This window comes from Pseudomonas tumuqii (genome assembly GCF_013184545.1).
Classification (GTDB): Bacteria; Pseudomonadota; Gammaproteobacteria; order Pseudomonadales; family Pseudomonadaceae; genus Aquipseudomonas; species Aquipseudomonas tumuqii.
In genome coordinates this window covers 1-57,671 of the sequence record NZ_JAAOJA010000017.1, presented here as the reverse complement: position 1 = coordinate 57,671, position 57,671 = coordinate 1, and the positions used below count along the sequence as shown (strand labels likewise).

The following is a 57,671-nucleotide window of genomic DNA, read 5'->3' as shown; positions in this document are numbered from 1 at the left end:
CGCACGACCCGGCGGGCGATGTACAGCGGATCGCAGCCGCCATCGAGCATGCGGGCGAACCAATAGAGGGCGCCATCCGGGCTCGATCCGCGCACCGACTTGTGCAGTGCGGAAATCTGGTCGTAGAAGGCTTCGCCACCCTTGTCGAAGCGCCTGCGGCTGTCGCCGAGCAGATCCAGCAACAGTTCGCTGCTGATGGTGCCGCCGTCCTCGGCCAGATCCGCGGCGTTCTCCAGAAAATTCAGCAAGCGCCGGCCATCGCCGTCGGCGGCGGCCAGGAGAATCTTGAAGCTTTCTTCCGGCAGGCTGAGCTGTCGTTCGCCGAGGCCTTTTGGATCAGCCAGGGCGCGGGTTGCCAGCTTGCGCAGCGCCTCTTCATCGAGGCTTTTCAGGACATAGACGCGGGCTCGCGAAAGCAGCGCGTTATTCAGCTCGAACGAGGGGTTTTCGGTGGTGGCACCGATGAAGATCAGGGTGCCGTCTTCCACATAGGGCAGAAAGGCATCCTGCTGCGACTTGTTGAAGCGATGCACCTCGTCGACGAACAGGATGGTCCGGCGGCCGTACTGGGCGGCGTGCTGTTGCGCGACCTCGACCGCCTGACGGATTTCCTTCACGCCGGAGAGCACCGCGGAAATCGTCTCGAAGTGGGCATCGGTGACCTGGGCCAGCAAGCGCGCCAGGGTGGTCTTGCCCACACCCGGCGGCCCCCAGAAGATCATCGAGTGCAGCGCACCCTGCTCCAGCGCTTCGCGCAGCGGCTTGCCGCGTGCCAGCAGATGCTCCTGGCCGACGTACTCGTCCAGGCTGGCAGCACGCAAGCGCGCGGCCAGGGGCTGGGCGATGGGAGCATTACGAAACAGATCCATGGCGGCGGGCTACGACCTCTTACTCTTGAATGACATCCGCGCCTTCGGGAATCTCGAAGCTGAACAGGCTGTCGTCCACGGCTTCATTCATCTTCACGCTGAGGAACAGAATATTGGTGCGCTGGCCGATGCTGTCGATCAGCTGCATATCATTCAACACGCCGCTGCGAAACGACAGACGCAGGCTGTCGAACAGCGTGTCCTTGGACTTCGGCTTGAGCATGAAGTCGACCACGTTGCCGCCTTCCTTGTGGCTGATCGCGAAATTCTCGCGAATCTCGGATACGTCGCCAGACAATAGCAATGCCGGGGTATGGGTCAGGCGCTTGTCGAGGGTCTGAATGGTGACCTGCTCCAGGTCCGGGTCATACAGCCAGACCTTCTCGCCGTTGGACACCAGCAACTGCTCCATAGGTGCGTCGGTGTGCCAGCGAAACAGCCCCGGACGCTTGAGCACAAGCTGACCTGCGGTTTCCTGCAACTGCGTGCCACTGCCATCCAGGGTCAGCTGCGAGAAGCGCGCGCTGATCGTTTGCGCCTGGCTGAGCAATACGGTCAGACGCTGTGCAGACGCATCCTCGTCCGCCAGGGCGGAAACGCTGGAAATGCTTAAAGCTGCCAGCAACAGCATACGAATCAGGCGCATGAAACTCCTTATCACATTGATTTCTGGGCGTTAGTCACGAGTTGGACTTGGCGCGATCACTTCGCGCGAGCCATTGGTGCTCATCGAGGTCACCACGCCTGCCATTTCCATCGCTTCGATCATCCGCGCTGCCCGGTTGTAGCCGATCTTCAATTTGCGCTGCACAGCGGAAATCGAGGCCCGCCGGCTTTCGGTGACGAAACGCACGGCTTCGTCATACAGCGGATCTTCTTCACTGCCTTCGCCGCCCCCTTCACTGCTGCCATCGAAGCCACTGCCGGACTCTTCGACGCCCGCCAGAATGTCTTCGATATAGTCCGGTGTGCCGCGCAACTTCCAGGCCTCGACCACACGGTGGACCTCTTCGTCAGAAACGAAGGCGCCGTGCACACGAATCGGCAAGCCGGTGCCGGGTGGCAGGTAGAGCATGTCGCCGTGGCCGAGCAACTGTTCGGCGCCACCCTGGTCGAGAATGGTCCGCGAATCGATCTTGCTCGATACCTGGAAGGCCATGCGCGTCGGGATGTTGGCCTTGATCAGGCCGGTGATCACATCCACCGACGGCCGCTGGGTGGCGAGAATCAGGTGGATGCCGGCGGCGCGAGCCTTCTGCGCGATCCGGGCGATCAACTCTTCGACCTTCTTGCCGACAATCATCATCATGTCGGCAAACTCGTCCACCACCACCACGATGGTCGGCAGGGTTTTCAGCAGCGGCGCCTCGTCGTGCATGCTTTCGCGCTTGTACAACGGATCGGCCAGGGGCTCGCCCGCCTCCTCGGCTTCCCTGACCTTGCGGTTGAAGCCGGCCAGGTTGCGCACGCCCATCTTCGACATGAGCTTATAACGCCGCTCCATTTCGGCGACGCTCCAGCGCAGGGCGTTAGCCGCCTCCTTCATGTCGGTGACTACCGGGCAAAGCAGGTGCGGAATGCCCTCGTAGATCGACAGTTCGAGCATTTTCGGGTCGATCATGATCAAGCGCGCCTCTTCCGGCGTGGACTTGAACAGGATCGACAGGATCATCGCGTTGACCCCGACCGACTTACCCGAGCCGGTGGTACCGGCGACCAGCAAGTGGGGCATTTTCGCCAGGTCGGTGATCACCGGGCGGCCGCCGATGTCGTGGCCGAGGGCCAGGGTAACCGGGGACTTGGCGTCATCGTACTCGGGCGACGACAGCACCTCGGAAAAACGCACGATCTGTCGGTCCTCGTTGGGCACCTCGATGCCCACGGTGGTTTTGCCGGGAATCACTTCGACCACACGCACGCTGATGATCGCCATCGAGCGTGCCAGGTCCTTGGCCAACCCGGAAATACGGCTGACCTTGACCCCGGCGGCGAGCTGGATCTCGAAACGGGTGATCACCGGGCCCGGATGCACCGACTCGACCATGACCTCGACGCCAAATTCCTTGAGCTTGATCTCGAGCAGCCGCGACATGGCCTCCAGCGATTCGGGGGAGAACTTCTTCTGCTTCTTCTCGGCGACATCGAGAATGGAAATCGGCGGTAAAGTGCCTTCGACGGCGCTGTCGACGAACAGCGGCGCCTGCTTTTCTTTCTGTACGCGCTTGCTCGCTTCGGCGGCCTTTGGCTCCGCCGGCGGGGTAATCACAGGCGCGGTGCGGCTTTCCCGGGCGCTCATGTGCTTAGTCAGCGCTTCCTCGCGCTCAAGCAGGCGCTCTTTGACTTTGGCCTGTTCGCGGCGGTCGTGCACCATCGGCGCCGCCACTTCGCTGACCCGCTCGTCGACTTCGCGCAACTGGGCGACCAGTTGCTTGCGCTCGGTACGGGCATTCCACCAGCGATTGACCAGGCTCTGGATCAGCTCGAGAAGATCCAGGGTGATCTTGCCGGTAAGGTCCATGACCTTGAACCAGGACAGGTCAGTGAACACGGTCAAGCCAAACAGGAACAGCGCAATGAACAGCAAGGTGCTGCCCTGCACGTTCAATACATCTTCGGCCAATTGACCGAGACTCTCGCCCAATGCCCCGCCAGCTGCGGCCGGCATGCTGGTACTCGCGTCAAAATGAATATCGGCCAGCGTTGCCCCGGACAGCACCAGGAACACCAGGCCGATCAATCGCCAGGAAAACAGCCAGCCACTCCACTGCCAGGGTTGGTGGCGGTCGCGGAACACCTGCAAGGTCTTGACCCCAAGCAACAGGGGGAACACATAAGCGAAATAGCCCAAGGCCATGAACAGGATATCGGCGAACCAGGCGCCAGCACGACCGGCAGCATTCTGCACCTGATCGATATTGCTGGTATGCGTCCAGCCCGGATCGGCGGGATCATAGGTCAGCAACGCCATCCACAGATAAAGGCAGAGTGCACCGAGCGCAATCAAGGCGCCCTCTTTCAACCTGTAAGGCAATTGCTGACGCCAGACTGGAGTCTGGGCTGTAGGGCTCGAATTCTTCAAAACGCATCTATTCCTGCGCCAGCGGCGCGCCGAATAATCGGTTAACGGCAAAAAACTGTGACTATTGTACGGATTTACCCGGTTGATGCCACGCCAGGCAGCGGGGTGGCAACCAGCCTGGGCTAAGCCCTCTGCGGCCGGCTCCCGTTCGCCCCCTGCTTCGGTGTAGCATAGCCGGCAACATATTTACGTGCGGCTCAATTGGAGCATGCATTCTCTTTTGTGACAAAGGCTTATGAGGTGTTTCTATGAGCGAAGTCAAGCATTCACGCCTGATCATCCTGGGTTCCGGCCCTGCCGGTTACGCTGCGGCGGTATACGCCGCCCGCGCCAACCTCAAGCCCGTGGTGATCACCGGCATCCAGCCCGGCGGCCAACTTACCACTACCACCGAAGTGGACAACTGGCCAGGTGACGTCGAAGGCTTGACCGGTCCCGCGCTCATGGAACGCATGCAAAAACATGCCGAGCGCTTCGACACCGAGATCATTTATGACCATATTCACACGGCCGAGTTGCAGCAGCGCCCCTTTATCCTCAAAGGCGACAGCGGCACCTACAGCTGCGATGCACTGATCATCGCCACCGGCGCCTCGGCGCAGTACCTCGGCCTGCCGTCAGAAGAAGCCTTTGCCGGCAAAGGTGTCTCTGCCTGCGCCACCTGCGACGGTTTCTTCTACCGCAATCAAATAGTCGCGGTGATTGGTGGCGGCAACACCGCCGTCGAGGAAGCGCTGTACCTGGCCAATATCGCCAAGGAAGTGCACCTGGTTCACCGGCGCGACAAGCTGCGCTCGGAAAAGATCTTGCAAGACAAGCTGTTCGACAAGGCAGCCAACGGCAACGTCCACCTGCACTGGAATCACGCCCTCGACGAAGTGCTGGGCGATGCCAGCGGCGTCACTGGCGTACGCCTGAAAGACACCACCAATGGCGCAGCCAAGGAGCTAGCGCTGACTGGCGTGTTCATCGCCATCGGCCACAAGCCCAATACCGATCTGTTCCAGGGCCAACTGGAAATGCGCGAGGGTTATCTGTTGATCAAGGGCGGCAGCGAAGGCAATGCCACTGCGACCAGTATCGAGGGGGTGTTTGCCGCCGGCGACGTGGCCGACCATGTGTACCGCCAGGCAATTACCTCTGCCGGGGCCGGTTGCATGGCTGCACTGGATGTCGAAAAATTCCTCGACGACAATTGATCGGCCCAAGCCCCGGGCCGCGCGGCAGGCAGTCAGTTCAGCTGGCTACTCGGATGACTGAGACTCTGATAACAGGCACTGCAATAAGTCATGGCAGACCATGGCCTGGAGCAGCAACGCTGTTTCAGGCCTCAGGCCTCAGGCGTCGCAAGTGGCCAGCCAACCCGGCCCGCCCTCCTCTTCTTGCGGTTTCCTTGAATGCTGACCTGGTTGCAACGCGACTCCCTGAGCTTCCCGCCATTGAGCAAAGCCCTGCGCGAGCCCAACGGCTTGCTTGCCGCCGGCGGTGATTTGAGTGCCGAACGTCTGATCGCGGCCTACCGCCATGGTTGCTTCCCCTGGTATCAGGACAATCAGCCGATTCTCTGGTGGTCGCCGGATCCGCGCACGGTGCTCTTCCCTGATGAGCTGCATGTCTCGCGCAGCCTGGCCAAGGTGCTGCGCCAGGCACGTTACCAGGTGACCTTCGATCAAGCCTTTGCCACGGTGATCCAGGCCTGCGCAGCGCCACGCGACTACGCCGACGGCACCTGGATCACTACCCCAATGCAGCACGCCTACCTTGAACTGCATCGCCGCGGCATTGCCCATTCGGTCGAAGTCTGGCGCAACGGCGAACTGGTCGGCGGGCTATACGGGCTGGCAATGGGCCAGCTGTTTTTCGGCGAATCCATGTTCAGTCACGCCGATAACGCGTCGAAAGTCGGCTTTGTCACCCTGGTCGAGCACCTCAATGCCTGGGGCTTCGTACTCATCGACTGCCAGATGCCCACGCAACACCTGCACAGCTTGGGCGCCAGGCCAATTGCCCGGGCAGATTTCGCTGACTACCTGAAGCGTCACATCGACCAACCCAGCAAGGCGTCCTGGACCGCCTAGGCGAGTACCGCAGGGTGGCTTACACTTGTTCAAGGCATTACCCGAGAGTCGATCATGACCGAGCTGGCCCGCCTGAAGTTTTATGCCACCCAGCCTCATCCGTGCAGCTATCTGCCTGAAGAGCAGGCCACCACCCTGTTCCTCGATCCCAGCCAGCCAATGGATGTGGATGTCTATGCCGAGCTTTCGGAAATGGGCTTTCGCCGTAGTGGCGACCACCTCTACCGGCCCCACTGCCAACGCTGCTCGGCCTGTGTGCCCGCGCGCATTCCCGTTACCCAGTTCAAGCCCAATCGTCAGCAGCGGCGTATTTTCAAACGCAATCTCGACATCCAGGTCCGTGCAGTGCGCCCGGCGTTCACCGAGGAGTACTACAGCCTTTATGTGCGCTATATCGAGCAACGTCATGCCGATGGCGACATGTACCCACCGAATCGCGAGCAGTTCTCCACCTTCCTGGTACGCGACCTGCCGTTTGCGCGCTTCTACGAGTTTCGCCAGCACGGCCGACTGCTGGCGGTCGCGGTCACTGATGTGCTGCCCAATGGACTTTCTGCGGTTTACACCTTCTACGAGCCCGGCGAAGAACGCCGCAGCCTCGGACGCTTCGCCATACTCTGGCAAATCAAGGAATCAGCGCGTCTTGGACTACATGCCCTGTACCTCGGCTATTGGATCAAGAACTGTCGAAAAATGAGCTACAAGACGCAATACCGCCCAATTGAACTGTTCGTTAACCAGCGTTGGATCACTCTCACCTGAAGTCGCTTGGCGTGCGCCCTCCTTTTCGGGCACAATGCACGCCGCTTTTGCCTGGAGCCAGTTGCGCCGGGCCATGGTCATACTTTGGATACCGAGGGCTTTACTGCATGTCGAAAGAAGACAGCTTCGAAATGGAAGGCACTGTCGTCGACACCCTGCCCAACACCATGTTCCGCGTGGAGTTGGAAAACGGGCACGTCGTTACCGCGCACATCTCCGGAAAGATGCGCAAAAACTATATCCGCATTCTGACTGGCGACAAGGTTCGCGTAGAACTGACGCCTTACGACCTGAGCAAAGGTCGTATCACCTACCGCGCCCGCTGACAGGTCATTGAAAAACGCTGCAATCGACCACAGGCAATACACGGGCAGTTACAAGCACAAGGTAAAACGCGCCTGACTTGATTCCAGGAGCCTGCCGGACTTGAGATTGAACTTCAGCTTAAGTCCGACAGCCTCCAGGATGAAGTGAGTCAAACAGATCGAGACCTTCGCTTTTTGTTTCACTGACTTGCCAAACGCCCCTGCCAATCAGCCTATGCCTCCTGGCACGCGGCTTTTCAAGACCTGATCAAATCAGGCGCTCACAAAAATGCCCGGCAATGCCGGGCGTTTTTGTGAGCGCTATTGAGCCAATGCCGCAAAGCGATCTCAGGCCATCTCCACCGTGGTTTCGAATTCGAAGGTCAATTCGTCACCACTGAGATCGATATGGGCCACGCCGCCGTGCTCGGCCAGTTCTCCAAACAGGATCTGCTCTGCCAAGGGCCGCTTGATCTTTTCCTGAATCAAGCGCGCCATGGGTCTGGCCCCCATCTGCACATCGTAGCCCTTCTCGGCCAACCAGCCGCGTGCAGCATCACTGACTTCGAGCATCACATGCTTGTCTTCAAGCTGCGCCTGCAGTTCGGTGAGGAACTTGTCGACAATGCTCTTGATCACCTCATGACTCAGGCGGCCGAACTGGATAATGGTATCCAGGCGATTGCGGAACTCCGGGGTGAAGCTCTTCTTGATCACTTCCATGGCGTCGGACGCATGGTCCTGATAGGTGAAGCCTATGGAAGCCCGCGCCGCGGTTTCCGCCCCGGCATTGGTGGTCATGATCAGAATCACGTTACGGAAATCAGCCTTGCGCCCATTGTTGTCGGTCAGGGTGCCGTGATCCATCACCTGCAGCAGCAGGTTGAAGACTTCCGGATGAGCCTTCTCGATTTCATCGAGCAGCAACACGCAATGCGGGGTCTTGGTGATGGCCTCGGTCAGCAAGCCACCCTGATCAAAACCGACATAGCCTGGCGGCGCACCGATCAGTCGGGAAACCGTATGCCGCTCCATGTACTCGGACATGTCGAAACGCACCAACTCTACGCCCAGCGCCTTGGACAACTGGCGAGCCGCTTCGGTTTTACCGACCCCGGTAGGGCCGGCAAAGAGGAATGAGCCCACAGGCTTGTCTGGCGCCTTGAGCCCGGCGCGCGACAGTTTGATCGCCGTAGACAGGGAGTCAATGGCCGGCTCCTGACCGAACACCGTGAGCTTGAGATCGCGCTCCAGGTTGCGCAGCAGTTCCTTGTCCGAACTGCTGACGTGTTTTGGCGGAATGCGTGCAATTTTTGCCACGATATCCTCGACCTGCGCCACTTCGATGCGCTTGACCCGCTTCTCCACAGGCTGCAGGCGCTGATAGGCGCCTGCCTCGTCGATTACATCGATGGCCTTGTCCGGCATATGCCGATCATTGATATAGCGCGCAGCAAGCTCGGCCGCAGCGCGCAGTGCCTCATCGCTGTACTCGATGCTGTGATGTTGCTCGAAACGCCCCTTGAGGCCTTTGAGAATGCCATAGGTGTCATCCACCGAGGGCTCGCTGACATCGACCTTCTGAAAGCGCCGCGCCAGGGCACGATCCTTCTCGAATATGCCGCGAAATTCCTGGAAGGTGGTCGAGCCAATGCAGCGGATCTCGCCCGAAGACAGCATCGGCTTGAGCAGGTTGGAAGCATCCATCACCCCGCCAGATGCGGCCCCCGCACCAATTATGGTGTGGATCTCGTCGATGAACAGGATCGCGTGCGGGCGCTTGCGCAGCTCGTTGAGCAGCGCCTTGAGGCGTTTCTCGAAATCGCCACGGTACTTGGTGCCGGCCAGCAAGGCCCCCAGATCCAAGGAATAGACCACGCTGGTAGCCAGCAGATCGGGCACCTGATTGTCGACAATACGTTTGGCCAGGCCCTCGGCGATAGCGGTCTTGCCCACACCGGCTTCGCCTACCAGCAGCGGATTGTTCTTGCGCCGACGCGCCAGAATCTGCGCGACCCGCTCGACTTCCAGCTCTCGACCGACCAAAGGATCGATCCGCCCTTGGCGGGCCAGCTCATTGAGGTTGCTGGTGTAGGCATCCAGAGGATTGCCTGAAGCCGAAGACTCGCCACCCTCTTCGTCCTGCATTTCCTGCTCGCTTTCTGTATGACCGCCATGCCCTGGCACTTTGGAAATGCCGTGAGCGATGAAATTGACCACATCGATGCGCGCAACACTCTGTTGCTTGAGCAGGAACACCGCCTGACTTTCCTGCTCGCTGAAGATCGCAACCAACACGTTGGCGCCAGTCACTTCTCGCTTGCCGGAGCTTTGCACATGAAATACAGCGCGCTGCAGTACCCGCTGAAAGCCTAGGGTCGGCTGAGTTTCACGTTCTTCGTCATGCTGTGGAATCAGTGGGGTGGTGGAATCGATGAACTCCTGAAGGTCGTGACGCAATTTGTCGAGGTTGGCACCGCATGCGCGCAATACGCTGGCGGCCGCCTCGTTATCCAATAAAGCCAGAAGGAGGTGCTCAACCGTCATGAATTCATGACGCTTGGTGCGAGCCTCCTTGAAGGCCAGATTGAGGGTGACTTCGAGCTCTCGATTTAACATGGCTTCACCTCGTGCCCAAGCGGCCGGCGTTAACCGTCCTTCTCTATCTCACAGAGTAGCGGATGCTGGCTTTCTCTAGCGTACTGATTAACCTGCATTGCCTTGGTTTCGGCGATGTCGCGGGTAAACACTCCGCAAACTGCTCGCCCCTCTGTGTGGACGGTCAGCATGATCTTGGTCGCCAGCTCCCGATTTAAGTTGAAAAACACCTCGAGCACTTCGACCACGAAATCCATCGGTGTGTAGTCATCATTGAATATGACCACCTTATACAGCGGTGGTGCCTGCAGCGCGGGCTTGGATTCCTGCACGGCAAGGCCGGTGGAATCGTCCTCATGCGTTGCCGGACGGTCCTGATTGAATGTTAGTCGAATCTGGCTACTTGCATGCATGCTGGAATAAAGGTTCTTGGCTGGGCGAGTACGGATGATAGATGGAGTTTGACCGGCTTCTCAGGCAGTTTCAGCATCGCCTTGACTAACGGCAAAACGGTGTTACAAACAATGAATACCCACTTGTGTAGGTATGAGGGATTCCGCGCCCTCGCCCAAGCCAGTTATTCGCGCGCGGGATCAGAAGTGGATGATACTCCAGTGGTGGAGTTCTTTGCAGAGGGATATCAGCATGCTTAGCGGTAAGGTCAAGTGGTTCAATAACGCCAAGGGCTATGGGTTCATTCTGGCTGACGGTCGAGACGAGGATCTATTCGCTCATTACTCGGCGATTCAGATGGACGGTTACAAAACCCTGAAAGCCGGTCAGGCTGTGAGCTTCGATATCATCCAAGGCCCTAAAGGGCTCCACGCCGTGAACATCAGCGCGCTTTCGGCCACCACCGAAGCACTTGCCGCTGCAAGCCAGCCCCACGGCAATACAGTTGATGCCTGAGTAGCAGGATGACTGGTTACCCAAAATAAAAAAGACCGGTCATTGACCGGCCTTTTTCTTACCGCTGATCAGCTCACATGTGAGAGATCATGGCGTCGCCAAACTGCGAGCAGGACAGCAACTTGGCACCTTCCATCAGGCGCTCGAAGTCATAGGTCACGGTCTTGGCCGAGATAGCACCGTTGGTGCCCTTGATGATCAAGTCCGCGGCCTCGACCCAGCCCATGTGGCGCAACATCATTTCGGCAGACAGGATCAGCGAACCCGGGTTCACCTGGTCCTTGCCAGCGTATTTCGGCGCAGTGCCGTGGGTTGCCTCGAACATGGCAATGCTGTCGGACAGGTTGGCGCCAGGCGCAATACCAATACCGCCAACTTCGGCCGCCAGGGCGTCGGACAGATAATCACCGTTCAGGTTGAGGGTCGCGATTACATCGTATTCAGCCGGCCGCAGGAGGATCTGCTGCAGCATGGCGTCGGCGATAGCGTCCTTGACGATGACGTTCTTGCCAGTTCTCGGGTTCTTGAACTGCATCCAGGGACCACCATCGAGCAGGGTTGCACCAAACTCTTCAGCGGCAATTTCGTAGGCCCATTCCTTGAAGGCACCTTCGGTGAACTTCATGATATTGCCCTTGTGCACAATGGTCAGCGAGTCGCGGTCATTATCGACCACATACTGCAGGGCCTTGCGCGCCAGGCGCTTGGTGCCTTCTTTGGAAACCGGCTTGATACCGATACCGCAATCCTGGTCAAAACGGATCTTGGTGACACCCATTTCTTCCTTGAGAAACTTGATGACCTTGTTCGCTTCAGGCGAACCGGCTTTCCACTCGATCCCGGCATAAATATCTTCGGAGTTTTCCCGGAAGATGGTCATGTCGACGTCGCCAGGCTTCTTCACCGGGCTAGGCACGCCTTCGAACCAGCGCACCGGACGCAGGCAAACGTACAGATCCAGCTGCTGGCGCAGGGCCACGTTGAGGGAGCGGATGCCACCACCGACCGGGGTGGTCAGCGGCCCCTTGATGGAAACGACGTAGTCTTTGACGGCGTCCAGGGTTTCCTGGGGCAACCAGGTGTCCTGGTCATACACCTGAGTCGCTTTCTCGCCTGCGTAAACTTCCATCCAGGAAATCTTGCGCTTGCCGCCGTAGGCTTTTTCGACGGCCGCATCGACGACCTTGATCATCACCGGGCTAATATCGACACCGATGCCGTCACCCTCAATGTAAGGGATGATCGGGTTGTTCGGTACGTTAAGCGACATATCGGCATTGACGGTGATTTTGTCACCGGTTGCTGGCACCTGGATCTTTTGGTATCCCATGCTGGACTCCGCTTTGTGGTTAGAAATCATATCTCTCCCGAGCGTAACCCACTTGAATCGGGCGAGACTACCTGTTCCTTCGTCTATAGACACAAGGGCATTCTTCAGCACCTTAGTGCAATGGTATACTGCGCGCCGTGACTAACGAGTCATAGGGGATTGCCTGTCTTGAACGAGACAGCCAGCCCTTGAACCGGTCGAGTTGCTACCGCAACTCAACCGTTCAACTGCTCAACGCTCTACTGGTGCATCCCACATCATTGCGGCAAATCCTCGACTTTCGGCTCATTGACGACTTTGAGCGAACGCGCCTACATGCGCATCTCGAGATTCTGTGCTCGCTTAGCAAAGAAGAGAGTTAATCCTAAATGTCCAACCGTTCGAAGATCGTCTACACCTTCACCGACGAAGCTCCAGCCCTTGCCACCTATTCACTTCTGCCAATTGTAGAAGCTTTCGCTGCATCCGCTGACATAGCCGTCGAAACCAGCGACATCTCTCTTGCAGGGCGTATTCTTGCAAGCTTTGCCAAGCATCTGGACGCCGACAAGCGAGTCCAGGACGACCTCGCCAAACTGGCTGATCTGGCCACCATGCCAGAAGCCAATATCATCAAGCTGCCCAATATCAGCGCCTCGGTACCGCAACTCAAAGGCGCCATCGCCGAGCTGCAGGCCCAGGGTTACAACATCCCCGATTTCCCGGAAGACCCGCAGACCGAGGCGGAAAAACAAGCCCGCACGCGTTACAGCAAGATCCTCGGCAGCGCCGTGAACCCGGTCCTGCGTGAAGGCAACTCAGACCGTCGCGCACCCGCCGCAGTCAAAGCCTTCGCCCGCAAGCACCCACACTCGATGGGCAAGTGGAGCATGGCCTCCCAGTCCCACGCCGACTACATGCGCGGCGGCGACTTCTTCTCCAGCGAACAGTCGATCACCATGGATAAAGCCGGTGACGTGCGCATCGAGTTCGTCGACAAGAACGGCAAGGTCGAAGTGAAGAAGCAACTCGCCCTGCAGGAAGGCGAAGTCTTCGACAGCATGTTCATGAGCTGCAAGAAGCTGCGCGACTTCTTCGAGAAGACCCTGCAGGACTGCAAGGAAACCGGCGTCATGTGGTCGCTGCACGTCAAGGCGACCATGATGAAGGTGTCCCACCCGATCGTCTTCGGCCACGCCGTCAGCGTCTACTACAAGGACGTGTTCGACAAATACGGTGAGCTGTTCAAGGAACTGGGCGTCAACCCGAACAACGGCATCAGCAGCGTCTACGACAAGATCAAATCCCTGCCCATCTCGCAGCAGGAAGAGATCCTCCATGACATCCACGCCTGCTACAGCGGTCGTCCGGAAATGGCCATGGTCGACTCGGTCAAGGGCATCACCAACCTGCACATCCCTAGCGACGTGATCGTCGATGCCTCGATGCCGGCGATGATCCGCAGCTCCGGACAGATGTGGGGCAAGGACGGCAAGCTGAAAGACACCAAGGCGGTGATGCCGGAAAGCACCTACGCCCGTATCTATCAGGAAATGATCAACTTCTGCAAAACCAACGGCGCATTCGACCCGACCACCATGGGCAGCGTGCCGAACGTCGGCCTGATGGCGCAGCAAGCCGAAGAGTATGGCTCCCACGACAAGACCTTCGAAGTGACTGCCGATGGCACCATGCGCGTGGTTCTGGCCGACGGCAGCGTACTGATGCAGCACGAAGTCGAAGCCGGCGACATCTGGCGCGCCTGCCAGACCAAGGACGCGGCAATTCGCGACTGGGTCAAGCTGGCCGTTACCCGCGCCCGCCAATCCAACACCCCGACTATCTTCTGGCTCGACCCGGAGCGCGCTCACGATCAACAGTTGCAGAAGAAGGTTGAAGCCTATCTGCAGGAATATGACCTGAGCGGCCTGGATATTCGCCTCATGGGTTACAACGAAGCCATCCGCATCAGCATGGAGCGCCTGATTCGCGGCCAGGACACCATCTCGGTGACCGGCAACGTACTGCGCGACTACCTGACCGACCTGTTCCCGATCATGGAACTGGGCACTTCAGCCAAGATGCTCTCCATCGTGCCACTGATGGCGGGCGGCGGCATGTATGAAACCGGCGCCGGTGGTTCGGCACCGAAACACGTGCAACAGCTGATCGAAGAGAACCACCTGCGCTGGGACTCGCTCGGCGAGTTTCTGGCTATCGCAGTGTCTCTGGAAGAGACCGGCATCAAGAACGACAACCAGCGCGCCAAGCTGTTGGGTAAAACCCTGGATGCCGCCACCGGCAAGCTGCTCGACAACAACAAGTCGCCGTCGCGCAAAACCGGTGAACTGGACAACCGTGGCAGCCACTTCTACCTGGCGATGTACTGGGCCCAGGAGCTGGCTGCGCAGACTGAAGACGCCGCGTTGCAAGCGCACTTCAGCCCGCTGGCGAAAACCCTGACCGACAATGAAGCAACCATCCTTGCCGAACTCAGCGCCGTGCAAGGCTCGCCGGTGGACATCGCCGGCTACTACCGCTCGAGCCCGGAGCTGACCCGTAAAGTCATGCGTCCGAGCGCAACCTTAAACGCCGCGATCGCTTCGCTGCTGTAAGGCGTAACACCTGGCGCTTGAGCGCGCCGCATGACCAGAAGCCCCGGCCAAGTGCCGGGGTTTCTGCTTGTGCGCCCAGGTACAGCAGATGCAGAGCATGGCGGACCACCGACCAGCGACTGCTTATGATCGACCCACTCCTAGAGGGCACACACATGGATTGGCACCCCCACATCACCGTTGCCACTGTCGTCGAAAACCAGGGCCGCTTTCTCCTCGTCGAAGAGCTCAAGGGCGGGCGTCTGGTACTCAATCAACCCGCCGGCCATCTTGAGGCCAACGAAACCCTGCGCGAGGCAGCGGTGCGCGAGACACTCGAAGAAACCGGCTGGGATGTCGAACTCACCGGCATCGTCGGTGTTTATCTGTATACCGCGCCGAGCAATGGGGTGACCTATCAGCGCATCTGTTTTGTCGCCAAACCGTTGCGCCATCATCCGCAACGCAACCTGGACAGCGGCATCGTCGGCGCGCCATGGTTGACCCGTGATGAAGTGTCCAGCCAGCCAGAACGCTGGCGCAGCGAGCTGGTCCTGCGCTGCATTGACGACTACCTCGCCGGCCCGCTGCATGACCTGGAGCTGATCCGTGATTGAATACCGCCTTAGCCTTGGCACCGCCAGCCTGTTAGAATTTCGTCTTTTGTGCAGACACCCCCATGCGTGATCCAGCCCTCCCTAGCCCAGAACAGCAACGCGTCATAGTCGGCATGTCCGGTGGCGTGGACTCCTCCGTCTCTGCCCTGCTGCTGCTCGAACAGGGTTATCAGGTCGAAGGCCTGTTCATGAAGAACTGGGACGAAGACGACGGCACCGAATACTGCACCGCCATGGATGACCTGGCCGACGCCCAGGCCGTGTGCGACAAGATCGGCATCAAACTGCACACTGCCAACTTCGCCGCGGAGTATTGGGACAACGTGTTCGAGCATTTTCTTGCCGAATACAAGGCCGGGCGCACGCCCAACCCGGACATCCTGTGCAACCGCGAAATCAAGTTCAAAGCCTTCCTCGACTATGCCCTGGCGCTTGGCGCCGACCTGATCGCCACCGGCCACTATGTGCGCCGCCGCGATCGCGATGGCCGCACCGAACTGCTCAAGGGCCTGGATCCGAACAAGGACCAGAGCTACTTCCTGCATGCCGTCGGTGGCGAGCAGATCGCCAAGACCCTGTTCCCCGTAGGTGAACTGGAAAAGCCGGCAGTGCGCGCCATCGCCGAGAAGCACCAGTTGGCCACGGCGAAGAAGAAAGACTCGACCGGCATCTGCTTTATCGGCGAGCGGCGCTTCAGCGACTTTCTCAAGCAGTATCTGCCGGCCCAACCCGGCGATATTGAAACCACTGAAGGCGAGGTGATCGGCCGCCACCATGGCTTGATGTACCACACCATTGGCCAGCGCCAGGGCCTGGGCATCGGCGGCTTGAAAGACGCCAGCGACGAGCCCTGGTACGTGCTGCAAAAAGACCTGGAACGCAATGTGCTGGTGGTCGGTCAGGGCAACGATCACCCCTGGCTGTTTTCCAGCGCCCTGCTCGCTTCCGAGATTTATTGGGTCAACCCGATCGAACTCAACCAACCACGCCGGCTGACGGCCAAGGTGCGCTACCGCCAAGGCGATCAAGCCTGCATCCTGGAAAAAACCGCCAACGGCTATCGCGCCAGTTTTGCCATGCCGCAACGCGCGGTCACGCCCGGCCAGTCAGTGGTGTTCTATGACGGCGAAATCTGCCTCGGCGGCGGCGTGATCGAAATAGCAGAACCCTGGAGCAGCAAGGATAAGCATCCATGAGTCCAATGCAGGAACAACTGGTCGCCCTGGGTGCGGTTTTCGAAGCAGCGGTGCTGGTCGACAAGCTGGCCAAGACAGGACAGGTTGGCGAGCCAGGACTGGCATGCATGCTGGGCAGCCTGCTGGTGCGCGATCCCAAGAGCACCCTGGACGTGTACGGCGGTGACGACCTCAACCTGCGCGAAGGGTATCGCGCCCTGATCGGCGCCCTGGAGCGCGACCCGGCCAGCCTGCAGCGCGAACCGCTGCGCTACGCCCTGGCCCTGCTCGGGCTGGAAAGGCAACTGGCCAAGCGCGACGACATGCTGCAGGTCATGGGCAGCCGCCTGGACCAGATCCAGAACCAGGTCGGTCACTTCGGTCTGGTGCATGACAACGTCATTGCCGCCTGCGGCAGTCTCTACGAGGACACCATCAGTACCTTCCGCCAGCGCATCCAGGTACAGGGCGACATGCGCCATCTGCAACAACCGAGCAACGCCTCGAAGATTCGCGCCCTGTTGCTCGCCGGCATCCGCTCGGCACGGCTGTGGCGTCAGCTGGGTGGCCACCGCTGGCAACTGGTGTTCAGCCGCGGCAAGCTGCTCAAGGACCTCTATCCGCTGTTGCGCGGTTAACCGTGACCACCCGCATGGTCAAACCCATGCAGGGTGCCGCGCTGCTGGCGCTATCGGCGCTGCTGTTCTCGCTGATGGGCGTCGGCGTGCGCGAAGTCTCCGCCAGCGTCAATAACGAGTCGGTGGTGTTCTTTCGCAACCTGGTCGGCGTGCTGTTCTTCCTGCCGTTGATCCTGCTCAAGGGCGTGGCCCCGCTTAAAACCACGCGCCTCAAGGCGCATCTCTGGCGCACCGGCTATGGCCTGGCGGCGATGTACTGCTTCTTCTACGCGCTGGCCCACCTGCCCCTGGCCGACGCCATGCTGTTCACCTACTCGGCCCCGCTGTTCACGCCACTGATCGCCTGGTGGTGGCTGAAGGAGCCGCTGAGCAAACGCATCCTGCTGACGACCGGCATCGGCCTGCTCGGCGTGCTGCTGGTGGCCAAGCCCTCGAGCGCCTTGCTCAGTGGCAATACCCTGATCGGCATGGCGGCCAGTGTTCTGGCGGCATTTGCCTTTGTCTCCATCCGCGAGATGAGCGATACCGAGCCCGCTTATCGCATCGTGTTCTATTTTTCGCTGTTCAGCGCGCTGGCCTCCGCAATCCCGCTGACCTGGGCCTGGCAACCCTTGAGCAATCATGAGCTGAGCCTGTTGCTGGCAATCGGCCTGCTCGCCACCATCAGCCAGATCATCATGTCCAAGGCCTACGGCATGGCGCCGCCCGGCCTGATCGGGCCCTTTGCCTACCTGGCCATCGTCTTTGCCGGCGTGATCGCCTGGTTGCGCTGGGGCGAAACCCCGGATCTGACCTTGCTGATCGGTGCCGCCCTGATTTTTGCCTCCAGCCTGCTGTCGATTGCCCGACGCAGCCGCTGAACGGCTATCGAGCAAACGCGGCCAGAGCGGCGATTTAATGTATGATATGCGCCCTTTTCGTCAGCCGATTGTCCGAGAACGCCCTCTTATGCAGCTTTCCTCGCTCACCGCGGTTTCCCCCGTTGATGGCCGCTATGCCGGCAGAACCAGCGCCCTGCGCCCAATTTTCAGCGAATACGGCCTGATCCGCTTTCGCGTCCTGGTTGAAGTGCGTTGGTTGCAGCGCCTGGCCGCCCACGAAGGCATCGGCGAAGTCCCAGCCTTCTCGGCCGAAGCCCAGGCCGTACTCAATCAACTGGCGGACAACTTCGCCATCGAGCACGCCGAGCGTGTGAAAGAAATAGAGCGCACCACCAACCACGACGTCAAGGCCGTGGAATACCTGCTCAAGGAACAGGCCGCCAAGCTGCCGGAGCTGGATAACGTCAGCGAGTTCATCCACTTCGCCTGCACCAGCGAGGACATCAACAACCTGTCCCACGCCCTGATGCTGCGTGAAGGCCGCGATAACGTCCTGTTACCGCTGATGCGCCAGACTGCCGAAACCATCCGTGAACTGGCGGTGAAATTCGCCGACGTGCCGATGCTCTCGCGCACCCACGGCCAGCCCGCCTCGCCGACCACCCTGGGCAAGGAACTGGCCAACGTGGTCTATCGCCTCGAGCGGCAGATCACCCAGGTCGCGGCCGTACCGCTGCTGGGCAAGATCAACGGCGCCGTGGGCAACTACAACGCGCACCTGTCGGCCTACCCGCAGGTCGACTGGGAAGCCAACGCCCGCGCCTTTATCGAAGTAGACCTGGGCCTGCAGTTCAACCCCTACACCACGCAGATCGAGCCACACGATTACATCGCCGAGCTGTTCGACGCCATCGCCCGCTTCAACACCATCCTGATCGACTTCGATCGCGATATCTGGGGCTACATCTCCCTCGGCTACTTCAAACAGCGCACCATCGCCGGCGAAATCGGCTCCTCGACCATGCCGCACAAGGTCAACCCGATCGACTTCGAAAACTCCGAAGGCAACCTCGGCATCGCCAATGCACTGTTCCAGCACCTGGCCAGCAAGCTGCCGATCTCGCGCTGGCAGCGCGACCTGACCGACTCCACCGTGTTGCGCAACCTGGGTGTCGGCTTCGCCCATAGCGTGATCGCCTATGAAGCAAGTCTCAAGGGAATCAGCAAGTTGGAGCTGAACGCTCAACGTATTGCTGATGATCTGGATGCCTGCTGGGAAGTGCTGGCCGAGCCGATCCAGACCGTCATGCGCCGCTACGCCATCGAAAACCCCTACGAGAAGCTGAAAGAGCTGACTCGCGGCAAGGGCATCAGCGCCGAAGCGCTGCAGACCTTCATCGACGGCCTGGATATGCCGGCCGCGGCCAAAGCCGAACTGAAGTTGCTGACACCAGCCAACTACATCGGCAATGCGGCCGCTCAGGCCAAGCGCATTTAACCGATCGAGTCCTTTGCACGCCCGGCAGTGCCGGGCGTTTTTATTTTTGGGCTTTTATTTATTTCAAGGGCTTAACGATGAATCCTGATACTCCACTGCAGTTGTTGGGTGGCCTTACGGCCCGTGAATTCCTGCGCGACTACTGGCAGAAGAAACCTCTGTTGGTACGCCAGGCCATGCCCGGCTTTGAGAGCCCGATCTCGCCGGACGAGCTGGCCGGCCTGGCCCTGGAGGAGGAAATCGAGTCGCGCCTGGTCATCGAACACGGCGAGCGCCCATGGGAGTTGCGCCGCGGCCCGTTCGCCGAAGATGCCTTCGCCCAACTGCCGGAACGCGACTGGACCCTGCTGGTGCAAGCCGTCGACCAGTTCGTCCCGGAAGTGGCCGAACTGCTCGAGGAATTCAAGTTTCTGCCCAAGTGGCGCATCGACGACGTGATGATCAGCTTTGCCGCACCTGGCGGCGGTGTCGGTCCGCACTTCGACAATTACGATGTGTTCCTGCTGCAGGGCTACGGCAAACGCCGCTGGCAGGTCGGCCAGATGTGCAACTCCGAGAGCCCGCTGTTGCCACACGCGGATCTGAAGATCCTTGCCGAATTCGCTAAAACTGAAGAATGGGTACTGGAACCCGGCGACATGCTCTATCTGCCGCCGCTCCTGGCCCACTGTGGTACCGCTGAGGATGATTGTATGACTTATTCCGTAGGCTTCCGTGCGCCTAGCGCCGCCGAAGTACTGACCCATTTCACCGACTTTCTCGGCCAGTTCCTGCCGGATGAGGACCGTTATAGCGACGCCGATGCGCAGCCGACCAGCGATCCGCACCAGATCCAGCGCGACGCCCTGGATCGTTTGAAAGCCCTGCTCAATGAACACATGAGCGATGAGCGCCTGCTGATGACCTGGTTCGGCCAGTTCATGACCGAACCGCGCTACCCCGAACTGATCGCCGGCATCGAGATCGACGAACCGGCCTTCCTCGGCAGCCTGGAAGCTGGCGCCGTGCTGATCCGCAACCCCAGCGCACGCCTGGCCTGGTCCGAAGTGGGCGAAGACCTGGTGCTGTTCGCCAGTGGCCAGAGCCGCTTGCTGTCTGCCAGCCAGCGCGAGCTGCTGAAGCTGATCTGCTCGGCCGACGCGCTGCATATCGACAACCTCGGTTCATGGCTGGCCGATGACGAGGGGCGTAATCTGCTTCTGGAGCTGGCCAAACAGGGCAGTCTGGAGTTTGCCGATGAATAGCATCCACGTGCGCCTGGCCGATTGGCAAAAGGACAACGCCGAGCTGCGGCGCATTCGCGAGACGGTGTTCATTGCCGAGCAAGCGGTGCCGCCGGAACTCGAATGGGATGCCGAAGATGTCGAGGCCTTGCATTTTCTCGCCTACGAGGGCGATTACCCGATCGGTACCGCGCGCCTGCTGCCGGACGGGCATATCGGTCGGGTTTCGGTGCTCAAGGACTGGCGTGGCCTGAAAGTCGGCGATGCACTGTTGCGCGCGGTGATCGCGGAAGCGGAAAAGCGTGGCCTGCAGCAACAAATGCTCAGCGCCCAGGTGCAGGCCACGCCTTTCTATGAAAGGCTTGGCTTTGCCATTGTCAGCGGCGAATACCTCGACGCCGGCATTCCCCATGTGGATATGGTGCGCCACAGCCAATAGCCGCGAGGTCAGGATGAACCCAGACGCCCCATCAGACGCAACCGAGAGCCACGAGCCAGCAGAGCTTCCCGCCATCGAGTTTCAGTCGCCGGGGCGTTTTGCCGTGCGCAATCCCGAACCGACCCCGGGCGAGAACCCACAGGCAGAACCGGCGCCGTTCATCCTCGGCGAGCACCTGGCGCTGGAGCGCTTCGATCAGCCGGAGATGGCCCGCGCCCATGCACTGGCCATGTTCCTGCAAGCCCAGCGCAGCCTGTGCATCTATAGCGCCGACCTCGACCCCTGGCTGTATCACCACAGCAGCATCCAGGAGGCCTGCACCCGCTTCCTCCTGGCCAGCCCGCAGAACCACCTGCGCATCCTGGTCAAAGACATCAGCCGCGCGGTCAAACAGGGCCACCGCCTGCTTGGCTTGTCGCGCCGACTGTCGAGCAACCTGCATATTCGCCAGCTGCACCCGGACTACCCCAATGAGGAAGTGGCCTTTTTACTGGCCGATGACCGCGGCTTGCTGCTGCGCCCCGAACCCGAACAATTCGCCGGCTATGCGCTGTACCAGGATCCCGCCCGCGTGCGCTTGCGCCAGGCACAATTCGATCAGGCCTGGCAGACCAGCATCACCGCCCCCGATGTAAGGAGTTTCCTGCTATGAGTGCGCGTACCCTGCTCGCGGGCCTGCTGCTCAGCATCGCCCTGCCCCTCTGTGCGGCCACCGAGGTCATCCCACTGAATTACCGCACCGCCGATGATGTGCTGCCGCTGGTGCAGTCGTTGCTGGGCAACGATGGACGCGTCAATGCCTATGGCAACCAGTTGATCGTCAACGCCACGCCGGTCAAGATCGCGGAAATCCGCCAATTGCTCGAGCAACTGGACACCCGTCCACGGCGCTTGCTGATCAGCGTCGACAGTTCGGAGTCCAGCTACCAGAGCGACCGCGGCTATCGCGCCGACGGCACCATAAGTACCGACGATGCCCAGGTGCAGATTGGCCGGGGCGAAATCAACGGTCGCGACCAGGTGCGCATCATCAACCGCACTACCGACAGCCGTGGCGGCGGCACCCAGCAGGTACAAGCCACCGAGGGCTACCCGGCGCTGATCCAGGTCGGCCAGAGCGTGCCCCTCAGTTCGACTCACCGCGATTCCTACGGCCAGGCCTACAGCAGCACCGAATACCGCGACGTCACCCGCGGTTTCTACGTGACCGCCAGCCTCACGGGCGAAATCGTGCACATCAATATCAGCAGCAATCGCGACCGCCTGAGCTCATCGCAACCCGGGGTGATCGACATCCAGAGCACCGATACCCGGGTCAGCGGCCGGCTTGGGGAATGGATCAGCATCGGCAGCGTCAACCAGCAGAGCCAGGCCGAGCAAGGTGACGTCCTGCGGCAGCGTTCGACCCAGGGCCGTGAGGACATGACCCTGCGGGTCAAGGTCGAGATCGTCGATTAAAACTGACTCGCCGGTCGTCGCAATACTTATGTAGTAGTCGTGAAAAAGCACTACAAAACGTTTGACGAACACTTTTAGCAGAGGCATCATGGCCTCGCTCCCGCTAATCAGGGGCCCTGGAAAGGGTCTCCGGGTCGTGTTCCAGCTTACCGCCAGAGCCGATTCGTGTTGTAAAGCCCACAAGGCAGTTCGACGAGATTGCGACTGGAACGAAGTTGTCCTGAGGGACGGGGAAGCGCTTCAACGTAGCAGCCAGCAGACAGTTACAGCCTACTGAGTCGTCCAACGGCATCCACGAGCCGGTAAACGCCAAATGACCCGTTCATTTGCAGCAGCTGTAGTCAAACGCACTGTTCGTTTCGTCCCCCCTCCTCCCGGCTGCAACTGCGCCCTGGTCACTCTCTCTCGTACTGTTGTGAGCCCCGCAACCATGACCCTCACAGGTTTTGAGTGGGAAAGTCGGTGCTCAACCAAACACATACATTGAAGGATTGACCATGTCCGCTTATCAAAACGATATCAAGGCAGTAGCCGCTCTTAAAGAGACCAACGGCAACAGCTGGAGCGCTATCAACCCGGAGTCCGTGGCCCGCATGCGCGCCCAGAACCGCTTCAAGACCGGTCTGGAAATCGCCCAATACACCGCCGACATCATGCGCAAGGACATGGCCGAGTACGATGCCGACTCTTCCGTCTACACCCAGTCCCTGGGCTGCTGGCATGGGTTCATCGGTCAGCAGAAGATGATCTCCATCAAGAAGCACCTGAAGACCACCGACAAGCGCTACCTTTACCTGTCCGGCTGGATGGTTGCCGCCCTGCGTTCCGAGTTCGGCCCGCTGCCGGACCAGTCGATGCATGAGAAGACTGCAGTCTCCGACCTGATCGAAGAGCTGTATACCTTCCTGCGCCAGGCCGACTCGCGCGAACTGGACCTGCTGTTCACCGCCCTGGACGCTGCCCGCGCCGCCGGCGACAGCGCCAAGGCCGCTGACATCCAGAACCAGATCGACAACTACGAAACCCACATCGTACCGATCATCGCCGACATCGACGCCGGTTTCGGCAACCCGGAAGCCACCTACCTGTTGGCCAAGCGCATGATCGAAGCAGGCGCCTGCTGCATTCAGATCGAGAACCAGGTTTCCGACGAGAAGCAGTGCGGCCACCAGGACGGTAAAGTGACCGTTCCGCACGCCGACTTCCTCGCCAAGATCGCTGCCGTTCGTTACGCCTTCCTCGAACTGGGAATCGACAACGGCGTGATCGTTGCTCGTACCGACTCCCTGGGTGCCGGCCTGACCAAGCAAATCGCCGTAACCAACGAGCCGGGTGATCTGGGCGACCAGTACAACGCCTTCCTCGACTGCGATGAAGTCTCCACTGCCGACCTGAAAAACGGCGACGTGGTACTCAACCGCGAAGGCAAGCTGCTGCGTCCCAAGCGTCTGCCAAGCAATCTGTTCCAGTTCCGCAAGGGCACTGGTGAAGCGCGCTGCGTACTGGACAGCATCACCTCGCTGCAGAACGGTGCCGACCTGTTGTGGATCGAAACCGAGAAGCCGCACGTCGGTCAGATCGCCGAAATGGTTAACGAGATCCGCAAAGTGATCCCGAACGCCAAACTGGTTTACAACAACAGCCCGTCGTTCAACTGGACCCTGAACTTCCGTCAGCAGATGTTCGACATCATGGCCGGCGAAGGCAAAGACGTTTCTGCCTACGATCGCGCCAAGCTGATGAGCGTCGACTACGACGAAACCGAACTGGCTCTGCGTGCCGACGAAATGATCCGCACCTTCCAGCGTGATGGTTCGGCTCAAGCCGGCATCTTCCACCACCTGATCACCCTGCCGACCTACCACACCGCCGCGCTGTCCACCGACAACCTGGCCAAGGGTTACTTCGCAGAAGAAGGCATGCTGGCCTACGTCAAAGGTGTTCAGCGTCAGGAACTGCGTCAGGGCATCGCCTGCGTCAAGCACCAGAACATGGCTGGCTCCGACATCGGCGACAACCATAAAGAGTACTTCGCTGGCGAAGCGGCTCTGAAAGCAAGCGGTAAAGACAACACCATGAACCAGTTCGGCTAAGCGCCACTGCTTCACTCGGTCAGGACTTCGCGTGCTGACCGAGCCCGCGACAAGAAAACCCCGGCAGCGATGCCGGGGTTTTTTATTTTTCCGCGCGCCATTGCGTACTCCACCCAGGCGCAAATGCTCCTTGGCGCCACAGGTCGGCAGCGGATTGCTTGCCGGTTTTGTGTACTGCGCCGCAGCCATTGTCACTGTTCTGTCGTTTTGCTCGGATAGCGTCATGGCTCCGTCGACCAGCCTCCAAGGAGCCGCTCCATGAGCCATGCAGATGACCACGCCGTGCTATTCGGCAGTGGCGATGAATTACCCAGCAATCATTCCAGCAACCCGCATCTCAACGAACTGATCGGCAACGGCCTGAGACGCCGACAGCTTTTGGCCGGCGGTGCCGCGCTGGGCACCCTGGCGTTTCTCGGCGGGACTCTTCCCGCGGCGGCCGAGGCCGCAGAGGCTGCCGGCAGAGGCCCGGCGGACTTCCCCTTCAAACGCCGGAGCAAGCTGCCATTCGCGCCTGTGGCCGTGACCCGTGCCGATAGCATCAGCGTTCCCACCGGTTATAGAGCCGTTCCATTCATTCCTTGGGGCACCCCGATCAGCGGCAGTTACCCGGCGTTCATGGAGGATGCCAGCAACAGCGCCGAAGATCAGGCGCAGCAAACCGGCATGCACCACGACGGCATGCATTTCTTCCCGATCGATGCCCAGAGCGGCAAGGGTCGTACCAGTGACCACGGCCTGCTGGTACTCAACCACGAATATATCGATGCCGGCCTGATCCACCCCAACGGGCCGAGCGTGGTGGATGGCAAGCGCATCAGCGCCGAGGAAGTGCGCAAGGAAATCAACGCCCATGGCGTCTCGGTGGTGGAGATCCGCCGCAACCTGCAGGGCGCTTGGGAAGTCCTTCCCAGCGCGCGCAATCGCCGCATCACCGCCGCCACGCCCATGCAGATCCGCGGTCCGGCCCGCGGCCACGTCCTGTTGCAGACCCGCTATAGCCCGGAAGGTACAGCGACCCGCGGGACGCAGAACAACTGTTCCCATGGTGTCACCCCCTGGGGCACCTACCTGACCTGCGAAGAGAACTGGGCCGGCTACTTCGCCTCAAGCGACGGCGAACTACCGCGAGAGCTGAGCCGCTATGGCCTGCGCAGCAGCAGTCGCTATGGTTGGGAGACCCTGCCGGACGACGAATTCGTGCGTTTCGATGCCACGCGCAAGGGCGCAAGCGCCAGCGACGATTACCGCAACGAACCCAACCACTTCGGCTGGATCGTTGAAGTCGATCCCTTCGCCCCGGAGTCGGTACCGGTCAAGCACACCGCCCTCGGCCGCTTCGCCCACGAAGGCCTGGTATTCGCCCCTGTTAAAGCGGGCCAGCCGGTAGTCTGTTACTCCGGCGACGACGCGCAGAACGAGTACATCTACAAGTACGTCAGCCGCGACAAATACCGATCCGGCCGTAGCGACGGCCGCCTGCTGGACGTCGGTACCCTGTACGTCGCCCGCTTCGCCGCCGACGGCACGGGCGAGTGGCTGGCCCTGGATATCCAGGACCCAGCCTTCCAGAATGCCTGCTCGGCCGCAGGCGTGAGCTTCGCCGATCAAGGGGAAGTGCTGATCAACACCCGCCTGGCCGCCGATGTCGTCGGCGCCACCAAGATGGACCGGCCCGAATGGGGCGCGGCCCACCCGGACACCGGCGAAATCTATTTCACCCTGACCAACAACAGCTCGCGCAGCGAGGCGGATGCCGCCAACCCGCGTGCGGCCAACGCCTATGGCCACATCATCCGCTGGCGCGAACTGAGCGCAGACCACGCCGGGCGGCGCTTCACCTGGAGCCTGTTCCTCCTGGCCGGCCCGGAAAACGACAGCGTCGGCCCCAACGGCCAGTCGCTGAGCGCCGACAACCGCCTGGCCAGTCCGGACGGCCTGTGGTTCGACGACGAGGGTCGCCTGTGGATCCAGACCGACATGAGCGGTAGCCAGCTCAGCGCTGGCCCGTTTGGCAACAACCAGATGCTGGTTGCCGATCCTCGTTCGGGAGAACTCAAGCGCTTCCTGGTCGGCCCGCTCGGTTGCGAAGTCACCGGCATCAGCGCCACCCCGGACTTCAAGACCCTGTTTGTGAATATCCAGCATCCCGGCGAAGGTTCGACAGCGGACAACCTGCTCGGCACCTGGCCGGACGGTCCGGGCAAACGGCCACGCTCCTCGACCGTGATCGTCAGCCGCGAAGACGGCCGACGCCTGCTGTAACCGACAAGGCATAGCCCGCCCATACGACCGGCCAGTCCTGGCCGGTCATTTTCCCCATGACAAAACGAGACCGCCCCATTCGAGCGCATGGAGCAGCGCATGCAGGCGTGATGGTCACGTCGAACACCCGCAATCGCCAGCAATGCCTATTCGGCAATGGCCGCTTCCTGCTTCGCCAACTGAGGGTGCGCGAGGGCGGAAATGGCCCTGGCAGCACAAGTCTGTCGCTTCATATGAGCGATCAAGGTATTCGGGGCGCGCCAAGGGGTCGAGTTGATGGACTGAAAAGTCCTTTTGGCCTTTCGTCCGCACAAAAGCAAACGCCCCGAACGAGTCGGGGCGTTTTCACACGGTCTGTTGTCGCGGCGTTTTTATCCTCGACAAATATCAGAAACGCTCGATATCCGCTTGGGCTTCCAATTGCTTGCGGAATGCCGCGAAGTCCTGCTGACCAATGCGCGAGGCGAGGAAACGGCTGTACGTGGCCTTCTCTTCATCCGCCACTGGCGCTTCAGGCTCGCTCACGCCATTCAAGCGCACCACCACGAAATCACCATTGTTCAGAGTGACTCCGGCAAACGTCGACTGACCAGCAGCGCTCGGCTTGGGCATGCGGAACAACGTCTGCAGCACGGCGGGTTCGACCCCCTCCTGACTGCGCGTAGCCGCTTCAACCACTTCCCAGGACTGCTTCGCCCCAGCCTGTTCAACCGGCGTCTTGCCATCGATCAAGGCTGCCAGAAGCGCCTCGCCCTCAGCCTTGGCAGCCTCAGTGGCACGGACCCTGGTCAGCTGTTCACGAATGCCTTCTTCAACCTGTTCGAGGGCCAGTTGCTCAGGCTTCCTGTGTTCCTTGACGCGCAGCACAACCACCGTATCAGGGTCGAGTTCGATGGCGCTGCTGTTACTACCATCCTCCAGTACCTCGGCACTGAATGCAGCCTGAATCACCTGACGGTTGGCGGTCAGCCCCTCGCCACCCTCACGCCCAAAGGCTTCGGTGGTTTTGATCTCCAGCCCCAGTTCCTGAGCCGGCTGAGCCAGATCCGACGCTTCGAACGCGGCATCTTCAAGCTGCTTGCTGATCTCGACAAAGCGCTGTTCGAGTTTGCGTGTTTTCAGGTCACGCACCAGCTTGTCTTGCAAGCTGGCGAAGCTCGGCACCTCTGGAGCCTGAACAGCCAACAGCTTGATCAGGTGCCAGCCAAATTCACTGCGTACCGGCGCCGAAACCTGGCCTTCGCTCAAGGCATACAAGGCTTCTTCAAAGGCCGGATCGTAGACGCCCGGGCCGGCATAACCAAGATCACCACCATTGGCAGCAGAACCCGGATCGTCGGAGAACTCCTTGGCCAGCGCAGCAAAATCTTCGCCTTGCTGTAGGCGTTTCTGGGCTTCGTCAATTTTGGCCTTGGCCTGCTTATCGTCGAGCGAGTCGCTTACCTCGACCAGGATATGTGCAGCCTGGCGCTGCTCGGCCAGATTGGCAATTTCGCTTTCGTAAGCGCTCTGCAGATCTTCATCACTGACTTCAACCTGATCGAAGAATGCATCCTTCTTCAGTTCGACATATTCCAGCACGACCTGCTCAGGACTCATGAACTGGCTGGCCTGTGAGTCGTAGTAGGCCTTGATGTCGTCATCACTGAGCTGAACCGCATCGCTATCGGCCTTGAGGGTCAGGGTCGCGAAGTCACGAGTCTGCTTTTCCAGCCGCGCGAAAGCAGTTACTTCAGCATCGGTCACGAAGGCACTGCCGGACAGGCCCGCGCGCAACTGGCCGATCAGCATTTCCTGCTCGAGCATCTGGCGGAACTGCATGCGCGAATAGCCGAGCTGGCGGATTACCTGATCGAAGCGACTGGCATCGAACTTGCCGTCCACCAGAAACTCGGGCGTTTGCAGAATCAGCTGATCGAGTGCCTGCGGGGAAAGGGCGAATTTGGCATCGGTTGCGCCCTGCAGCAATAAAGTGCGCTCGATCAAACCCTTCAATGCCGCTTCGCGCAGCAATTTCTCATCCAGCAAGGACGCATCGAAATCACGCCCAAGCTGCTGCAACAGCTGACGCCGCTGCATTTCGACGGCCTGGCCGAGGTCATTGATCGTGATTTTATCGCCGTTGACTTCAGCGGCATTCTGGCTGTTGCTGGTACTGGTGAAAATGGCTTCGACACCGGTCAGCGCAAGCAGTACCACGATGAGACCGATAATGGTTTTGGCAATCCAACCCTGTGAATTGTCCCTGATATTCTGCAGCATGCTTCCCCCAGAACGACTGCACAAGAATAAGCAGTCGTGCAGTGTGGGTAAAATCCGGATAGAAGAAAGGCGCATCCGAGGATGCGCCTTCTCGTAACTGGCGGAGCGGACGGGACTCGAACCCGCGACCCCCGGCGTGACAGGCCGGTATTCTAACCGACTGAACTACCGCTCCGCTGCCAGATCAGCGATTAAGCCGACCTGGGGCAATGCCTTAAAGACGCTTAGTTGACGGCGTCTTTAAGTGCCTTACCGGCTTTGAAACCTGGAATCTTGGCAGCAGCGATGCTGATCGGCTTGCCAGTTTGCGGATTGCGACCAGTGCGCGCAGCGCGATCTTTGACAGCAAATGTACCGAAACCAACCAGCACAACGGAATCACCAGCCTTCAGAGCGCCAGTGACAGATTCAATCACTGCATCCAGCGCACGGCCAGCAACAGCTTTCGGGATATCAGCAGATGCAGCGATGGCATCGATCAGTTCCGACTTGTTCACTCTAAGTCCCCTTAATTTCTGATGAGTTTGTTTCTTGATTTTTAGTGTAAGCAAAACGAGTGCTGGATGGTCTTCCGACACAATAAGAGCCGCTTTATAACAAGGGCTCTAAAATTGTGTCAAGGAAGCCTCCCAACTAATGCGTGCTAATTCGCTCCTTGGAATCAGTCTCGCGCTTGTCATCCTTTGCAACCAGCTCAGGAGCCGCATCAGGCAAGGGCTCCGGCGCGTATTGCAGCGCAATTTGCAGGACCTCGTCAATCCATTTAACCGGTTTAATCTGCAAGTCCTGCTTAATGTTCTCCGGAATCTCTTTCAAATCGCGCACATTCTCTTCCGGAATGATCACGGTTTTGATTCCACCCCGATGCGCAGCCAGTAGCTTTTCCTTCAAACCACCGATGGCCAACACCTGGCCACGCAGGGTGATTTCTCCGGTCATTGCCACATCTGCGCGCACCGGTATCTGAGTCAAGGCCGAGACCAGCGCCGTGCACATGCCTACGCCTGCGCTAGGGCCGTCTTTCGGGGTTGCGCCCTCCGGCATATGGATATGGATGTCGCGCTTCTCGTAGAAGTCCAGAGGGACCCCCAGGCTCTTCGCCCGACTACGCACCACGGTCTGCGCTGCAGTAATGGATTCAAGCATCACATCGCCCAGCGAACCGGTCTTGATCAACTGCCCCTTGCCCGGCACCACTGCGGCCTCGATGGTCAGCAACTCGCCTCCCACCTGAGTCCAGGCCAGCCCGGTCACCTGTCCGATCTGATCTTGCAGTTCTGCCAAGCCATAACGGTGCTTGTGCACACCGAGGAAATGCTCCAGCGAGTCCGCCGTCACCAACACCTCAAAGCGTTTTTCAAGGCTGTGCTCTTTCACCGCCTTGCGGCAGACCTTGGCAATCTGCCGCTCCAGGCTGCGCACACCGGCTTCGCGAGTGTAGTAGCGAATGATGTCGCGAATGGCTTCCCGCTCGAACGTGAGCTCGCCCTTTTTCAGGCCATTGGCCTGGATCTGCTTGGGTGCCAGGTACTTGATGGCAATGTTGATCTTCTCGTCTTCCGTATACCCGGGAAGACGGATCACCTCCATACGATCGAGCAAGGCTGCCGGAATATTCATGGAGTTGGCGGTACAGAGAAACATCACATCGGAAAGGTCGTAGTCGACCTCCAGATAGTGATCATTGAAATTGTGGTTCTGCTCCGGATCGAGTACCTCAAGCAGCGCGGAAGCCGGATCACCGCGCATGTCCTGGCCCATCTTGTCGATTTCATCGAGCAGGAACAGCGGATTACGCACGCCTACTTTGGTCATTTTCTGGATCAGACGACCTGGCATCGAACCGATGTAGGTGCGACGGTGGCCACGAATTTCGGCCTCATCGCGCACACCGCCAAGCGCCATGCGCACGAACTTGCGGTTGGTGGCGTGAGCAATGGACTCTGCCAGCGAGGTCTTGCCCACACCCGGCGGCCCGACCAGGCACAGCACCGGCCCCTTGATCTTCTTCACGCGCTTCTGCACGGCGAGGTACTCGAGGATACGATCCTTGACCTCATCCAGACCGTAGTGATCGGCATCCAGGATCGCTTCGGCACGCGCCAGATCCAGGCGCACCTTGCTCCGCGCGGTCCATGGCACATTCACCAGCCAGTCGATATAGGAGCGCACCACCGTGGCTTCTGCCGACATCGGTGACATTTGCTTGAGCTTGTTCAGTTCGGTCTGAGCCTTGCCGTAGGCCTCTTTGCTCAACCCGCCGTTCTCGATGCGCTTTTTCAGCTCATCGAGCTCATTGTGACCTTCCTCGCTGTCGCCGAGCTCTTTCTGAATGGCCTTCATCTGCTCATTCAGGTAGTACTCGCGCTGGCTGCGCTCCATCTGCTTCTTGACCCGGCCACGAATGCGCTTCTCGACCTGCAACAGATCGATCTCGGCATCCAGCAGGGCAAGCACATGCTCGACCCGCGCAGACAAATCGGTGATTTCCAGGATTTCCTGCTTCTGTTCGATTTTCAGCGCCATGTGTGCAGCCATGGTGTCGACCAGGCGGCTCGGCTCATCGATGCTGTTGAGCGAGGACAACACCTCTGGCGGAACCTTCTTGCCCAGCTGCACGTATTGCTCGAATTGACTGAGCAGGCTGCGCACAAACACCTCGGACTCGCGCCCTGGCGCATCGACCTCGTCGATCAACTGCACTTCGGCGCGACAGTGGCCATCCACTTCGATAAACCGTTCGACTTCCCCGCGCTGCTCGCCCTCGACCAGCACCTTTACGGTGCCATCAGGCAGCTTCAGCAATTGCAATACCGTCGCAACGGTACCGACACGGTAGAGCTCTTCTTCACCGGGATCATCGTCTGCAGGATTCTTCTGGGCGATGAGCAAAATCTGCTTCTCGCCGGTCATCGCTGCCTCCAGGGCCTCGATGGATTTCTCGCGTCCGACGAACAACGGGATGACCATGTGCGGATAGACCACGACATCGCGTAGCGGAAGGAGAGGCAATTCGATGGTTGTCTTCATGATTTTTGGCTCTACAGCGGCCCATTAGGCCTTAAATAGATGGGGTAACCCTTAACCCTAAGATGGGGGTAGCCCCAGCAAAAAACAAGCGTTTCGGCTGCAAAAGCAAAGGGGCCCGCAGGCCCCTTGCTTTCAACATGTAACAGACGGACTCAGGCGTCAGGTGCAGCCTTGGCAGCAGGCTCGCTGTTCTCGTAAATCAACAGGGGCTTGGACGAACCATCGACAACACTCTCGTCGATAACCACCTTGCTGACCTCCGACTGCGAGGGAATCTCATACATGGTGTCGAGCAGAATACCCTCGAGGATTGAGCGCAGCCCGCGGGCACCGGTCTTGCGCTCCAAGGCCTTGCGTGCAACGGAGCGCAATGCATCAGGCCGGAACTCCAGATCGACACCTTCCATCTCGAAAAGCTTGGCGTATTGCTTGGTCAGGGCATTCTTCGGCTCGGTCAGAATCTGCATAAGCGCAGCTTCATCCAGCTCGTCGAGGGTTGCGATAACCGGCAAGCGACCGACGAATTCCGGAATCAGACCGAACTTGACCAGATCGTCCGGCTCGACCGCCCGTAGCGACTCACCGATCTTCTTACCCAGATCCTTGCTGCGAACCTCGGCATTGAAACCGATACCGCCCTTGGTCGAACGGCCCTGGATAACTTTTTCCAACCCGGAGAAAGCCCCGCCGCAGATAAACAGGATATTGCGCGTATCGACCTGCAGGAACTCCTGCTGTGGATGCTTGCGCCCCCCTTGCGGTGGAACCGAAGCCACGGTGCCCTCGATCAGCTTCAGCAGCGCCTGCTGTACGCCTTCGCCCGATACGTCGCGGGTGATCGAAGGGTTGTCGGACTTGCGCGAAATCTTGTCGATTTCGTCGATATAGACAATGCCCATCTGGGCCTTTTCCACATCGTAATCGCATTTCTGCAGCAGCTTCTGGATGATGTTCTCGACATCTTCCCCCACATAACCAGCTTCGGTCAGTGTGGTGGCGTCAGCGATGGTGAACGGAACATTAAGCAAGCGCGCCAGGGTTTCGGCCAGCAGGGTTTTACCTGAACCGGTCGGACCGATCAGCAGGATATTGCTCTTGCCCAGCTCGACATCGTCCTTCTTTTCGCGCTGATTAAGACGCTTGTAGTGGTTGTAAACCGCCACCGCCAGGACTTTCTTCGCCCGCTCCTGACCAATCACATACTGATCGAGGATGGTGCTGATTTCCTTTGGCGCAGGCAGCTTGTGTGCGCTGCTTTCGGCCTGGGCTTCCTGCACCTCCTCGCGGATGATGTCGTTGCACAGGTCGACGCACTCGTCGCAGATAAAGACCGAGGGGCCGGCAATCAATTTGCGCACTTCATGCTGGCTTTTGCCGCAGAAGGAGCAATAAAGCAGCTTGCCGTTGTCCTCGCCATTGCGGGTGTCAGTCATTCGATCAATCCAATACGGTAGGCTTGAAAAACAAGATGGAGGCAAATGCGAGCATTTTCAAGCCCGCAATGCGACCGACTGCATGCCGGTCGCGCATGATCGGCGCTAATTAGCTGGAAGCCAGGCGCTTATCGAGAACCTTGTCGATAAGACCATAGGCAACCGCCGTTTCACCGCTCATGAAATTGTCGCGATCGGTATCACGGGCAATCACATCCAGCGGCTGGCCGGTGTGAGCAGCCAGCACGTTGTTCAGGCGATCACGAATGGTCAGGATTTCGCGAGCATGAATCTCGATATCCGAGGCCTGCCCCTGAAAACCACCCAACGGCTGATGGATCATCATCCGCGAGTGCGGCAGGCAGAAACGCTTGCCGGCAGCACCAGCAGTGAGCAGCAAGGCACCCATGCTGCACGCCTGACCGATGCAGATAGTCGACACATCCGGTCGAATGAACTGCATGGTGTCGTAGATCGACATGCCTGCGGTCACCGAACCACCTGGCGAGTTGATATACAGATGGATGTCCTTGTCCGGGTTTTCCGCTTCCAGGAACAACAGCTGCGCAGCTACCAGATTGGCCATGTAGTCTTCGACCGGGCCAATCAGAAAGATCACGCGCTCCTTGAGCAGGCGCGAGTAGATGTCATAGGCGCGCTCACCGCGGGCCGTCTGTTCGATGACCATGGGCACCAAGCCGCCAGCGGCCTGGATGTCTGGCATTTGTTGCATAAAAGGATTGCGGGACATTTCTTGCACTCGCTCCCTAACAGTCATGTATCAAATACGCATAAGCCAGCACGTTGGCTGGCTTATGGTGTGCTCGAACGAGGTAAAGAAATCAGGCGGCTTGCGGAGCTTCCACCGGCTTGACAGCTTCTTCGTAAGAGACCGCTTTATCGGTCACATTAGCCTTCTGCAAAACAGTATCTACAACTTGCTCTTCCAGCACAACCGAACGGACTTCGTTCATTTGCTGGTCGTTTTTGTAGTACCAGGCCACAACCTGCTCAGGCTCTTGGTAAGCCGAGGCCATTTCCTGAATCATCTCGCGTACACGAGCATCATCAGGCTTGAGCTCGAACTGCTTGACCACTTCGGCAACGATCAGACCCAGCACAACGCGACGCTTGGCCTGTTCTTCGAACAGCTCCGCCGGCAGTTGTTCGGGCTTGATGTTGCCACCGAACTGCTGCACAGCCTGCACGCGCAGACGATTGACTTCGTTGCCGATCAGCGACTTGGGCACTTCGATCGGATTGGCAGCCAGCAGACCGTCCATCACCTGGTTCTTCACCTTGGACTTGATGGCCTGACGCAGCTCGCGCTCCATGTTCTTGCGCACTTCAGCGCGGAAGCCTTCCAGACCGCCGTCCTTGACACCGAACTGGGCGAAGAACTCGTCGTTGAGCTCAGGCAACTGGGGTGCGGAAACGCTGTTCACGGTAACCGTGAACTCGGCAGTTTTACCGGCCAGATCGAGATTCTGGTAATCCTCAGGGAATACCGGATTGATCACCCGCACATCACCGGCCTTGGCGCCGACCAGGGCATCTTCGAAGCCGGGGATCATGCGCCCGGAGCCCAGCACCAACTGAGAACCGGTGGCCGAGCCACCAGCGAAGGCTTCACCGTCGATCTTGCCAGCGAAATCGATATTCAGCTGGTCGCCATTTTCGGCAGCACGCTCGACCACCTCGAAGCGGGTGTTCTGCTTGCGCAGAATTTCCAGCATGTTGTCCAGATCGGCATCAGCCACATCGGCCTGAAGGCGCTCGATGGCAATGGTTTCGAGGCCAGCCACCTGGAATTCCGGGAAGACTTCGAAGATCGCGACGTACTCCAGGTCCTTGCCCTTCTCGAAGGTTTTCGGCTCGACGGCCGGAGAACCCGCCGGATTGAGCTTCTGCTCGACCACGGCCTCATAGAAGGTAGCCTGAATCAGGTCGCCCAGGGCTTCCTGACGAGCGGCGTCTTCGTAGCGCTGACGAATGACGCTCATCGGCACCTTGCCAGGACGGAAGCCGGCAACTTTAGCCTTGCGGGCAGTCTGCTGCAGACGCTTGTTGACTTCAGTCTCGATGCGCTCGACGGGAACGCCGACGGTCATGCGACGCTCAAGAGCAGAAGTGCTTTCAACAGAAACTTGCATGGGTATTCCTCGTTGCACAGACATAGGCCGGCCGTTTACCGGCCCCGAATCAAGGGCATGCATTCTAGAGGGTCAATTTGCAGAAGTCACCCTAGATGCTAGCGGCAAACGGGAGGGAGCTAAAAGATGGTGCGGACGGAGAGACTCGAACTCTCACACCTTGCGGCGCTGGAACCTAAATCCAGTGTGTCTACCAATTCCACCACGTCCGCGTGGTAAGGCTTTCAAACAAAAACGCCAGGCTTTTGACCTGGCGCCTTTTAATATGGGGTGGACGATGGGGATCGAACCCACGACAACAGGAGTCACAATCCTGCGCTCTACCAACTGAGCTACGCCCACCATATTGCATTTACTTGCGCCAAAGCTGCCAAATGGCACGCCCGGCAGGACTCGAACCTGCGACCATCCGCTTAGAAGGCGGATGCTCTATCCAGCTGAGCTACGGGCGCCTATCCATCTGCAAGAGCAGACTTAAAGCTTTCGGCTGCAGCAGAAACCTTGCGACCCCTGCGTTTGCCGTCTTACCCAGCGACTGGCTGTGCTCGACAAGCGGGGCGAATGTTATAGAGGCGTCGATAACACGTCAACAGGGAAATATAAAAAAATTCAGCTATATAAAGGAGTTACGCGAAAACTCTCGCACGCGCCTTTGCCCTGGGGTTTCGCCATGCGAGAATGCGCCTCCTTTTTCAATCCTTTCCAATGGTTAACCAAGCGCAATGACCGCACAACTGATCGATGGCAAAGCGATCGCCGCCAGCCTCCGCCAGCAGATCGCCAAACGGGTCGCCGAAAGGCGCCAGCAAGGTCTGCGAGCGCCCGGCCTCGCGGTGATTCTGGTCGGCAGCGATCCTGCCTCTCAGGTCTACGTCTCGCACAAACGCAAAGACTGCGAAGAGGTCGGCTTCGTTTCCCAGGCTTACGACCTTTCCGCCAGCACCAGCCAGAGCGAGCTTCTGGCGCTGATCGAACGCTTGAACGATGACCCGAGCATTGACGGCATCCTGGTGCAGCTGCCGCTGCCGGAAAGCCTGGATGCGTCTTTATTGCTCGAGCATATCCGCCCGGATAAAGATGTCGACGGCTTCCATCCCTACAACATCGGCCGCCTGGCCCAGCGCATGCCGCTGCTGCGCCCCTGCACACCCAAAGGCATCATGACCCTGCTGCACAGCACCGGGGTGGATCTGTATGGCCTGCATGCCGTGGTGGTCGGGGCTTCGAATATCGTTGGCCGCCCCATGGCCATGGAACTGCTGCTGGCCGGTTGCACCGTCACCATCACCCATCGTTTCACCAAGAACCTGGCCAGCCATGTGGCACAGGCCGATATCGTCGTGGTGGCCGCCGGCAAACCAGGCCTGGTCAAGGGCGAGTGGATCAAGCCGGGTGCCATCGTCATCGATGTCGGGATCAACCGCCAGGCGGACGGCAAGCTGATCGGCGACGTGGAGTATGACGCAGCCCTGCCCCGCGCCGGCTGGATCACGCCGGTACCCGGCGGCGTTGGCCCCATGACCCGTGCCTGCCTGCTGGAAAACACCCTGCACGCGGCCGAGCACCTGCACAAGTAACGTGCTCGGCGGTCATGAAAAACGGCACCCGAGGGTGCCGTTTTTTATTACCTGTTAACTATCAATCACGCGCCTGTTCCCAGGACTTGAGCAGCTCGTTGTAATTGATGGTTTCGCCCTTGGGCTTTTCGTTGGCCAGTTTCGGCTTGGGTGCGCCTGGCTGATCCAACCAGTACTGCGGGTCTTTTGCCTCATTCAGCTTGGGACCGCACTCACCCAGCACGCCGGCGCGCTCCAGGCGACCGAGCATGGTGTCCTGGGCTGCCGCCAGACCGTCCAGCGCTTCTTGCGGCGACTTGTCGCCACTGGCCGCCTCGGCAATGAACTGCCACCACAGCTGGGCCAAACGCGGGTAGTCCGGTACGTTGGTGCCGGTCGGCGTCCACTGCACCCGTGCCGGGCTGCGGTAGAACTCCACCAGACCACCGAGCTTCGGCGCGGCGTCGGTCATGGCTTGTGAGTTGATATCCGACTCGCGAATCGGCGTCAGGCCAACCAGGGTCTTCTTCAGCGACACGGTCTTGGAGGTCACGAACTGGGCGTACAGCCAGGCCGCCAGGCGCTGCTTGTCCGGGGTGGACTTGAGGAAGGTCCAGGAACCGGCGTCCTGGTAGCCCAGCTTCATGCCCTCTTCCCAGTACGGCCCCTTCGGCGACGGGGCCATGCGCCACTTCGGCGTACCGTCCTCGTTGACCACCGGCAAGCCCGGCTTGGTCATGTCGGCGGTAAAGGCGGTGTACCAGAAGATCTGCTGGGCGATGCTGCCTTGCGCCGGCACCGGGCCGGATTCGGAGAAGGTCATGCCCTGGGCTTCCGGCGGCGCGTATTGGCGCATCCAGTCGACGTACTTGGTGGTGGCATAGACCGCCGCCGGGCCATTGGTATCGCCGCCGCGGGCAACGCTGGAACCGACCGGACGGCAACCCTCGACCCGGATACCCCACTCGTCCACCGGTAGGCCGTTGGGCAGGCCCTTGTCGCCGCCACCGGCCATGGAAAACCAGGCATCGGTGAAGCGCCAGCCCAGGGACGGATCCTTCTTGCCGTAATCCATATGTCCATAGACGCGCTGGCCGTCGATTTCCTTGACCTTCTCGGAGAAGAACTCGGCGATGTCTTCATAGGCCGACCAGTTGACCGGCACACCCAGCTCGTAACCATAGATGTCCTTGAATTTGGTCTTGAGCTCCGGGCGCTCGAACCAGTCGGCGCGGAACCAGTAGAGGTTGGCGAACTGCTGGTCGGGCAGCTGATACAGCTTGCCATCCGGCCCGGTGGTGAACGCCAGGCCGATGAAATCTTCCAGGTCCAGGGTCGGCGAGGTGAAATCCTTGCCGTCGCCGGCCATCATGTCGGTCAGCGGCACGGCCTTGCCGTAGCGGAAGTGGGTGCCGATCAGATCCGAGTCGTTGATATAGCCGTCATAGATATTCTTGTCCGATTGCATCTGGGTTTGCAGCTTCTCGACCACATCGCCTTCTTGCATCAGGTCGTGCTTGAGCTTGATCCCGGTGATTTCGCTGAAGGCCTTGGCCAGCACCTTGGACTCGTACTCGTGGGTGGCGATGGTTTCCGAAGCGACGCTAATATCCATGCCGCGGAACGGCTCCGCCGCCTTGATGAACCACTTCAGTTCCTCGAGCTGTTGCTCGGCGGTCAAGGTCGAGGGGCTGAACTCATCGGCAATCCATTTCTTTGCCGCCTCCTCATAGGCATCCGCCCAGGCCGCGCCGCTCAATCCGGACAACGTCAGCAAGGCAGCCAGCGCCATGCTATGTCGGGTTTTGTTGTTATTGTCGAACATAGAGACCTCCATCTCAGGGTTTGGGGTGAGGCAAGCGGGAAACGGCCGCGCCCAGCCAGCGGGCGCGCCGCAAGACAGCCCGGCTTAGCCCCAACGCATCACTGCAAACAGCCAGAACAGGGACAGCACCGAGGCTATCCAGACACTCCAATCGGTCGTGCCCACCACCAGCAGGTGCAGGTAGGCGCTTCCCAGCAGACCGATAAACAGCCGATCACCACGGGTGGTGCTGATCGGCAAGAAGCCTTTGCGCTCGATGCACGGGGAGCGCAGTTCCCATACGGTCATACCCGCCAGAATCGTCGCGATAGCGCCGAAGAACAGCGCAGTGGGTAGAGTCCAAGCCATCCAATCCATAATCTTTGCTCCTTAGACCCGGCCCAGGGCGAAGCCCTTGGCCACGTGGTTGCGGACGAACCAGATCACCAGCATGCCCGGCAGGATGGTCAACACGCCGGCAGCGGCCAGCACCCCCCAGTCGATACCGGAAGCCGAAACGGTGCGGGTCATCACCGCGGCGATGGGTTTGGCGTTGACCGAGGTCAGGGTGCGCGCCAGCAGCAGCTCGACCCAGGAGAACATGAAGCAGAAGAAGGCGGTGACACCGATGCCCGAGCCGATCAGCGGGATGAAAATCTTGACGAAGAATTTCGGGAAGCTGTAGCCGTCGATATAGGCGGTTTCGTCGATTTCCTTCGGCACCCCGGACATGAAACCCTCGAGAATCCACACCGCCAGCGGCACGTTGAACAGGCAGTGCGCCAGGGCCACGGCGATATGGGTATCGAACAGGCCGATCGAGGAATACAGCTGGAAGAACGGCAGCAGGAACACCGCCGGCGGCGCCATGCGGTTGGTCAGCAGCCAGAAGAACAGGTGCTTGTCGCCGAGGAAGCGGTAGCGCGAGAAGGCATAGGCCGCCGGCAGCGCCACCGTCAGGGAGATCAGGGTGTTCAAGGTCACGTAGTACAGCGAGTTGAGGTAGCCCTCGTACCAACTCGGGTCGGTGAAGATCACCTTGTAGTTGGCCAGGGTGAAGCTGCGCGGCCACATGCTCAGGCCACCGAGGATCTCGGTGTTGCTCTTGAACGACATGTTCAGCAGCCAATAGATGGGCACCAGCAGGAACAGGACGTAGAGCCCCAGCACCACTTTTTTACGTAGGGTCATGGTCGGCCTCAGCGGGTCTTGTCGTTATGGGTCATGGCGGTATAGAACAGCCAGGACACCAACAGGATGATCAGGAAGTACACCAGGGAGAACGCCGCCGCCGGGCCCAGGTCGAATTGGCCGATGGCCATCTGCGTCAGGGTCTGGCTGAGGAAGGTGGTGGCGTTGCCCGGCCCGCCACCGGTGAGGACGAAGGGCTCGGTGTAGATCATGAAGCTGTCCATGAAGCGCAGCATCACCGCGATCAACAGCACGCTTTTCAGCTTGGGCAACTGGATATGCCGGAACACCGCCCAGGCCGAGGCGCGGTCGATGCGCGCCGCCTGGTAATACACATCGGGAATCGCCCGCAGCCCGGAATAGCAGAGCAGCGCCACTAGCGAGGTCCAGTGCCAGACGTCCATGATCAGCACCGTGACCCAGGCATCCCCCGTATCGGAGGCATAGTTGTAGGCGATGCCGAGTTCATTCAGTGTCCAGCCCATCAGGCCGATGTCGGCGCGGCCGAAGATCTGCCAGATGGTGCCGACCACGTTCCACGGGATCAGCAAGGGAATTGCCATGACGATCAGCACCAGCGAGGCCATGCGCCCCTTGGTCGGCATGCACAGGGCGATGGCGATGCCCAGGGGAATTTCGATCAGCAGCACGCAGCCGGAAAATATGAACTGGCGCAGCAACGAGTCATGCAGGCGCGTGTCCTGCAGCACCTGCTTGTACCAGTCGACCCCGACGAAATAGCGCGTCGAATGGTCGAAGATGTCCTGCACCGAGTAGTTGACCACCGTCATCATCGGCACGATGGCGCTGAACGCCACCAGCAGAAACACCGGCAATACCAGCCACCAGGCCTTGTTGTTCTGCACCTTCATGGCTGCACCTCCGATGACTGCGACTGAGGTTGCGCCGGTAACACTTCCACCAGGTATTCGTCGGCATAGAGCATCAGCCACTGCGCCGGGAAGCTCAGATAAACCTGCTGCTGCGGCACCGGCTGGTCCTCCTGCAGGCGCACCTTGAGCAACTGCCCGTCCAGGCGCAGGGTGAGGATCTTGTAAGTGCCCAGGTCTTCGAGATGCACCACTTCGCCGCACAAGGCGTCTTCGTTGAAGCCCTCCCAGACGTGGACGAACTCGGGGCGAATGCCCACTTTCAGGGACGTCCACTGCAGCTCGTCGAGGCGCTGATTCAGCGCCGGTGACAGCGGCAGCACGGTATCGGCGAAACGCACCCCGCCCTCGCAACGGCTGACCTCGATCAGATTCATCCCCGGGCTGCCGATGAAGTAGCCGACGAAGGTGTGGCTGGGCCGCTCGAACAGCTCGCGTGGGGTGCCGAACTGGACGATCTGGCCGCCGTACATCACCGCGATCTTGTCGGCGAAGGTCGAGGCCTCCAGCTGATCGTGGGTGACGTAAACCATGGTGATATTGAACTGCTCGTGGATCTGCTTGAGCTTGCGCCGCAGCTTCCACTTCAGGTGCGGGTCGATCACCGTCAGCGGCTCGTCGAAGAGGATCGCCGACACATCGTCACGCACCAGGCCGCGGCCCATGGAGACCTTCTGCTTCTCGTCGGCGGTGAGGTTGCTAGCCCTCTTGCGCAACAGCGGGTGCAGCTCCAGCACCTCGGCGATCTCGTTGACCTTGGCCAGGATCCTGGCCTCGTTCATGCCCTGATTACGCAGCGGAAACGCCAGGTTGTCGAACACCGTCATGGTGTCGTAGACCACCGGAAACTGGAAAACCTGGGCGATATTGCGCTGCTCGGGGTGCAGGTGGTTGACCACCTTGCCGTCGAACTGCACCTCGCCATGGGAGGGGCTGAGCAAGCCGGAAATGATATTGAGCAGGGTCGACTTGCCGCAGCCGGACGGGCCGAGCAAGGCATAGGCACCGCCTTGTGCCCAGACATGGTTCATCTCGCGGATCGCATAATCCCCATCACCGTTGGGTGCGCGGCTGTAGCTGTGCGCCAGGTTGTGCAAGCGTATCTCGGCCATCAGGCGCTCCTCGCTAAACGGCGGCTCGGCGCCTGGATCAAGCGGCCATTGGCCTCGAAGACGAACAGTTTGTGGGTCGGGATATAGATGAGGATCGGCGTATCCACGTCGTACTCGTGCACGCCCGGCAGGTGCAGCACCAGCACGAACTGCTCGTTGCGCACATGCAGAAAGGTTTCCGAGCCGCTGATTTCCGCCAGCTCGACGGTCACCGCCAGCTCCAGGTCGTCGTCGTTGGATGGCACCAGGCCGATATGGCTGGGACGCACGCCGAAGCGATACTCGCCTTCGGCGATGCTTTTCAGATCGGAGTTGAGCGGAAAATGCACGGCGTCGGCGAAGCTCACTTCAGCGGCGCCGATGCGCCCCGGCATCAGGTTGATCGCCGGCTCCGAGAACAATTCGGCGGCCAGCACCTGCTGCGGCTGGTGATAGACCTCGGCGGTCCTGCCGCTCTGCACCACCCGCCCCTCGTGCAGGATGGTGGTGGTGCCGCCCAGGGCCAGGGCCTCGTTCGGCTCGGTGGTGGCGTAGATGGCGATGGTATGACGCGCGGCGAACAGTTCGCGCATCTCCTGGCGCAGCTCTTCGCGCAGCTTGTAATCGAGGTTGACCAGCGGCTCGTCGAACAGAATCAGCGAGGCATCCTTGACCAAGGCGCGGGCCATGGCCGTACGCTGCTGCTGGCCGCCGGACAGCTCCAGTGGATGGCGCTGGAGCAAGGCCTCGATGCGCAGCATCTTCGCCGTGGCATGCACCTTTTCCAGAATCTCGGCTTTGCTCACCCCGGCTTGGCGCAGCGGCGAGGCGATGTTCTCGAACACCGTCAGGGTCGGGTAATTGATGAACTGCTGGTAAACCATGGAGACGTTGCGCTGACGTACCGAGACATTGGTCATGTCCGCGCCATTCATCAGGATGCGCCCGCTGCTCGGCTTGTCCAGGCCAGCCATCAAGCGCATCAGGCTGGTCTTGCCGGACAGGGTGCGGCCGAGCAACACATTGAAGGAACCGGGTTCGAAACTCAGGCAGGCGTCGTCGATGTGCACCTGCTGATCGATGATGCGCGTGACATGCTCAAGCGTAAGTGACATGGGCCGTCCTATTTTCTTGTTATTTGCTTTCTAGCTGTCCAGTGACAAGGCGAGTTTCGTGCCAAGCACCTAATAAAAACCTAATAGACTGATTTATATATGATTTATTGAATTACCCAGTTCACACAATTTTCGTAAATGAACAATTTTGCACAGTCGATCATGAACAACTGAACAGTCGAAGCGTTGACTTTGAACAGCCATAGGCGACACTGGCTACGGCCCGACAGAGAGCGAGCCCCCATAACAACAAGACCACTGCGAGACCTTCGTCATGGCTGAAGCTGCCAGTGCCCTGCCCCACGAGACCATCATTCAGGACTCCTGGTCGCGTTGCCGCGACTTCGGCCTGACTCACCAGAGCACGCCCATCTTCACCCAGCCCAGCCCAGGCGAAGTCTCTGCCCTGCTGGAAAGCCAGCACGCCCTGGTGCACACCACCCATAAGGAAGTGCTGCCCTACTACGGCAACATCCTGGCCAATTCCAATTGCCTGATCATGCTCGCCGACAAGCAGGGCCAGGTACTGCAGTCCTGGGGCGACCAACGCTTCATCGAGCCCAGTCGTGCGCCCGGCTTCGTCGCCGGGGCCAGCTGGCTGGAGCGCTACACCGGCACCAATGCCATAGGCACCGCCCTGAGCTGCGCCCAGCCGGTGCATATCCAGCACGATGAACACTTCCTCAAGGCCAACCGTTTCATGACCGGCTCGGCCTCGCCGATCTTCGACGAACAGCGGCAGATGATCGCGGTGCTGGACGTCTCCAGCGACAGCTACCTGCCGCCCTCCCACACCCTGGGCATGGTCAAGATGATGAGCCAGTCGGTGGAAAATCGCCTGATCCTCAACCTGTTCCAGCAGCGCTACTTCCAGCTCAGCTTCAATACCAGCCTGGACAACCTCGACAGCCCCTGGGCCGGGCTGCTGATTTTCGATGACCAAGGCCAGGTGGTCTCGGCCAACCGCCGCGCCGACAGCCTGCTCGGCGTCGGCCTGGCGCGGGTGAATATCGAAAGCCTGTTCGATGCGCCCCTGCAACACTTGCTCAATCAACCCGAAGCCCTGCCCTTCAATCTGCGCGCCGGTGGCCGTTTCCGCTTCCACGCCCAGGTCAAACGCCCGCATCAGCCGACACCGATCCAGGCCAGGGATTTCCGTCCGCCCGTCGAGCCCGAAGACAACAGCAAAGGCTTTACCCTGGCCTCGATCAACCTCGGCGACCCACGAGTCGATAAAGCCGTGCGCCAGGCCGAACGCCTGCTGGAAAAAGACATTCCGATCCTGGTCCACGGCGAAACCGGCGTCGGCAAGGAGGTGTTCGTCAAAGCCCTGCACCACGCCAGCTCCCGCGCCAAACACGCACTGATCGCAGTCAACTGCGCGGCCATCCCCGCCGAACTGGTGGAATCCGAACTGTTCGGCTACGAGAAAGGCGCCTTCACCGGCGCCAACCAGAAAGGCAGCGTCGGCCTGATTCGCAAGGCCCACAAAGGCACGCTGTTTCTCGATGAAATCGGCGACATGCCGCTACGCGTGCAAGCCCGCTTGCTGCGGGTATTGCAGGAACGCTGCGTGCAACCGCTGGGCAGCAGCGAACTCTACCCGGTGGATATCCGCCTGATCTCCGCCACCAACCGCTCCCTGCGCCACGACGTCGATGCCGGCCTGTTCCGCCAGGACCTCTATTACCGCATCAGTGGCCTCAACCTGGAACTGCCGCCGCTGCGCGAACGCACCGACAAAGCCGCCATGGTGCAACGCATCTGGGAATACCAACGCGAACCCCAGCAATGGGCCAAGCCCAGCGCCGAGGTGATGCAACTGTTCGAACGCCACCCCTGGCCCGGCAACCTGCGCCAACTGAGCAGCGTGCTGCAGATCGCCCTGGCCATGGCCGACGACCAGCCGATTCAACCGGAGCATCTGCCGGATGATTTTTTCGCCGATCTACAGGATGAGAACACCAGGGAGTCGGTGCATGGCCAACCGCTGCAGACAGGCTTATTGACCGCCGGCGATGATGACCTGGCGAGCCAGTACCAGGCGTGTGGCGGAAATATTTCGCACCTGGCTCGAATTCTTGGAGTGAGCCGGAATACGCTTTACAAGCGCTTGAGAGCGCAGGGTTTGAAGGTGTGACACGCAGCGTTCATGCACGGCAAGCGCGGATACGACGCTTAAGCGACGGATTAACAGCAACCGCCAACAACGCATCGCGCCCAAGGGTCTTCAGCGGCGGCAATGGATCTATAACCGTCGACGGCTGTCGAACTCAGTAACCCACCAACAGCTCGCGCCTGACCTTCTGTTTCCAGTCGTTAGCCAGCAGCTGCTGGCACTCACTGCAACCACCGAACTGTTCTGACTGCTGTACCCTTCGTCGCCGTCTTCATGAGTCAAAACGCCCCGATGAGTCTTACCCCCCGCCTTACAGCCGCCACGTCACGAGCATTGGCATGGTGTTGCCCTGCGCCCCGCAAACTGCGTCCATGGGGCGGCGTGATTGTCGCGCTGGTGCTGCTGAGTGCCTGCGTCAGCGCGCCACCGCCCCAGCCATCACCCGGAATTGCGCCGATACGCTTTTTGCTGAGCTTCGACGACGGCCCGAGCGGGAGCCTGGGGGTCAACCCGACCCGGCAGATTCTCGACGCCCTGGCGGACAACCCCGTCCAGCCCGGGATCAAGGCGCTGTTCTTTATCCAGACGCGCGCGCCCTACGCCGGCGGCAGCGCTCAGGGGCAGGCGCTGTTGCGTCGGCAGCAGAAAGACGGCCACTTGCTGGGTTTTCACACCGCCACCCCCAGGCACGCCAATCACCGCTTCCTCAGCCCGACCGAGCTGGAGCAGTCGCTACGCGATGGCGTGGCCGACCTCAGTGCCGTCAGCGGCAAGCCGCCGCGCCTGGTACGGCCACCGTTCTGGAATTACAACCAACGCACCTTCGCCGCCTATCGGGCCCATGGCCTGCATTTGCTGCTGACCGACCTGAGTGCCAACGATGGCAAGACCTGGGGCATCAACGGCAGCCTGCGCCGGCGCAGCAACCTGCGCACCCAACTGGCACTGATAGCGACACAGATCCAAGCCAGCAGCATGCCTGTGGTGGATGGCGTCATCCCGGTGGTCGTGACCTTCCATGACCTCAACCCCTACACCGCACGGCATATGCAGGAGTACCTGCAGATTCTCCTGGATGTGGCCGCGGACGTGGGACTGGCCACCGCGACCAAGCCGTTCTACGACCAGCGCGACGCTCTCGAACACGCGGCGCTGAAGCGCACCCTGGGCGACCCGCTGCAGTATGCCCGCCTGCCTGGCGTGTGGAACTGGCTATGGAATTGAGCGACGCAACGGCTATCGCTTCGTTCAATCAATAGACCTGCGAAAAACAACCAGGCCGCCCGAAAGCGGCCCGCCAAACAGCGGACCGACCCGAGCCCTTCTAGCATGCATGCCGCGAGACTGGCAGCGACGTGCAGGCCGTCGAGTACGCGGCTGGTGCTGCGTCCACCGCCGAGCGGTCGCCACGCGCCTTCCGCTGCATCCTATAGTTATAAAGATGTCATTGATGCGTTATCGATGCCGTCCATACAGCCTAACGGAGGCCATGATGAAATCTTCTATGCGAATTCTCATCGCTGCGGGCGCCCTTCTTGCCACCGCCTCGACACCGCTGGTACAGGCTGATACCGGTTCCGACTGGTTCGATGCCGAGGTTGCCCAGGTGCAGCATCGCGTCGCTTCGCGCAACCAGCTCGACGATGACCTGGTGCTATCGCAAATCGCCCTGGGCTATGCCGTACCGGAGTCGCTTCACCCGCAGAGCAAGACCATGCTGGCGCGCTCGAATGACGACGCTTTCGACACGGTCCTGAAATACCTGCAAGGCACGATGGAGATGTATGCGGCAGTTGATTAAGGCGCCTTGATTACCGCTTCCTGAACATGGAAAAGGCCGCATTGCGGCCTTTTTCAATTTCCCCGTCGCCTATTCAGCCAAGCGCCAGGTGGTGCCACCCTTGCCGTCTTCCAGCACCACGCCCATGGCGCTTAGCTGATCGCGGATACGGTCGGACTCGCCCCAGTTCTTCTCGGCGCGGGCTTGCAGGCGTGCGGCGATCAGCGCCTCAACCTCGGCGGCATCGACCTTGCCGGCGGCACCGGCCTGAAGGAAAGCCTCGGGTTCGAGTTGCAACACGCCGAGCACCCCGGCCAGTTCCTTCAGGCGTGCCGCCAGGCCGGCGGCGGCCTGCAGATCGCTTTCGCGCAGACGGTTGATCTCGCGGGCCAGTTCGAACAACACGGCGCAGGCCTCCGGCGAATTGAAGTCGTCGTCCATGGCCGCACCGAAACGCTCGACGAAGGCTTCGCCACCGGCAGCAGGCACTGCTGGCAACCCCTTAAGCGCATTGTAGAAACGCTCTAGGGCGCCCTTGGCTTCCTTGAGGCTGTCTTCCGAGTAGTTGATCGGGCTGCGGTAGTGGCTGGACACCAGCAGGTAGCGCACCACTTCCGGGTGGTACTTCTCCAGCACCTCGCGGATGGTGAAGAAATTGCCCAGACTCTTGGACATCTTCTCGCCATCCACCCGTACCGCGCCGGCGTGCATCCAGGCGTTGGCGTAGAGCTTGCCGGTGGCCGCCTCGCTCTGCGCGATCTCGTTTTCGTGGTGGGGGAACACCAGATCCGGGCCGCCGCCATGAATGTCGAAGGTCTCGCCCAGGCAGCAGGTGGACATCACCGAGCACTCGATGTGCCAGCCCGGCCGGCCCGCGCCCCAGGGCGACGGCCAGCTCGGCTCGCCGGGCTTGACGCCCTTCCACAGGACGAAATCCAGCGGATCCTGCTTGGCTTCGTCGACTTCGATGCGTGCACCGACTTTCAGGTCTTCGATCTTCTTGCGCGACAGCTTGCCATAGCCGACGAACTTGCCGACCCGGTAATACACGTCGCCATTGCCCGGCGCGTAGGCGAAGCCCTTGTCGATCAGGGTCTGGATCATCGCGTGCATGCCGGCGATGTGCTCGGTGGCACGCGGCTCCTGATCCGGACGCAGCACATTCAGGCGCGCCTCATCCTCGTGCATCGCGGCGATCATGCGCTCGACCAGGGCCTCGAACGGCTCGCCATTGTCGTTGGCGCGCCTGATGATCTTGTCGTCGATGTCGGTGATATTGCGCACATAGGTCACCTCATAGCCGCGATGGCGCAGCCAGCGGGTCACCACATCGAACGCCACCATCACCCGCGCATGACCGATATGACAGAAGTCGTAAACCGTCATGCCGCACACGTAGATGCGCACCTGGTTGTCCAGCAGCGGTTTGAAGACGTCTTTGCTTTTGGTCAGCGTGTTGTAGATCGAGAGCATCGGGAATCCTTGGAAACCACGGGCCGGCGTACCGGCCCGGTTCTAATCAGAGCGCCTGGGCTTTAGGCCCAGGAGTCGCGCAGAGTCACGGTCCGGTTGAACACCGGGGCACCGGGCTTGCTGTCCTTGATGTCGGCGCAGAAGTAGCCTTCACGCTCGAACTGGAAGCGCTCCTCAGGCTGGGCCTGGGCCAGCGACGGCTCGGCGCGACAGCCCTTGAGTACCACCAGCGACTCGGGATTGATGTTGTCGAGGAAGCTGCTGCCCTCTTCTGCTTTTTCCGGGGTCGGCGAGCGGAACAGGCGGTCGTACAAGCGCACTTCGCACTCGATGCTGGCAGCGGCCGGCACCCAATGGATCACGCCCTTGACCTTGCGCCCCTCCGGGTTCTTGCCCAGGGTATTTTCGTCGTAGCTGCAGCGCAGTTCGACGATATTGCCCGCGGCGTCCTTGATGGCCTCGTCGGCACGGATCACGTAGCTGCCACGCAAGCGGGCTTCGCCACCGGGAATCAGGCGCTTGAAACCGGCAGGCGGGACTTCCTCGAAGTCGCCGGCGTCGATATAGATCTCGCGGGCAAACGGCAACTGACGTACGCCCATGTCCTGCTTGGGATGGCGCGCCAGCTCGAGATTTTCCACCTGACCTTCGGGGTAATTGGTGATCACTACTTTCAGCGGGCGCAATACGCACATGGCTCGCGAGGCAGAGGCATCGAGGTCTTCGCGAATGGCGAATTCGAGCATGCCGATATCCACCAGGCCGCCAGCGCGATTGACGCCGACCATGTCGCAGAAGGTCCGAATCGAACCCGGGGTGTAGCCGCGACGACGATAACCGCTGAGGGTCGACATGCGCGGGTCGTCCCAACCCTGCACATGGCCCTCATCGACCAACTGCTTGAGCCGGCGCTTGCTGGTGATGGTGTAGTTCAGGTTGAGACGGGCGAACTCGTACTGACGCGGCTTGGCCGGCACCGGCAGATTGTCGAGGAACCACTCGTAGAGCGGGCGATGATCCTCGAACTCCAGGGTGCAGATCGAGTGGGTAATACCCTCGATGGCGTCCGACTGGCCATGGGTAAAGTCATAGCTCGGGTAGATGCACCACTTGTCACCGGTCTGATGGTGATGGGCATGGCGGATGCGGTAGAGAATCGGATCGCGCAGGTTCATGTTCGGCGAGGCCATGTCGATTTTCGCGCGCAGGGCACGCGCGCCATCGGGGAATTCGCCGGCCTTCATGCGGGCGAACAGCTCGAGGTTCTCCTCCACCGAGCGCTCGCGGAACGGGCTGTTCTTGCCCGGCTCGGTCAGATTGCCGCGGTACTGGCGCGCCTCATCGGGCGACAGGTCACAGACGTAGGCCTTGCCGGCCTTGATCAGCTCGACGGCCCAGTCATGTAACTGGTCGAAATAGTTGGAGGCGTAACGCTCCTCGCCGGCCCACTGGAAGCCCAGCCACTGCACGTCGCTCTTGATCGCGTCGATGTATTCCTGGTCTTCCTTGGCCGGGTTGGTGTCGTCGAAGCGCAGGTTGCACTCGCCGCCAAACTCCTTGGCCAGGCCGAAGTTCAGGCAGATCGACTTGGCATGGCCGATATGCAGGTAGCCGTTGGGCTCCGGCGGGAAACGGGTGATGATTTTCGTGTGCTTGCCGGCGTCCAGATCGGCCTGGACGATGGGACGAAGAAAGTTCGAAGCGGCGACAATCTCTGGCTTGCTCATGGGGTCCTTGATCATGCAGGTGCGCGGCACAGGGTAGGCCGACTTATAGTCGGGTAGCCCCGGATCATTACTGATCCAAGGCCCCCTAAGAACCGTACGTGCGAGTTTCCCCGCATACGGCTCAAGTTTACGTGAAGCCAGCCGAGGCTGGCCGGCAACAATGTGCGCGCGATCTTACCATTACAGACCGCTAAATCGCAGAGTCACCTTAAGTTGTTGGCTATGCGCCAGCGCATGGCAGTTAGGATGAAGCAGCACACGATTGCTCAGATTGTCCGATCCGCCGTCCACTCGCCTGATGACGTGGTGGTCGTGCCAACCGGTTTCCTTGCTGATCGCTTGACCACAATGGGCACAGAGACCCTTCTGCCTGCGAAAGATGCTGAGAATCTGTCCCCGATAACGCAGCTTGTGCTGCATCCGTTGAACTCTCAGCGCCTCCCACTTCAGTTCGTGCTGGGCATCATAGGGCTGATATTCACCCGGCAGACGCTTGTGACGCACGATTGCAGTTTCCGCTAGCTTGTACAGCTGACGGTACTGCTTTTCTCCCTTGCCATCCTTGTAGGGATGCGCAAACACCCAGTTCCGACCGCCTACAGATTGGAAGTATCGCTTCCGAATCCAATCAGCGGACTTCTTCGGATGCCTGCGCTTCGCCCACCTCCAGAGTCGCCAGAAAATGAGGCTATCCAGCTTGCTGAAGGTTTGCTTTGCCACGACTGGCGAGTGGTATTGCGACCACCCTTTCAGTACCGGGTTCAGTTGACCGATTAACGCTTCCTGCGTCATGGCCCCGCTGTTTTTGATGATCTCCCGCACTTTCCGATAAAACGCCGAGACGTTCTTCTTCGATGGTTTGATCAGCAGCTTGGCCTTCCTGTAAGGGGATTTCGGCACATATTTCCTGAAATTCCACCCGAGAAAATCAAAGCCTATCGTGATACTGGTGATCCGCGTTTTCTCCTGAGACAGCGCAACCCCTCGTACAGACAGGAATTGTTCCACCCAAGGTTTGATCTCGGCGTCCAGAAACTCTTTCGAGTCAGCCAGAATCACGAAATCATCCGCATAGCGCACCACATGGACTTTTCTTTTCTTGGCGACCCCTATGCCCAACTTCTTGGCCAAATAGGCTTTGAGTTGAGTTTCGAGGCCATTCAAGGTGGCATTGGCCAAGCAGGGAGAAATGATTCCTCCCTGTGGTGTCCCGGCCTCCGTAGCCGTGAGTTGTCGCCGGTCGACTACCCCGGCTTTCAACCATTTGCGCAGCACCGTCCTGTCCATGCAGACGTTTTGGCACAGCCACTCATGATTGATGTTGTCGAAGAACCCTTTGATATCCCCTTCCAGAATCCATACTGCCGCTGTTTGTGGCGCCAGCAGGTGGAACAGTTCAACCATCGCATCAGCGGTCGACCGGTCTGGGCGGAAGCCATAACTTTTCGGGTCGCTGGTGCTTTCTACGACAGGTTCTAGTGCTTGAAGAAACAATGCCTGCATGGCCCGATCCAACATCGTCGGGATGCCCAGCGGGCGTTTCTCCTGCTTACCAGGTTTCGGTATCCATACCCGCCGTAGCGGTTTGGGCCGGTAACCTCGCTGTTTCGACAGACTTCCCACGGCACGGAGCTTGGCCTGGGGCGACCCCCAGGTTTCTCCGTCGACTCCCGGTGTCTTGCGACCCCGGTTTTCCGTGACTCGCCTTACAGCCAAACAGCGGCCATAAAACGAGTGGGTCAGCATCCGTTGCAGGCGTTTAACCCTGCGCCAGTTACCTTCCCCTGTTGCCTGCGCAATCTTTAGCTGCGTTTTCCGAACAGAACACTGAATGACGGCCCAATCGAGATCGTGCCAATTCAGTGCTGTGCTGGAGGGCGCAGCCGTAACCAGTAGATCTGGTTGCGTTTTCATACAGTCCTCCCGAGGTCATACGACAGTCGGGACGGACTACTCCCCTAGGGGTCGTAATCCACCCCTAGGGTCGCTTTGTTTTCGCTGGAATCAGCGGCTCATCATGCGCTCGTAAACCAGATGCACGTCAGCCAGAGTTGCCTCTGCCGGTAATGTTTCAACCGGTATGCCATCCACTACAGACAGCCGTTCGCTTTTTACATCCTCCTATTCCCCACACTCATCAGCGCCCCTTGCGGTTTGCCTGCCTTGCCTGTGTCACCAGCAAGGCGAGTGGTCGGGATTGCCACGTTCCCCGAATCACATCAATTCCCCGTGTAGGCTTCGTCTTTCCCCCGGCAGCTGTTGAGGTACCGCATCACATACTTTGACTGTGATGACCAACTGCATTGCCATTTTGGCTAGGGCCAATAATTGCCGTAGGCCCATCGATAGTTACGAAGGTTCAGCCGACGATTCACATGTGTTAGCCATGCGGGTTAGGTCACTAGCCTCCATACATCCGTGCAATTCGGACGTATCACACACGCCGTCACCGGAGCGAATTTCTCGCATGGAGAGGAGACATTGTTAATCGAGCTTCACACCCCGGGGTTGGCCCCCGACGCATGCCGATCTAGTGAACTGATGGGTACACATCAGGCTCGGTACTCCCTAGACAAGCAGAGCTGAGCAATGCGATTCGGAACTTGCGTTCCGTGCTTGGTCAATGCATCTCCCACGTCTCACGACGGTGGCGAAGGGCTCAAATAGCCAACGCCAAGAAGATGAAAACGCACCCAAGGGGGCGGATTCACCCTCTTAGCTTGACATATTTGGTAACAATCCAATCAGGCTGGACTGCCACCTACCTCTCTATTTGTGTCGATCACTGCACCCTTTCGGACCGAATCGAACACATTTTTTTGTCCGCTCTATAGATACAAGAATGTATCCATGAACGGCACAGTGCTAGGAAAGCCCAGCTGCATTGACTGCATTTCAGGCTTCAAACCCCTTGATAGCAAGGGGTTTAGGTGCCAAGGCGCAGTGGCCAGACCAAGCACAACACGTACACACGTGTCGCACCAAAGCGCTTATCATAGCCGAAGCTGTCAACCCCCTGACAGGCCCACGAGCCCGTTCTCTATCCACCGCGCACCGCTAACGCAGTGTCAATATTGAGCAGGCCGCTGGATTTCTCGACAGAGCGATTACCTACATGATCAAGCTGCACACCAACCACGGCGTCATCACCCTCAAGCTGTTCGAAGACAAAGCCCCGGAAACCGTGGCCAACTTCAAGCAATACGTGAAGGAAGGTCATTACGACGGCACCATCTTCCACCGCGTGATCAGCAACTTCATGGTGCAAGGCGGCGGTTTCGAGCCAGGCATGAAGCAGAAAGCCACCCGCGCAACCATCAAGAACGAAGCCAACAATGGCCTGGCCAACAAGATCGGCACCGTGGCCATGGCCCGTACCATGGAGCCGCATTCGGCCTCCGCGCAGTTCTTCATCAACGTCGCCGACAACAGCTTCCTCAATCACAGCGCACCGACCGTTCAGGGCTGGGGCTATGCGGTCTTCGGTGAAGTGGTCGAAGGCATGGACGTGGTCGACGCCATCAAAAGCGTTGCCACCACCATGAAGTCCGGCCACCAGGACGTGCCGGTCGACGACGTCATCATCGAGAAGGCCGAGATCGTCGAGTGATCCTGCTGATCTCCGACCTGCATCTTGAACAGGAGCGCCCGGACATCAGCCGGGCGTTTCTGCATTTTCTGGAGAGCCGTGCAAGCGAAGCCGAGGCGCTGTATATCCTTGGCGACTTCTTCGAGGTGTGGATCGGCGACGACGCCATCAGCCCCTTTCAACGCAGCATTGCCCAAGCCCTGCGTCAGCTCAGTGACAACGGTACGCGCATCTACCTGATGCACGGCAATCGCGACTTCATGATTGGCCAGGCCTTTTGCCGAGAGGCCGGCTGCACCCTGCTGCGCGACCCCAGCCTGGTCGAACTCGGCGGGGAGAAAGTCCTGTTGATGCACGGCGACAGCCTGTGCACCCAGGATGAGGCCTATATGCGCCTGCGTCGCTGGCTGCGCAACCCGCTGTCGCTGTTCATCCTGCGCAACCTGCCGCTGAGCACCCGCCGCAAGCTGGCGCGCAAGCTGCGCAAGGAAAGCCGCGAGCAAACCCGCATGAAAGCCAGCGGCATCGTCGACGTCACCCCGGCAGAGGTGCCACGGATCATGGCCGCCCACGGCGTGCGCACGCTGATTCACGGCCACACTCACCGCCCCGCGGTACATCAACTGCAAGTGGCAGGTCAGCCCGCCCGACGGATTGTCCTGGGTGACTGGGACAGCCAAGGCTGGGCCTTGCAGGTCGACGACCAGGGCTTTCGCCAGGCGCCGTTCGAACTGTCCGATCGATAGAAACCTGGGACCTGGACACAAAAAACGCCCCTCGGGGCGTTTTTTCGTTCAGTCGGCCGCCGCACCGCTGTGGAAGCGAAACTCAGCGTCCGGGGTGAGAATGGCATCTCGCTCGACCTCGGCGAAATAGGCCACCCGCTCATCGATCGGCCCGCTCGCATAATCGCGAGCCATTTTCAGGTAGCCCTGATAATGCCGCGCCTCGGACTTGAGCAGCGAGCGATAGAACTGCCCCAACTCCTCATCGAGATGCGGCGCCAGGCGAGCGAACCGCTCACAGGAGCGCGCTTCGATAAAAGCCCCGACGATCAGGGTATCCACCAGCTTGTGTGGCTCACTGCTGCGCATGTGCTTGTGCAGACGCTGGGCATACAGGGCAGCACTGACCGGACGATAGGCGATCCCACGCTTCTTCATCAGCGCTGCGACCTGCTCGAAATGACGCAGTTCCTCACGGGCCAAACGCGACAAGTTATATTGCAAATCGGCCTTTTCGATATAGCGAAAAAGCAGGGTCAAAGCCGTTGAGGCGGCTTTCTTCTCACAATTGGCGTGATCTATCAGCATCACGTCCTGATTCTGCAAGGCTTGGGCAATCCAGGCGTCAGGCGTTGGGCACAACAGGAAGGCTTCAATTTCAGGTAACAGTTGCATAAGCTCACGAGATCCAATGGCAGCCTCGTCTGAAGGGCTGGGCCGGCCATTATACGAATGAAGCGGCGCGCGACCAGCCGGTCAGTTGATACCGGTCAACAGCACTGTGCTGTTGCCGCATCTATGCTGTACCTATAGTTAGGTGTTACGAGTCACAACCCACTTCGGACGGAGACGAGCATGCAAGCCATTCGCAACATTTTAGTCGTCATGGAACCAGAGCGACCCGAAGGCTTGGCACTCAAGCGGGCCAAATTGATCGCTGGCGTGACCCAGTCGCACCTGCACTTGCTGGTCTGCGGCAAGAAGCATGACCACTCAGCCTATCTGCGTGACCTGTGCGCCACGCTCGACAAGGAGGGGTACAGCACTTCCAGCCAGCAGGCTTGGCATGAAAACCTGCACCAGACCATCATCACCGTGCAGCAGGCCGAAGGCTGTGGCTTGGTGATCAAGCAGCACTTTCCCGACAATCCGCTGAAAAAGGCCCTGCTCACCCCGGACGACTGGAAGCTGCTGCGCTATTGCCCGGCCCCGGTGCTGATGGTGAAAACCGACAAGCCCTGGGCTGGCGGCACCATCCTCGCGGCGGTCGATGTCGGTAACGCCGACGGTGAGCACCGCACCCTGCACGACAGCATCGTCAACCACGGCTATGACATTGCCGCCCTGGCCAAGGCCAACCTGCATGTAATCAGCGCCCACCCCGCGCCAATGCTGTCGGCCGCAGACCCGACCTTCCAGCTGAAAGAAACCATCGAGGCGCGCTACCGCAATGAGTGCAAGGCCTTCCAGGCCGAATACGACATCGCCGAGGAGCGTCTGCATATCGCCGAAGGCCCGGCAGACGTGCTGATTCCACAAGTCGCCCACCAGTTGAATGCCGCAGTCACCGTAATCGGCACCGTGGCCCGCACCGGCCTGTCCGGGGCGCTGATCGGCAATACTGCCGAGGTGATCCTCGACGCGCTGGATTGCGACGTACTGGTACTCAAGCCCGACGACATCATCGCCCACCTCGAGGAACTGGTGGCACAGCACTGAGAAAGACTGAGCATTGCTCGCCTCACATGGACAAGGCCACCAACTCCGGTGGCCTTGTCCTATCTGCCCTGCGCATCAATCGCGCGCCTGCAGACCTTCCAGGAGAAATTTCGGGGCGATATAACGCTCGTAGTGCGCCTCGGAGAGCAGGAAAAATTCGCGATCGATGGCATCACGCAGTTCGGGAAGGGTCCAGTCGCGAAACTCGGGCAGCAACACCATGCCATAGGCTTCCAGCTGGTTGATTGCCCGTGCGCCGCGGGCAATCAGTTGGTAAGCCCAGCAATAAGGCGACTGCTGCGGCACGAAACGAATTTTCCGTTGCTCCAACTGACTGCGCAGGCGCGCACCATCGAAGACTTCCAGCTTGGCCGTCATCACCTGCACCAACAACACCTCGAGGCGCAGCCAGACTGCGTATTTCTCCTCGTCGTTATAACTGTTCCAGTTGATCACTTCATGGTGAAAGCGCTTGCAGCCACGGCACACCAAGTCACCGTAGACAGTGGAGCAAAGGCCGACACACGGGGTTTTGATACGCTGGTTGGACATGGCTAGGCGGGATACATGCTGGCGGAAAGGCAGGCATGTTAGCCCTTTGTCTAAGTCAGTTCATCTCTGTCGACAGACCGGATGAAAACTACCGCGCACCTGGCTGCAGCATGGATAAAAGACCGGTTACTTACTTTAACCGCAGGGAAACCATGCTTTTCACCGACGTTCTCTACATCTACCCCTTTAGCAGACAAGCTATTTACCCAACCTGCTCGCCGCGGGGCTTTAGCTTAACTTTATCCAAGCTTTCCAGTAGAATCGGCCCGCCTTTTATAGGCGCCAATGTCCGTTGGAAGCTGTTTTCAAAGCGTCACGAGCACAGTAGATCCTGCAGGTACGATGTTGACGCAGGCCCTTGGAACACCCTTTCAAGTGCCTGCGCCAGCCCTCATCAAGCCGTCCTGCCGGCGTAAAACTTTGAAAACAGCTTCTGCAAGAAACCTCTGAAACCTCGGCTGAGGGGCCCATAAAGCCGCGAAGCGCCTGGTTCAGGGTTTTCTGGATCGCGTCCCGGACAACCCTTTGGGACCACTGATGAGGGTAATAACTGTGCTTGAAGCCTATCGCATACACGTAGCAGAGCGTGCCGCTCAGGGTATCGTGCCCCAGCCGCTGACCGCCGAACAAACCGCAGGCCTGATCGAGCTGCTGAAAAACCCGCCAGCAGGCGAAGAAGCTTTCCTGCTCGACCTGATCACCAACCGCGTACCGCCAGGCGTCGACGAAGCC

The 57,671-nt window shown here is 59.7% G+C and carries 48 protein-coding genes and 4 tRNA genes (1 of these 52 running past the window's edge); 25 read left to right on the top strand and 27 right to left on the bottom strand.

What is annotated here, in order from left to right; all coding sequences use genetic code 11:
- The 3 genes in view from G9C89_RS22290 to ftsK are tightly spaced (at most 30 nt apart) and all read right to left on the bottom strand, a layout consistent with a single transcriptional unit that may run on beyond the window.
- Positions 1–869, bottom strand: partial view of a replication-associated recombination protein A gene (locus G9C89_RS22290; protein WP_172152360.1) — the 5' portion only. The gene continues 457 nt to the left of window position 1, outside the view; only the first 869 of its 1,326 coding nucleotides appear in the window; the start codon lies at positions 867–869; its stop codon lies beyond the left edge, outside the window.
- Between the two features lie 19 nt (positions 870–888).
- Positions 889–1,515: an outer membrane lipoprotein chaperone LolA gene (lolA, locus tag G9C89_RS22285; RefSeq protein ID WP_172152358.1), complete on the bottom strand. Its 627-nt coding sequence runs from the start codon at positions 1,513–1,515 to the stop codon at positions 889–891.
- Positions 1,516–1,545: 30 nt separating this feature from the next.
- Positions 1,546–3,948: a DNA translocase FtsK gene (gene ftsK / locus G9C89_RS22280; protein ID WP_172152356.1), complete on the bottom strand. Its 2,403-nt coding sequence runs from the start codon at positions 3,946–3,948 to the stop codon at positions 1,546–1,548.
- A gap of 248 nt (positions 3,949–4,196) precedes the next feature.
- Between ftsK and trxB the strand changes: the two genes are divergently transcribed.
- From trxB to infA, 4 genes are all read left to right on the top strand, one after another.
- Positions 4,197–5,147 carry a thioredoxin-disulfide reductase gene (gene trxB, locus G9C89_RS22275; RefSeq protein WP_172152346.1) on the top strand — a complete coding sequence of 317 codons (951 nt, stop codon included), beginning with the start codon at positions 4,197–4,199 and terminating at the stop codon, positions 5,145–5,147.
- A 198-nt stretch (positions 5,148–5,345) separates the two neighbouring features.
- On the top strand, positions 5,346–6,026 hold the full coding sequence (gene aat / locus G9C89_RS22270) for a leucyl/phenylalanyl-tRNA--protein transferase (protein WP_172152344.1): 681 nt from the start codon (positions 5,346–5,348) through the stop codon (positions 6,024–6,026).
- 54 nt (positions 6,027–6,080) lie between these two features.
- Entirely contained in the window at positions 6,081–6,788 is a 708-nt protein-coding gene (locus G9C89_RS22265) for an arginyltransferase (RefSeq protein WP_172152342.1), read from the top strand.
- A 107-nt stretch (positions 6,789–6,895) separates the two neighbouring features.
- Positions 6,896–7,114 carry a translation initiation factor IF-1 gene (infA, locus tag G9C89_RS22260; protein ID WP_002553999.1) on the top strand — a complete coding sequence of 73 codons (219 nt, stop codon included), beginning with the start codon at positions 6,896–6,898 and terminating at the stop codon, positions 7,112–7,114.
- A gap of 327 nt (positions 7,115–7,441) precedes the next feature.
- On the opposite strand, the gene clpA is transcribed toward infA, so the two are convergent.
- Together clpA and clpS are read right to left on the bottom strand one after the other, a co-directional pair.
- Positions 7,442–9,712 carry an ATP-dependent Clp protease ATP-binding subunit ClpA gene (gene clpA / locus G9C89_RS22255; RefSeq protein ID WP_172152340.1) on the bottom strand — a complete coding sequence of 757 codons (2,271 nt, stop codon included), beginning with the start codon at positions 9,710–9,712 and terminating at the stop codon, positions 7,442–7,444.
- Positions 9,713–9,741: 29 nt separating this feature from the next.
- Positions 9,742–10,104: an ATP-dependent Clp protease adapter ClpS gene (gene clpS, locus G9C89_RS22250; protein WP_172152338.1), complete on the bottom strand. Its 363-nt coding sequence runs from the start codon at positions 10,102–10,104 to the stop codon at positions 9,742–9,744.
- A gap of 232 nt (positions 10,105–10,336) precedes the next feature.
- Here clpS and cspD point away from each other — a divergent pair, with 232 nt between their 5' ends.
- Positions 10,337–10,600, top strand: a complete 264-nt coding sequence (gene cspD, locus G9C89_RS22245) for a cold shock domain-containing protein CspD (RefSeq protein WP_172152336.1) — start codon at positions 10,337–10,339, stop codon at positions 10,598–10,600.
- 73 nt (positions 10,601–10,673) lie between these two features.
- Here the strand turns inward: cspD and icd are convergent, their stop codons facing one another.
- Positions 10,674–11,930, bottom strand: coding sequence for an NADP-dependent isocitrate dehydrogenase (icd, locus tag G9C89_RS22240; RefSeq protein WP_172152392.1), 1,257 nt, complete (start codon positions 11,928–11,930; stop codon positions 10,674–10,676).
- Positions 11,931–12,298: 368 nt separating this feature from the next.
- On the opposite strand from icd, the gene G9C89_RS22235 reads away from it, so the two are divergent.
- The 12 genes from G9C89_RS22235 (at position 12,299) to G9C89_RS22180 (ending at position 26,730) form a co-directional block, all read left to right on the top strand.
- Positions 12,299–14,524 carry an NADP-dependent isocitrate dehydrogenase gene (locus G9C89_RS22235; RefSeq protein ID WP_172152334.1) on the top strand — a complete coding sequence of 742 codons (2,226 nt, stop codon included), beginning with the start codon at positions 12,299–12,301 and terminating at the stop codon, positions 14,522–14,524.
- Positions 14,525–14,679: 155 nt separating this feature from the next.
- Complete coding sequence (locus G9C89_RS22230) at positions 14,680–15,120, top strand: NUDIX hydrolase (protein WP_172152332.1); 441 nt, start codon at positions 14,680–14,682, stop codon at positions 15,118–15,120.
- Positions 15,121–15,182: 62 nt separating this feature from the next.
- Positions 15,183–16,316, top strand: a complete 1,134-nt coding sequence (mnmA, locus tag G9C89_RS22225) for a tRNA 2-thiouridine(34) synthase MnmA (RefSeq protein ID WP_172152330.1) — start codon at positions 15,183–15,185, stop codon at positions 16,314–16,316.
- Positions 16,313–16,933, top strand: coding sequence for a high frequency lysogenization protein HflD (hflD, locus tag G9C89_RS22220; protein WP_172152328.1), 621 nt, complete (start codon positions 16,313–16,315; stop codon positions 16,931–16,933). The genes mnmA and hflD overlap by 4 nt, the downstream gene beginning before the upstream one ends.
- A gap of 14 nt (positions 16,934–16,947) precedes the next feature.
- Positions 16,948–17,793, top strand: a complete 846-nt coding sequence (locus tag G9C89_RS22215) for a DMT family transporter (protein WP_172152326.1) — start codon at positions 16,948–16,950, stop codon at positions 17,791–17,793.
- An 88-nt stretch (positions 17,794–17,881) separates the two neighbouring features.
- Positions 17,882–19,252, top strand: coding sequence for an adenylosuccinate lyase (purB, locus tag G9C89_RS22210; protein WP_172152324.1), 1,371 nt, complete (start codon positions 17,882–17,884; stop codon positions 19,250–19,252).
- Between the two features lie 77 nt (positions 19,253–19,329).
- Complete coding sequence (locus G9C89_RS22205) at positions 19,330–20,496, top strand: ribosomal protein uL16 3-hydroxylase (protein WP_172152322.1); 1,167 nt, start codon at positions 19,330–19,332, stop codon at positions 20,494–20,496.
- Positions 20,489–20,914: a GNAT family N-acetyltransferase gene (locus G9C89_RS22200; RefSeq protein WP_172152320.1), complete on the top strand. Its 426-nt coding sequence runs from the start codon at positions 20,489–20,491 to the stop codon at positions 20,912–20,914. The genes G9C89_RS22205 and G9C89_RS22200 overlap by 8 nt, the downstream gene beginning before the upstream one ends.
- A 13-nt stretch (positions 20,915–20,927) precedes the next feature.
- On the top strand, positions 20,928–21,566 hold the full coding sequence (locus G9C89_RS22195; RefSeq protein WP_172152318.1) for a DUF7931 domain-containing protein: 639 nt from the start codon (positions 20,928–20,930) through the stop codon (positions 21,564–21,566).
- Positions 21,563–22,372, top strand: coding sequence for a secretin N-terminal domain-containing protein (locus G9C89_RS22190; protein ID WP_172152316.1), 810 nt, complete (start codon positions 21,563–21,565; stop codon positions 22,370–22,372). The genes G9C89_RS22195 and G9C89_RS22190 overlap by 4 nt, the downstream gene beginning before the upstream one ends.
- Positions 22,373–22,869: 497 nt before the next feature.
- The gene (locus G9C89_RS22185; protein WP_172152314.1) at positions 22,870–24,465 is read left to right on the top strand and encodes an isocitrate lyase; all 1,596 of its coding nucleotides are present in this window, start codon (positions 22,870–22,872) and stop codon (positions 24,463–24,465) included.
- Between the two features lie 258 nt (positions 24,466–24,723).
- The gene (locus G9C89_RS22180; protein WP_172152312.1) at positions 24,724–26,730 is read left to right on the top strand and encodes a PhoX family protein; all 2,007 of its coding nucleotides are present in this window, start codon (positions 24,724–24,726) and stop codon (positions 26,728–26,730) included.
- A gap of 387 nt (positions 26,731–27,117) precedes the next feature.
- Here G9C89_RS22180 and G9C89_RS22175 read toward each other — a convergent pair whose 3' ends face one another.
- The 10 genes from G9C89_RS22175 to G9C89_RS22130 all read right to left on the bottom strand — a co-directional run bounded on the left by G9C89_RS22175 (position 27,118) and on the right by G9C89_RS22130 (position 36,060).
- Positions 27,118–28,992, bottom strand: a complete 1,875-nt coding sequence (locus G9C89_RS22175) for a SurA N-terminal domain-containing protein (protein WP_172152310.1) — start codon at positions 28,990–28,992, stop codon at positions 27,118–27,120.
- A gap of 98 nt (positions 28,993–29,090) precedes the next feature.
- Positions 29,091–29,167: transfer RNA gene (locus tag G9C89_RS22170), tRNA-Asp, on the bottom strand.
- A 49-nt stretch (positions 29,168–29,216) separates the two neighbouring features.
- Entirely contained in the window at positions 29,217–29,489 is a 273-nt protein-coding gene (gene hupB, locus G9C89_RS22165; RefSeq protein WP_172152308.1) for a nucleoid-associated protein HU-beta, read from the bottom strand.
- 136 nt (positions 29,490–29,625) lie between these two features.
- A complete protein-coding gene (lon, locus tag G9C89_RS22160; protein WP_172152306.1) occupies positions 29,626–32,022 on the bottom strand; it encodes an endopeptidase La in 2,397 nt (798 codons plus the stop codon).
- Between the two features lie 152 nt (positions 32,023–32,174).
- Entirely contained in the window at positions 32,175–33,455 is a 1,281-nt protein-coding gene (gene clpX, locus G9C89_RS22155) for an ATP-dependent Clp protease ATP-binding subunit ClpX (protein WP_172152304.1), read from the bottom strand.
- A gap of 109 nt (positions 33,456–33,564) precedes the next feature.
- Positions 33,565–34,206 (bottom strand): ATP-dependent Clp endopeptidase proteolytic subunit ClpP, encoded by a 642-nt coding sequence (clpP, locus tag G9C89_RS22150; protein WP_172152302.1) that lies wholly within the window; start codon positions 34,204–34,206, stop codon positions 33,565–33,567.
- Between the two features lie 91 nt (positions 34,207–34,297).
- Positions 34,298–35,608: a trigger factor gene (gene tig, locus G9C89_RS22145; RefSeq protein ID WP_172152300.1), complete on the bottom strand. Its 1,311-nt coding sequence runs from the start codon at positions 35,606–35,608 to the stop codon at positions 34,298–34,300.
- Between the two features lie 127 nt (positions 35,609–35,735).
- Positions 35,736–35,820, bottom strand: a tRNA-Leu gene (locus G9C89_RS22140).
- Positions 35,821–35,874: 54 nt separating this feature from the next.
- A tRNA-His gene (locus G9C89_RS22135) sits at positions 35,875–35,950 on the bottom strand.
- 33 nt (positions 35,951–35,983) lie between these two features.
- Positions 35,984–36,060 (bottom strand) — tRNA-Arg (locus G9C89_RS22130).
- 270 nt (positions 36,061–36,330) lie between these two features.
- Between G9C89_RS22130 and folD the strand changes: the two genes are divergently transcribed.
- The gene (folD, locus tag G9C89_RS22125) at positions 36,331–37,185 is read left to right on the top strand and encodes a bifunctional methylenetetrahydrofolate dehydrogenase/methenyltetrahydrofolate cyclohydrolase FolD (protein ID WP_172152298.1); all 855 of its coding nucleotides are present in this window, start codon (positions 36,331–36,333) and stop codon (positions 37,183–37,185) included.
- Positions 37,186–37,246: 61 nt separating this feature from the next.
- Here the strand turns inward: folD and G9C89_RS22120 are convergent, their stop codons facing one another.
- The 6 genes from G9C89_RS22120 to G9C89_RS22095 form a co-directional block, all read right to left on the bottom strand.
- Positions 37,247–38,989 (bottom strand): ABC transporter substrate-binding protein, encoded by a 1,743-nt coding sequence (locus G9C89_RS22120; RefSeq protein ID WP_172152296.1) that lies wholly within the window; start codon positions 38,987–38,989, stop codon positions 37,247–37,249.
- An 84-nt stretch (positions 38,990–39,073) separates the two neighbouring features.
- Positions 39,074–39,346 (bottom strand): DUF2160 domain-containing protein, encoded by a 273-nt coding sequence (locus G9C89_RS22115; RefSeq protein WP_172152294.1) that lies wholly within the window; start codon positions 39,344–39,346, stop codon positions 39,074–39,076.
- A gap of 12 nt (positions 39,347–39,358) precedes the next feature.
- On the bottom strand, positions 39,359–40,159 hold the full coding sequence (locus tag G9C89_RS22110) for a carbohydrate ABC transporter permease (protein ID WP_172152292.1): 801 nt from the start codon (positions 40,157–40,159) through the stop codon (positions 39,359–39,361).
- 8 nt (positions 40,160–40,167) lie between these two features.
- Complete coding sequence (locus tag G9C89_RS22105; protein WP_172152290.1) at positions 40,168–41,031, bottom strand: carbohydrate ABC transporter permease; 864 nt, start codon at positions 41,029–41,031, stop codon at positions 40,168–40,170.
- Positions 41,028–42,161: an ABC transporter ATP-binding protein gene (locus G9C89_RS22100; RefSeq protein ID WP_172152288.1), complete on the bottom strand. Its 1,134-nt coding sequence runs from the start codon at positions 42,159–42,161 to the stop codon at positions 41,028–41,030. The genes G9C89_RS22105 and G9C89_RS22100 overlap by 4 nt, the downstream gene beginning before the upstream one ends.
- Positions 42,161–43,255 carry an ABC transporter ATP-binding protein gene (locus G9C89_RS22095; protein WP_172152286.1) on the bottom strand — a complete coding sequence of 365 codons (1,095 nt, stop codon included), beginning with the start codon at positions 43,253–43,255 and terminating at the stop codon, positions 42,161–42,163. Before G9C89_RS22095 ends, G9C89_RS22100 begins: the two co-directional genes overlap by 1 nt.
- Before the next feature lie 274 nt (positions 43,256–43,529).
- On the opposite strand from G9C89_RS22095, the gene G9C89_RS22090 reads away from it, so the two are divergent.
- From G9C89_RS22090 to G9C89_RS22080, 3 genes are all read left to right on the top strand, one after another.
- On the top strand, positions 43,530–45,395 hold the full coding sequence (locus G9C89_RS22090) for a sigma-54-dependent Fis family transcriptional regulator (RefSeq protein ID WP_172152284.1): 1,866 nt from the start codon (positions 43,530–43,532) through the stop codon (positions 45,393–45,395).
- Between the two features lie 360 nt (positions 45,396–45,755).
- Entirely contained in the window at positions 45,756–46,598 is an 843-nt protein-coding gene (locus tag G9C89_RS22085; RefSeq protein ID WP_390623858.1) for a polysaccharide deacetylase family protein, read from the top strand.
- Between the two features lie 268 nt (positions 46,599–46,866).
- A complete protein-coding gene (locus tag G9C89_RS22080) occupies positions 46,867–47,175 on the top strand; it encodes a hypothetical protein (RefSeq protein ID WP_172152280.1) in 309 nt (102 codons plus the stop codon).
- Positions 47,176–47,244: 69 nt separating this feature from the next.
- On the opposite strand, the gene cysS is transcribed toward G9C89_RS22080, so the two are convergent.
- The 3 genes from cysS to ltrA form a co-directional block, all read right to left on the bottom strand.
- Positions 47,245–48,627, bottom strand: coding sequence for a cysteine--tRNA ligase (gene cysS, locus G9C89_RS22075; RefSeq protein ID WP_172152278.1), 1,383 nt, complete (start codon positions 48,625–48,627; stop codon positions 47,245–47,247).
- Between the two features lie 62 nt (positions 48,628–48,689).
- A complete protein-coding gene (locus G9C89_RS22070) occupies positions 48,690–50,354 on the bottom strand; it encodes a glutamine--tRNA ligase/YqeY domain fusion protein (RefSeq protein WP_172152276.1) in 1,665 nt (554 codons plus the stop codon).
- Positions 50,355–50,534: 180 nt separating this feature from the next.
- Positions 50,535–52,268, bottom strand: coding sequence for a group II intron reverse transcriptase/maturase (gene ltrA / locus G9C89_RS22065; protein WP_172152274.1), 1,734 nt, complete (start codon positions 52,266–52,268; stop codon positions 50,535–50,537).
- Between the two features lie 1,201 nt (positions 52,269–53,469).
- Here ltrA and G9C89_RS22060 point away from each other — a divergent pair.
- Both G9C89_RS22060 and lpxH read left to right on the top strand, forming a co-directional pair.
- Entirely contained in the window at positions 53,470–53,964 is a 495-nt protein-coding gene (locus G9C89_RS22060; protein ID WP_172152272.1) for a peptidylprolyl isomerase, read from the top strand.
- Positions 53,961–54,689 (top strand): UDP-2,3-diacylglucosamine diphosphatase, encoded by a 729-nt coding sequence (lpxH, locus tag G9C89_RS22055; protein WP_172152270.1) that lies wholly within the window; start codon positions 53,961–53,963, stop codon positions 54,687–54,689. Before G9C89_RS22060 ends, lpxH begins: the two co-directional genes overlap by 4 nt.
- A 48-nt stretch (positions 54,690–54,737) precedes the next feature.
- Here the strand turns inward: lpxH and miaE are convergent, their stop codons facing one another.
- Positions 54,738–55,343, bottom strand: a complete 606-nt coding sequence (gene miaE / locus G9C89_RS22050) for a tRNA-(ms[2]io[6]A)-hydroxylase (RefSeq protein WP_172152268.1) — start codon at positions 55,341–55,343, stop codon at positions 54,738–54,740.
- 180 nt (positions 55,344–55,523) lie between these two features.
- On the opposite strand from miaE, the gene G9C89_RS22045 reads away from it, so the two are divergent.
- A complete protein-coding gene (locus G9C89_RS22045; protein WP_172152266.1) occupies positions 55,524–56,387 on the top strand; it encodes a universal stress protein in 864 nt (287 codons plus the stop codon).
- Positions 56,388–56,462: 75 nt separating this feature from the next.
- Here G9C89_RS22045 and G9C89_RS22040 read toward each other — a convergent pair whose 3' ends face one another.
- Positions 56,463–56,939: a DUF1289 domain-containing protein gene (locus G9C89_RS22040; protein ID WP_172152264.1), complete on the bottom strand. Its 477-nt coding sequence runs from the start codon at positions 56,937–56,939 to the stop codon at positions 56,463–56,465.
- A gap of 552 nt (positions 56,940–57,491) precedes the next feature.
- Between G9C89_RS22040 and G9C89_RS22035 the strand changes: the two genes are divergently transcribed.
- A partial coding sequence (locus tag G9C89_RS22035) for a hypothetical protein (RefSeq protein WP_172152390.1) occupies positions 57,492–57,671 on the top strand: 180 nt, incomplete at its 3' end.

Excerpts from the sequence above, each read along its gene's own strand:
- lolA (WP_172152358.1), bottom strand. The coding sequence starts at position 1,515 with ATGCGCCTGATTCGTATGCTGTTGCTGGCAGCTTTAAGCATTTCCAGC.
- trxB (WP_172152346.1), top strand. The coding sequence starts at position 4,197 with ATGAGCGAAGTCAAGCATTCACGCCTGATCATCCTGGGTTCCGGCCCT.
- aat (WP_172152344.1), top strand. The coding sequence starts at position 5,346 with ATGCTGACCTGGTTGCAACGCGACTCCCTGAGCTTCCCGCCATTGAGC.
- G9C89_RS22265 (WP_172152342.1), top strand. The coding sequence starts at position 6,081 with ATGACCGAGCTGGCCCGCCTGAAGTTTTATGCCACCCAGCCTCATCCG.
- infA (WP_002553999.1), top strand. The coding sequence starts at position 6,896 with ATGTCGAAAGAAGACAGCTTCGAAATGGAAGGCACTGTCGTCGACACC.
- clpA (WP_172152340.1), bottom strand. The coding sequence starts at position 9,712 with ATGTTAAATCGAGAGCTCGAAGTCACCCTCAATCTGGCCTTCAAGGAG.
- clpS (WP_172152338.1), bottom strand. The coding sequence starts at position 10,104 with ATGCATGCAAGTAGCCAGATTCGACTAACATTCAATCAGGACCGTCCG.
- cspD (WP_172152336.1), top strand. The coding sequence starts at position 10,337 with ATGCTTAGCGGTAAGGTCAAGTGGTTCAATAACGCCAAGGGCTATGGG.
- icd (WP_172152392.1), bottom strand. The coding sequence starts at position 11,930 with ATGGGATACCAAAAGATCCAGGTGCCAGCAACCGGTGACAAAATCACC.
- G9C89_RS22235 (WP_172152334.1), top strand. The coding sequence starts at position 12,299 with ATGTCCAACCGTTCGAAGATCGTCTACACCTTCACCGACGAAGCTCCA.
- G9C89_RS22230 (WP_172152332.1), top strand. The coding sequence starts at position 14,680 with ATGGATTGGCACCCCCACATCACCGTTGCCACTGTCGTCGAAAACCAG.
- mnmA (WP_172152330.1), top strand. The coding sequence starts at position 15,183 with ATGCGTGATCCAGCCCTCCCTAGCCCAGAACAGCAACGCGTCATAGTC.
- hflD (WP_172152328.1), top strand. The coding sequence starts at position 16,313 with ATGAGTCCAATGCAGGAACAACTGGTCGCCCTGGGTGCGGTTTTCGAA.
- G9C89_RS22215 (WP_172152326.1), top strand. The coding sequence starts at position 16,948 with ATGGTCAAACCCATGCAGGGTGCCGCGCTGCTGGCGCTATCGGCGCTG.
- purB (WP_172152324.1), top strand. The coding sequence starts at position 17,882 with ATGCAGCTTTCCTCGCTCACCGCGGTTTCCCCCGTTGATGGCCGCTAT.
- G9C89_RS22205 (WP_172152322.1), top strand. The coding sequence starts at position 19,330 with ATGAATCCTGATACTCCACTGCAGTTGTTGGGTGGCCTTACGGCCCGT.
- G9C89_RS22200 (WP_172152320.1), top strand. The coding sequence starts at position 20,489 with ATGAATAGCATCCACGTGCGCCTGGCCGATTGGCAAAAGGACAACGCC.
- G9C89_RS22195 (WP_172152318.1), top strand. The coding sequence starts at position 20,928 with ATGAACCCAGACGCCCCATCAGACGCAACCGAGAGCCACGAGCCAGCA.
- G9C89_RS22190 (WP_172152316.1), top strand. The coding sequence starts at position 21,563 with ATGAGTGCGCGTACCCTGCTCGCGGGCCTGCTGCTCAGCATCGCCCTG.
- G9C89_RS22185 (WP_172152314.1), top strand. The coding sequence starts at position 22,870 with ATGTCCGCTTATCAAAACGATATCAAGGCAGTAGCCGCTCTTAAAGAG.
- G9C89_RS22180 (WP_172152312.1), top strand. The coding sequence starts at position 24,724 with ATGAGCCATGCAGATGACCACGCCGTGCTATTCGGCAGTGGCGATGAA.
- G9C89_RS22175 (WP_172152310.1), bottom strand. The coding sequence starts at position 28,992 with ATGCTGCAGAATATCAGGGACAATTCACAGGGTTGGATTGCCAAAACC.
- lon (WP_172152306.1), bottom strand. The coding sequence starts at position 32,022 with ATGAAGACAACCATCGAATTGCCTCTCCTTCCGCTACGCGATGTCGTG.
- clpX (WP_172152304.1), bottom strand. The coding sequence starts at position 33,455 with ATGACTGACACCCGCAATGGCGAGGACAACGGCAAGCTGCTTTATTGC.
- clpP (WP_172152302.1), bottom strand. The coding sequence starts at position 34,206 with ATGTCCCGCAATCCTTTTATGCAACAAATGCCAGACATCCAGGCCGCT.
- tig (WP_172152300.1), bottom strand. The coding sequence starts at position 35,608 with ATGCAAGTTTCTGTTGAAAGCACTTCTGCTCTTGAGCGTCGCATGACC.
- folD (WP_172152298.1), top strand. The coding sequence starts at position 36,331 with ATGACCGCACAACTGATCGATGGCAAAGCGATCGCCGCCAGCCTCCGC.
- G9C89_RS22120 (WP_172152296.1), bottom strand. The coding sequence starts at position 38,989 with ATGTTCGACAATAACAACAAAACCCGACATAGCATGGCGCTGGCTGCC.
- G9C89_RS22115 (WP_172152294.1), bottom strand. The coding sequence starts at position 39,346 with ATGGATTGGATGGCTTGGACTCTACCCACTGCGCTGTTCTTCGGCGCT.
- G9C89_RS22110 (WP_172152292.1), bottom strand. The coding sequence starts at position 40,159 with ATGACCCTACGTAAAAAAGTGGTGCTGGGGCTCTACGTCCTGTTCCTG.
- G9C89_RS22105 (WP_172152290.1), bottom strand. The coding sequence starts at position 41,031 with ATGAAGGTGCAGAACAACAAGGCCTGGTGGCTGGTATTGCCGGTGTTT.
- G9C89_RS22100 (WP_172152288.1), bottom strand. The coding sequence starts at position 42,161 with ATGGCCGAGATACGCTTGCACAACCTGGCGCACAGCTACAGCCGCGCA.
- G9C89_RS22095 (WP_172152286.1), bottom strand. The coding sequence starts at position 43,255 with ATGTCACTTACGCTTGAGCATGTCACGCGCATCATCGATCAGCAGGTG.
- G9C89_RS22090 (WP_172152284.1), top strand. The coding sequence starts at position 43,530 with ATGGCTGAAGCTGCCAGTGCCCTGCCCCACGAGACCATCATTCAGGAC.
- G9C89_RS22080 (WP_172152280.1), top strand. The coding sequence starts at position 46,867 with ATGAAATCTTCTATGCGAATTCTCATCGCTGCGGGCGCCCTTCTTGCC.
- cysS (WP_172152278.1), bottom strand. The coding sequence starts at position 48,627 with ATGCTCTCGATCTACAACACGCTGACCAAAAGCAAAGACGTCTTCAAA.
- G9C89_RS22070 (WP_172152276.1), bottom strand. The coding sequence starts at position 50,354 with ATGAGCAAGCCAGAGATTGTCGCCGCTTCGAACTTTCTTCGTCCCATC.
- ltrA (WP_172152274.1), bottom strand. The coding sequence starts at position 52,268 with ATGAAAACGCAACCAGATCTACTGGTTACGGCTGCGCCCTCCAGCACA.
- G9C89_RS22060 (WP_172152272.1), top strand. The coding sequence starts at position 53,470 with ATGATCAAGCTGCACACCAACCACGGCGTCATCACCCTCAAGCTGTTC.
- miaE (WP_172152268.1), bottom strand. The coding sequence starts at position 55,343 with ATGCAACTGTTACCTGAAATTGAAGCCTTCCTGTTGTGCCCAACGCCT.
- G9C89_RS22045 (WP_172152266.1), top strand. The coding sequence starts at position 55,524 with ATGCAAGCCATTCGCAACATTTTAGTCGTCATGGAACCAGAGCGACCC.
- G9C89_RS22040 (WP_172152264.1), bottom strand. The coding sequence starts at position 56,939 with ATGTCCAACCAGCGTATCAAAACCCCGTGTGTCGGCCTTTGCTCCACT.